The following is a 55,561-nucleotide window of genomic DNA, read 5'->3' on the forward strand; positions in this document are numbered from 1 at the left end:
CCACAAGCATCAGGGTCACGCATTGGAGAATGGTTCAAGAACCGAAGGACAGCAAAAGCAATCTGTCCGGCGGGAAAGAAGGACTTTGCCGATCGGCGCGATTGCCGGTCAAACATTAACCGAACCCAAGGAAAAAGCCGCCAAATGGTGGTGTTCTGCTCCTTGCGTTCTTTCATTGGAGACCGTCATGGCCGTCGATATATCCCCGCGCAGCACCACCTGGACCTATGTCGAAGGCGAATGGCTTACCGGCAATCCGCCGCTGATCGGCCCGACCTCGCATGCCATGTGGCTCGGCTCGACGGTGTTCGACGGCGCCCGCTGGTTCGACGGCATCGCGCCCGACCTCGACCTGCATTGCCAGCGCGTCAACCGCTCGGCGCTGGCGCTCGGCCTGAAGCCCGTGGTGACGGCGGAGGACATCGAAAATCTCGCCTGGGAGGGGTGCAAGAAATTCGACGGCAGGACGGCGATCTATATCAAGCCGATGTACTGGGGCGAGCATGGCATGCCCGGCAGCGTCGTCGCCGTCGATCCGGAATCGACCCGTTTCGCGCTCTGCCTGTTCGAAGCGCCGATGGGTGAAGGCCCGGGCGGCCAGACGCTGACCGTCTCCCCCTTCCGCCGCCCGACGATCGAATGCATGCCGACCGACGCCAAAGCCGGCTGCCTCTACCCCAACAACGGCCGTATCCTGATCGAGGCGCGCAGGCGCGGCTTCTCGAACGCGCTGGTGCGCGACATGCTCGGCAATATCGCCGAGACCGGCTCGTCCAACGTCTTCATGGTCAAGGACGGCGTCGTCTTCACGCCGGCCGCCAACAAGACCTTCCTCGCCGGCATCACCCGCTTGCGCGTCATCGGCCTTTTGCGTGATGCGGGCTTCGACGTGGTCGAGACCACCCTGACGCTGTCCGATTTCGAGGGCGCCGACGAAATCTTCACCTCCGGCAACTATTCCAAGGTCGTGCCCGTCACCCGCCTCGAAGACCGCGACCTCCAACCCGGCCCGATCGCCGCCAAGGCGAAGGATTTGTACATGGACTGGGCGCACTCGGCGGCTTCGGACATGTAAGGACGCTGCAGATCAGCCATCCGCCCCGGAAAGCGGATGGCTCTTTCTTGGCGGCAGGACAGGGGGCTGCTTCTGGGACCCATTGCGGTCACGTAGAATGGCGGTCAAATCGACGGTCGGATAAAAATGCCGCTGAACTTTCCGTCAGCCGCGAGCGTGAATCTCCATTCCAGATCACCCTTGTCGAAGCGGACGTCGTAGACATCCCAGCCTTCCGCCGACACCCCCTTGAAGGATATTGCCTGCAGCGGTCCCATGCGCTCCAGATCGGCCTGAATAGTTGCGAATTGCTCGCGCGCGGCCGTGGCGAGCGGAGGTGTCATCTGGTCAAAGTCGGGTTCGCCACGCTGGTGCTGGTCGATGATTCGCACCAGCAAAACCTCACTGTTTTCCACCGGGCGTCTGTTTTTCACCCGCTCGGCAAGCGCCTCTTCCAGATCGGTCACGGCGCTTTCCTCGACGCGCGGTGCAGCCTGTTCATAACCGTTCTGATGTAGTACTAGGCCAGATACCACACCTTCGTGGTCACGGCTGAAGCTGAGCTGCGCCTGAACCGCCTTGTAGAAGAAGCGGTCAACATCTTCGGGAAAGATTTCAAGCTCTGGCTGACCTGTCAGTCGCGAAAAGAGCCGACCATCCCTTAGGGTGATGACGTAGCCGAGCGTATCCAGAAGATAGTAGCCGGCATACCCCACGTAGAGGGCAGGATCGATCTTCTGCTCAGTTCGCGGTCTCGCTTGTTCGTAGCGACGCCATGCGATGGCATCCGATGAGATATCGGTCATGTTCGTGTCCTTTGCGAGCTTCAGTAGTTCATCAATCGAAAGAAGGTCTCCCGCGGCGATCTTCGCCTTCAGGACAACTACGGTGGCAAGGCTGCGCTGCGTGCGCCCGAGCTGTTCCTGTAAGGTGAGGTTCTGCATCGCGAGCATGCGATCGAGATCGGTGGTTTGCCCCGCAAGCAGCCGGGCGATCTCCTGTAGGCTGAGACCCAGCCGCTTCAGCGCAAGGATTTCATTAAGGCGTGCAACTTCGTGAGCACCATAGAGCCGCCAGTTCTTTTCTGTCCGACGGGGACGGATGAGTCCTGTCTGCTCATAGAGCCGGAGCGCACGTACTGTAATGCCGATACGCCTGGCGCATTGCGCAGCCGTTAGCCAAATCTTTTCATTCCCATCCGAGCTCATGTTGTCTCCCGCGATGTCACGCTCATCTTCTAAGATATGACGTGGGGTCCGGCTCAAGAGTGTTCCTTGATTTTTTTGCGGCGGCGGCACCGCAATTGGCGCCAAGCTGCCATCTCCTTTCCCAGGAAAGTCTGCACTCCGTCCAAAAACACGTAAAACTGGGTTGAGATGGTATCCCGCAATGGCTATCTGGTGCATCTCAAGCGAACCTCTGCAAGCAACAAGGCGCATCCAGGCATGATCCCAGAATTCCTCGTCACCCATTCCGGTGGCTTCCATGCCGATGAGTTGTTGTCCAGCGTCATCCTCACCCGGCTTTTCCCGCAGGCGCGCATCATCCGCAGCAGGGCGCCGGAATGGCTCGCACCCGGTCCAGACCGCATCATTTACGATGTCGGCGGCGCCTATGATGCTGATGCGCGCATCTTCGATCACCATCAGCGCGGTGCGCCGCTGCGCGACGACGGCCAGCCCTACAGTTCGTTCGGATTGATCTGGAAGCACTATGGCCGCGACTATCTCGCCGGGTCCGGTGTTCCAGAAGCGCATGTCGAGACGATCCACGGCTCTTTCGACACCAGCTTCGTGCTGCCGGTCGATCTAGTGGACAATGGAGCGCTCAGCCCCGCCGTTGCCGGGAAGCTGGCGGGGCTCACCTTGCCTGCGCTGCTGGAAACGTTGAAGCCCGTTTTCGACGAGACCGATCCTGAAGCCGACGATCAAGCTTTCCACGCGGCATTGGCCATTGCCCGCAGTTTTGTCGAGGCAAGGATCGCCCAAAATGCTGCAAAGCTGCGGGCCGAGGCGCTGGTGCACCAGGCCATCATGGATACGGGCGAAGCGCGCATCCTGGAGCTGCCGATGGGGATGCCGTTCCGTCCCGCCATCGTCAAGGCGGGCGCCGATCACCTGCTGTTCGTCGTCCATCCGCGCGACAAGGATTGGTGCCTGACCACCATCCGCCGCGCCGACGAAGGCTTCGAGGTGCGGGCCGATCTGCCGGCCGCCTGGGCTGGGCTGACCAATGGTGATCTGGAAGCGGTGTGCGGGGTGAAGGGGGCGAGCTTCTGCCATAACGGCCGCTTCGTTGCCGCAGCCCGGACCCGCGAGGCTGCTCTTGCCATGGCCGAACTGGCGGTAAATGAGGCTGTTGCCGCTGGTTCTGTCGAGGTGGCGGCGGCCGAGTAAGAAGCGCAGGCAAGCCCTCGACTACTTCGACCCCGCCACCGGCGTCCCCCCATCCGTCACCAGCGCAAATTCCTTCATCTCCTCGGCCGTCAGATAGTACAGCCTGTCCGGCGGCGTCTCGAGCGCATGCAGCCAGACACCGGACTTGACGCCCATGTCCTCCAGATGGCGGCTGACGTCGGCGGTCATCTTTTGCGCGTCCGACATCGCCTGTTCGACCGAGAGTTTTTCTGTCGAGCCGTTGAAGATCTGGTGGACGCCGACGACGGCGCCCTTGTCGGCTTCACGGGTGATGCCGCCGGCCATGATGATCGGGCAGGAGGAGGCGCAGAGCGCGCCGCTGGCGACCTTCGTGCCGAGCCTCCGCTCGCGGATCAGCTTCGAGATGGCGAGCGCATCGCCGACGGCGCCGCCGGGAGAGTTGAGCAGCACGGTCTTCACATATTCGCCGCGCGCTTCGATTTCCTCGGCGAAACGGCCAGCAGCGCCCGGGTCGATCGACCCCTGTGCCGAGAGGATGCCGCCCGGCTGAAGCTCGAAGCCAATCGGCTGCTTGAGCGTTTCTGGATCGGCGGTGACGTCGGATGGCGCATTCTGCGGTTCGCCGTAGGTCAGCGCCGGCGGCAGCACGGGAACGGCTTCAGGCTGCATCGGGTCAAATCCGGGCAGGTCCCGGTTGGCGGCACTCAGTTCGTTCCAGTCGATAATGATGAAGACCACGGCGGTGGCCAGCAGTGCCTGGAAGACATGGCGCATCAGCGTGCCGTCATCGGCAGACAAGAGATAGGTTTTCAGCCGCTGCCCAAACCCTTCCAGCCGCGCGCGGGCGATCATTTGCGCGATTCCTTCATTTGCGGGGCCCCTTGCCGGAGAGGTCGAAGCTCGCGATGTTGGATTGCTCCTTCGCCTCGGCTTCTGAAACGGCGGTTTCGAGATCGACTCCACTTGTCTGCAAAGCCTTTTGCACCTGCAGCGCCTCCAGCAATTCCGCCGCGGTGATGCGCTCGGCAAAGGGCAGCTTCCGCTCCTGCCGTCGCAGCGCGCCATGGGCGATCGACAGCATGAAGACGAGGACGGCCGGCAGCAGATCGATGGCAATGGCGCCGGCCCAGCTCGGAATGAAATCCGAGGCATAGCGCAGCACGGCAGCGGCGGACGAGAGGGGAACGAAGCGGCGTTCTCCGACCGGTTCGCGCGTCAGGATCTGGTCGGCAGCCTCCGACAGAACTTTCGACTGGGCGGCGACCGAGGTCCGGATCGTTTCCATCACCTGGTCCTGCCGGTCGGCGAGATCGGCCTCGGCGCCGCTTGCGACCGGGGCGATGAAGCCGAGCGACAGGTCTTCCGCTGCCCGCTTCACGGAGGCGGCGATCGAGGTCTGCTCCAGCGAAGTGATGGTGCCGGTCAGTGCCACGGCTTCGGCCGCGAACTGCTCGGCGCGCGGATCGATCGCGCCGGGTGCCGAAACCAGCGTGCGCATGGTGGCCAGATGGGCGCGGCCTTCGTCGAAGAGGGAGGTGACGCGTTCGCGCGAGGCGGTGATGCCGGTTTCGAGCTCCTTGAGCTGCGCCGCCATCTGCCCGAGAAGCTGGACAACGCTGCCGGCGCCGGTCGTGCCGGTCAGCGCGCCGCTTTCGCGCTCCTGGTCCGAGAGGCGCTGGAAGCGCTCGGAGGTGCGCTGGATATCGGGAAGCAGGCTCTGGGCGGCAAGGGCATTCTGGTGCGCCCTGTCGAGATCGGCGGTGTAGTCCTCGACCGTTTCGGCGAGATGCTGTTCGAGCGCTGCCGAGCCGGCAAGGGCGGCGGCATTGAGCCAGCTTGCCATGGCGATGATCATCAGGCAGCCGAGCGCCATGATGCCGAGCATCGCGGTGCGTGCCGAGGCGCCGGTGATGTGCGGATAGAACCGTGCCATGTAGGTCCAGAAGGCGTAGATGGCGACGGAGACGGCGCTGGAATAGATCAGCGCCGCGAAGAAGACGGCGGTCGCCGAACCATCGAGGATGGAGCGGACCCCGAGATAGGTATAGACGCCCGATGCCAGCGCAAGCACTGCAAGCGCAAAGCGCGTCATGGTTTCGACGGCATCGATCCCGTCCTGCAAGCGATGAGATGCCCCAAGCGCCATGGAATTTCTCCGGCTGGTTTGGTTTAACAAACCCTTAAAATACCGGCGAAATCAAGGCTGGCGCGGCGGTTCAGCGGCATGCCGTGCTGGCAATCAGGCGGGCAAAGCGGGGGAGCCCGTGCGGCGGTGCATCGTCCAGGCCTGCAGACAGATGCCGATCAGGAAGATTACCGCCCAAACGGCGGTCACCGTCTGCACCGGGGCCGAGTCCGGGCCATTGCCGATCGGGCTTGAGGGCGGCACGCGCGACAGCGTCTCGTTGATCGCCGGCACCAGCAGGAGGAAGAAGGTGAAGGACATCGACAGCGCCTGCAGATAGCGGTTGAGGCGGCCGAACCAGCCGAGCCGGGCGATGATCAGCGAGAAGGCGACGGACAGGATCGCAAGGATGCCGATCGCATGCCCGGCATTGAAGCCGCCTGTGCTCGACAGCCCGAACGAGGTGAGGGCCGAAAGCACGAGCGTGACGACATAGATCCGCCCCGAATCGGTTTTCGGAAGGATCGCCCCGTATTTAGAAAAGCCGTAGAGGCCGGCGACAACAGGCACGACGCTGATGACGGTATGGACGATGCCGAGCGTGGACAACGGATTGGCCATGGAAATTCCCCTCGCGTGATTGAACGAACTTCGAATGCCGGAATGAAATACGTAGACCTGAAAACGCCTGCGGCCGCGATCTCTCGCACCGAAGCGATAATGACCGGGACGCAATAGAGCTTATATTTCCCAGGCTTTTGCGCAATCGAAATCAGAAGCTGCATCCACGCAACCAGGCAACTACTCCGCAAGACGCGGCTCCGCCTGAAGGCTAGACCGACGACAACGCGTCGAGCGCCGCCGTCACCCGTTGCCGATCGGCCGACGAAAGCGGCAGGATCGGTCGTGGCGGGTCGAAGCGGCTGAGGGCGAGCAGATTTGCCGCGGCGTGAACGACGCGGTAGCTGCTCAATTCGCGAAACAGTGCCCAGAACGGTTCAAAAAGCGCGTTGATGCGCTGCGTTTCGGCGCGATCGCCGGCCTGCGCCGCCCGCATCAGCTTGGCTGCCGGCTCCGGCAGCAGGCCGCCGATGACGCTGTACCAGGCAACGCCGCCCGACAGGATAGCGTCGGCCGCGAGCCAATCGCCGCTGTAGCCGATCGCGAAATCGGCGGGAAGTGAGCTTTGCGTCGCCTGATGGGCGGCAAGCATATCCGCAGCAGGCAAGGCCGGGTTTTTCACCGCAACGATCGTCGGGACCTCGGCGAGGCGCCGCAGAAGCACATTGCTGACGGAAAAATGCGTCGTGCCCGGATTGTTGTAGATGCAGACGGGCAGGTCCGTCGCCGCCGCGACCGCGGCGAAGTGTTCGAAGACTTCGTTGTCTCCAAGTGGCGTATAGGATACCGGCGCGAGCAGAAATCCCTGCGCGCCGGCATCCCGCGCGTCTTGGGCAAGGGCGATCGATTCGTCGGTGCGCAAGGCCCCGACGCCGACGATGATGGGGGTGCGCCCGCCGAGGCAATCGACAGCCGTTTCGACGGCCCGGCGTCTCTCACCACGGCTGAGATACATATAGGAGCCGGTGCTTCCAAGCAGGCCGACGGAATCGGCGCCTGCATCGGCGATGCGGTGAAGCAAGGCGCTAAGAGCGGTTCCATCGACGCGTCCATAGGAGTCGGCAGGCGTGATTGGGAAGGCGGACAGACCATGGAACAACATGTGTCATTCTCCTTGGAGGACGAGGGGCACCCGCCGTCAGACATGACGGTTTGCCATGCTGGCGTCAACACGGGTGCAACGCCGGTGTCCACGCGAGATGGAACAATCAAGCGCGAGAAGTATTTTCCATGCCTGTAGCGAAATTTGGCATGGCGGCGGTTGCCTGTTTCAGCGGTGGTCCCTATGTTCCGCCTCACCGATTTCTTTCATGAATTCCAACCCGGCTTTCATGGACCCCGCCACGAAGAGGAGATACCATCATGGCTTTCGAATTGCCGAACCTGCCTTACGACTACGACGCGCTTGCGCCCTACATGTCGCGCGAAACGCTCGAGTATCACCACGACAAGCATCACCTCGCTTACGTGACCAACGGCAACAAGCTTGCCGAGGAAGCTGGCCTCTCCGGTCTGTCGCTGGAAGAAATCGTCAAGAAGTCCTACGGCACCAACCAGCCGCTGTTCAACAATGCCGGCCAGCACTACAACCACGTGCATTTCTGGAAGTGGCTGAAGAAGGGCGGCGGCGGCACGGCACTTCCGGCCAAGCTCGACGCGGCCATCAAGTCCGATCTCGGCGGCTACGACAAGTTCCGCGCCGATTTCATCGCTGCCGGTGTTGGCCAGTTCGGTTCGGGCTGGGCCTGGCTCTCTGTCAAGAACGGCAAGCTCGAAATCTCCAAGACCCCGAACGGCGAAAACCCGCTGGTCCATGGCGCCTCGCCGATCCTCGGCGTCGATGTCTGGGAACATTCCTACTACATCGACTACCGCAACGCCCGTCCGAAGTACCTCGAAGCCTTCGTCGACAGCCTGATCAACTGGGATTACGTGCTCGAGCTCTACGAAGCCGCCGCTTAAGCTTCTCCGTCAGGATGAACACGAAACCCGGCAGAGATGCCGGGTTTTTTGTGCCATCTGCCTCAACGGCGCGGCGCCGCGAGCCCGGTGGCGAACGCCGTCAGCAGGTTCATGCCATGCGGCCAGTCGCCCAGACCGCTTTGGCCGTTGATATGGCCGGCCGCGCCGATGTCGACGAGACCGCTCCCCCACGCTTCGGCGCGCGCTCTCGCATAGCTCGGGGTACCAAAGGGATCGTTGCTGCTGGCAACGATCAATGATGGCATGCGCAACGGACCGGCTGGCGGATTGGCGAATTCCTGTGCCTCCTGCGGGAAAGACTCCGAGCGGGGATCGGGAACTGCGACCAGAAACGCTCCGGCGACGGGCGGAGCTGATGCCTGCTGCCAATGCGCGACGAGGAGGCAGGCGAGGCTGTGCGCCAACAGCAACGGCGGAGCAGCCGACAGCTTGACCTCGCGCTCCAGCGCGGCGATCCAGTCGTTGAGGTCCGGCCGGTCCCAATCCGATGGCCGGAAGCGCCGCATCCGCGGATGTGTCCTTTCCCAATGCGTTTGCCAGTGGCCTTCGCCCGATCCGCCGATCCCCGGCAGAATGATGATGTCCGTCATGGTCTCTCCTTGAAGTATCTGGACTAGAGCGGGATGTCGAAAGTGTGCGCGGGTTTCGGGCGGCATCCCGCTCTAATTTTTCGATAAGAGCGGATTCAGATTTCGGGTCGATTCGACCTGCAATCATCCGGCTCTGGTGCGAAGATGATGGACACGCTGCCGGTTATGAATGAGAACTCATCGGAAAACGCTGCCATTTGCCGATGGATTGAAGGTGAAAGATGGGAACTGCCGAAACAGACCGGTCCGCGCTCGATCCGACCGATATCGCAATCATCGAAGTGATGCAGGAAAACGGACGCATCGCGATTTCGGAGCTGGGGCGCCGGGTCGGGCTCTCCCAGCCGGCGACGTCGGAGCGGGTCAAGCGGCTGGAGGAGAAGGGCGTCATCTCCGGCTACGCGGCACGCATCGACGCTGCTGCCCTGGGGCTCGGGATGATGGCGGTCATTCGCCTGCGCACGACGCATGAGCATATCCGCGCCTGCCTCAAGCTGTTCTCCGAAATGCCACACGTCATGGAAGTCTTGCGCCTGACCGGCGAGGATTGCTTTCTCCTGAAGGTGCTGGTTCCGACACCGGGGGAACTGGAGACGATCGTCGACACGATCGCCAGATACGGGGCGGTGACGACGTCGCTTGTCCTGCGCAGCGAACCACCCAAAGCCATCGGCCGCGCCTTGCTGCAAAGGCTGTGAGCTGAGGGTTCCCGTCGGGGCAGGCGCGAATCCGACACATTATTCCGATATGTCGATGGCGACGACAGGTCCGCATGACGTGTCGATGAAATTCGCTTCTGTCGACATATTATTCAGGCGACAGGGATCGCCGCTGCGGCCGTCGCTGTCGTCGCGCAGAACGCCGCCGCGCCGCTGCCGGGCCTTGTCAGCGCGCTTCATATATCCGTTTGAGGGCCACCAGTAACGCGTCCATCTCCGCAAGCGAAAAGAGGTCAATGAAACGCTGTTCGTGCATGTCGATAAGCTTGCGCGCCCGCGCGAGCATCGCGCTTCCTGCCTTCGTCAGATGGAGTTCCTGACGCCGCCGATCTGCCGCGGAGGGCCGCCGCTCGATCAGGTCGCGGGCTGCCAGCCGATTGACGAGGGCCATCATGGTCGCCCGGTCGGTGCCGAGCGTATGGGCGAGGTCGATTTGCGAGGCGCCCGGATTACCTGAAATCAGTTCCATCACCGCGAGTTGCTTCTGCGTCAGGGCGAGCTCCTCCATGGTTTCAGCGAAGTCGCGATAGATTGCGACGTGCGCCATGCGCAAATGAAACCCCAAGAGATCGCCAAGCCGGCCGACATCGAGTCCCGGCGTTGCGGGAACGTCCTCGCTCTCAAAATCGTCTCGCGGTGGTTTTGTGCCCATCGTTCTGTTCTCGCCTCGCCAAGCCTCATAACCATCAAAATCAGCGGGTTGGTCAATATCCGTATTGCGGCGGCCGGCAATATTTCCCCGCGCCCATTCGAACGATCGGCTTTGCACCGAGCAGCCTCTTGCATCCCGCCAAAAAAATATTAGTATGTGTTACATACAATTTAAATGCCTGCCGCGGAGGGGCGGCGGGCATGGGAGGAGAAAATGGCACAAACCTTTTTTGGGATGGCTTCGCCGGTGGATTGCGGACTGGTGAAGGACGATCCGATCCTCTACCGCGCCCGCGTCGCGCCGGATCGTCCGGCCCTGTTCGAGATCGCCACCGGCAGGCAGCTTACCTATGCCGGGCTCGATGCCCGCATCGCCCGCTGTGCAGGATTCTTGAAAGAGGTGCTCGGGCCGCCGCAGGACGGCGCGCGTGTCGCCATGCTGGCGCGCAACTCGATGGATTCGATCGTGCTTGCCTTCGCCTGCCAGCGCGTCGGCGCCGTTTATGTGCCGCTCAACTGGCGCCTCAACGCTGCCGAGCTTCGGCCGATCCTTGCCGATTGCACGCCCGCTCTCCTCGTCCACGACGAGGAATTTGCGGCAACCGTGGCCAGCATCGCGAGTGCCGTTCCGCAGATGACGACGCTATCGACCGCTGACGGCCCGGATGGGCTCGCCGCGCGGATCGAGGCAGGCGCTCCGGCCGGACCGGTGTCCGTCGGCGCCGACGCGGCTTGCGTCCTTCTCTACACGTCGGGCACGACGGGACAGCCGAAGGGCGTCATCATCACCCGTCGCAACGCCTTTTTCGCCGCCGTCAATTTTTCCTTCGTCGGAGAGATCGGACCCGGTACCGTTGCCCTGTGCGACCTGCCGTTCTTCCACACGATCGGGCTGATCGCGGTCGCCCGAACCACGTTGATGCTGGGCGGCACTCTCGTCATCTCCGACCGCTTCACGCCGGCCAGAACGCTCGCAGCACTTGCCGACCGGCAGCGCGCCATTACCCATTATTTCGCCGTGCCGCAGATCGCCCTCGCGCTGCGCAACGATCCCGCCTATGGCGCCGCCGCTCTGGCCGGCCTTCACGCGCTGTTCGTCGGCGGCGCCCCGCTCACCCAGGCGTTGATCGAAAGCTATCTCGATGATGGCGTTGCGCTGGTCAACGGTTACGGCATGAGCGAGGCCGGAACCGTGCTGCATGTGCCGATCGACCGGCACGCGGTGAAGGACAATCCCGGCAGCGTCGGTCTTCCCGCGCCGTTGCTCGACATTCGCATCGTCGACGAGGACGGTAGCGATGCGAAGGAAGGCGAGATCGGCGAGCTCTGGCTGCGCGGGCCGGCGGTGACGCCCGGCTACTGGAACAAACCGCGGGAAACCGCTGCCGCCTTCGCCGACGGCTGGTACCGCACCGGTGATCTCGGCCGACGCGAGGCAAACGGCTTCTATCGCATCGTCGACCGGCTGAAAGACATGTATATCAGCGGCGGCGAGAATGTTTACCCCGCCGAAGTCGAAGCGGCGCTCGCAAGCCATCCCGACGTGCTCGATGCCGCGGTGGTCGGCGTTCCCGACAGCCGCTGGGGCGAATGCGGCGTCGCCTATATCGTGCTGCGGCCCGGCGCGATGGCAACCGGCGAACAGATTGCCGGCCATTGCGCCGCACGGCTCGCCGCCTTCAAGCGCCCGGCTCGCTTCCTCATTGTCGAGACCATTCCCCGCACCGCCTCCGGCAAGGTGCAGAAACATGTTCTGCGCCAGTTCCATTCCGACGAAACCCTTCAACGACAAGCATTGTGAAGCGGCCCCGGCCTTTCACCCCGAAACCTATGGAGTACCCCTATGACTGAAATGAAATCGCCGGTTCTGGTCGAATTCGACAACGGCATCGCCTTCGTGACCCTCAACCGTCCGGAAAAGCGCAATGCGATGAACCCGGCGCTGAATGCCCGGATGCTCGAAGTGCTCGACGAGCTCGAGGGCGACGAGCGCTGCGGCGTGCTCGTTCTGCGGGGTGCCGGCGAATCCTGGTCGGCCGGCATGGATCTCAAGGAATACTTCCGCGACAACGACGGCAAGCCGCGCGATGCCACGCTGAAGGCGCGGCGCCAGTCCGGCGGCTGGTGGAGCCGGCTGATGTATTTCGAGAAGCCGACGATCGCCATGGTCAACGGCTGGTGCTTCGGCGGCGCCTTCACGCCGCTCGTTTCCTGCGATCTCGCCATCGCCGCCGAGGAGGCGAATTTCGGCCTCTCCGAAATCAACTGGGGCATCCTGCCGGGCGGCAACGTCACCCGCGCGGTCGCCGAGGTGATGCGCCATCGCGACGCTCTCTATTACATCATGACCGGTGAACTTTTCGGCGGGCGCAAGGCGGCCGAAATGGGCCTCGTCAACGAGGCGGTGCCGCTTGCAGACCTAGAAACCCGGGTCCGCAAGATCTGCGCCAGCCTGCTCGAAAAGAACCCGGTCACCCTGAAGGCCGCCAAGGACACCTACAAGCGCGTGCGCGACCTGCCGTGGGACCTCGCCGACGATTACATCTACGCCAAGCTGGAGCAGATGCTGTTTCTCGACAAGACCAAGGGACGCGACGAGGGGCTGAAGCAGTTCCTCGACGACAAGACCTATCAGCCAGGGCTCGGCGCCTACAAACGCGCCCGCTGAGGCAACAGGCCCGGCTCGCCGGGCCGTTCGCAGGCTGATCATCGGGAGGAGGAAGAACATGAAAATCAATGCCGCGGTGGCGCGTGCGCCGCATGTGCCGTTTTCGCTGGAAAGGCTCGATCTGGAGGAGCCGCGCGAGGGCGAAATCCTGGTCCGCGTGGTGGCGACCGGGGTTTGCCACACCGATATCGTCATGCGCGACCAGCACCTGCCGGTGCCGCAGCCGGTCGTGCTCGGCCATGAAGGCGCTGGCATCGTCGAGCGTGTCGGGCCGGGCGTTGCCAAGGTCGCGCCGGGCGATCATGTGGTCATGACCTTCAACTCCTGTGGCCATTGCCCGAGTTGCCATGACCATGCGGAAACCTATTGCCACGAGTTCTTCCCGCGCAATTTCTTCGGCTCGCGCGCCGACGGTTCGAGCGGGCTCTCCTGTGAAGGCGTGCCGGTCCACGGCAACATTTTCGGACAATCCTCCTTCGCCAGCCACGCGCTTTGCCATGAGCGCAATGTCGTGAAAGTGCCTGAAGATGCCGATCTGGCGCTGCTCGGGCCGCTCGCCTGCGGCATCCAGACCGGCGCCGGCGCGGTGATGAACGCGCTCAAGGTGGAGCCGGGCAAGGTGCTGGCGGTCTTCGGCATGGGCTCGGTCGGGCTAGCCGCCGTGATGGCGGCGCGGGTCGTCGGCGCGTCGCGGATCATCGCCGTCGACGTCAACGAGACGCGCCTTGCGCTTGCGGCGGAGCTTGGCGCGACCGACAGTGTCAACGGCAAGGCGACGGATGCGGTCGCCGCGATCATGGCCTTGACCGGTGCCGGTGTCGACTATTCGATCGATGCCTCCGGCGTCCCGGCCGTCATCGACCAGTGCGTGCGCGTGCTCGCGCCGCGCGGCACCTGCGGCATCGTCGGGGCTTCGCCTGCCGGCGCGACGCTGACGCTCGATCTCATCCATATCCTGTCCGGCGGACGCCGTGTCCGCGGCATCGTCGAGGGGGATTCCAATCCGGATGTGCTGATCCCGCTGCTGATCGACCTCCACCGGCAGGGCCGCTTCCCCTTCGACAGGCTCGTCACGTTCTACGATTTCGCCGACATCAACCAGGCGGTGGAGGATTCGCAAAAAGGCATCGTGCTGAAACCGGTCGTGCGCCAGCCGGCCATCTGACACCGTTCAAGGGAGGAAACAATGAACACCGTCACCCCGATCATCGCCGCCGATACCAGTCCCGATGCCATGAAGGCGCTGCTTGCCCGGCAGCGGGCATCCTTCCTCAAGAAAGGGCCACCCAGCATCGAGACCCGCATCGATCGCATCGACCGCGTCATCGCCCTTCTCGTCGACCACAAGGACGCGATTGCCGCGGCACTTTCGCAGGATTTCGGCAGCCGCAGCGTCGAGGCGAGCCTGCTTCTCGATGTCTTCACCTGCGTCGGCTCGCTGAAATATGCCAAGGCCCATGTCGCCGAATGGCTGAAGCCCGAAATGCACGAGGCATTGTTCCCGGATGCGGTGGCCGAGGTCGTCTATCAGCCGAAGGGGGTTATCGGAATCCTGAGCCCTTGGAATTTTCCCTATCAGCTCGCCCTTGCGCCGCTTGCCGGCATTCTCGCGGCCGGCAACCGCGCCATGATCAAACCGTCCGAGGTCACACCGGCCTCGGCAGCGCTGATGGCGGAGCTCATCGCCGGCGCCTTCGACGAAACGGAAATCGCCGTCGTTCAGGGTGGCCCGGCCACAGGCACAGCCTTCACGAGCCTTGCCTTCGACCACCTGATCTTCACCGGAGGGACCGCGATCGCCCATCATGTCATGCGCGCGGCGGCGGAGAACCTGACGCCGCTGACGCTTGAACTCGGCGGTAAGTCGCCCGTCGTCATCGGCCGTTCGGCCGATCTCGCCGATGCGTCGCGTCGCGTCATGACCGTCAAGACGCTGAACGCCGGCCAGATCTGCCTTGCACCGGACTATGTCTATGTGCCCGAGGAAAGCGTCGACGCCTTTGCCGAACACGCGGTCGCAGCGGTCGGCGCCATGTATCCGGCGCTGAAGGAAAATTCGGACTACACCTCGATCGTCAATGCCCGCCACCATGCCCGCGTCGTGGGCTTGATCGATGATGCAAGGACCAAGGGCGCGCGCATCATCGAGATCAATCCGGCGGGGGAGAATTTCTCCCAGCAATCCGCCCACCGCATCCCTCCGACCCTGATCCTCGACCCGACGGAGCAGATGCGCGTGCTGCAGGAGGAAATCTTCGGACCTGTGCTGCCGGTCGTTCCCTATCGCGATATCGCCGACGTCATCGGCCGCATCAATGCCAGGCCGCGCCCGCTCGCTCTCTACTACTTCGGCCAGGATCAAGAAGAGGAGGCCCGTGTCCTTGACAATACGACCTCGGGCGGGGTGACGGTCAACGACTGCATGAGCCACGTCACGGCGGAAGGCCTGCCCTTCGGCGGCGTCGGCCATTCGGGCATGGGTGCCTATCACGGCAAGTTCGGTTTCCTGACCTTTTCGTACCCCCGGGCGGTCTACCACCAGAGCAAGATGGTGGAAGCGGAGTACATGATGCGCCCGCCCTTCGGCGATGCCATGCGTGGCTTCCTGGCCGCAGCGATCTGCAAGTAAATACGCGCCGGACATCGATGCCGCTTGGCTGAAGGGGCCGGCGCGGCCGCGCACCTTTCGTTGCTGTCATCACCGCCATCGGCCACGTAGCCGATGGCTTCGGCGTCAATTCGCACGCCTTTCAGAACCGCTCCGGCCCAAGCGCAACAAAAACTGCATTGCGGCTTGGTTGATAACACACGTATTGCGCGCAGATTTTTGATGCAGTGCAGCGACGAAGTTACTTGACGCGGCAGGCTTTTGGCAGTTCCATCGCAACTGATCTGGTGGACCAACCAGTGGGTCAGTTGGAGCGATGACGGCGATGAACGAGAGCCCGATACTCACGCAGATGCCGAAGGTCGGGCAGAGCCTCGACCGCCGCACGGCGCGCGATGTCATCGTCGACAAGCTGATGGTGCTGATCGCCACCAACATGCTGCGCCCCGGCGACGTGTTGCCGGGTGAACGCGAACTCGCCAATGTGCTTCACGTCAGCCGGGAGACGGTGCGTGGCGCCATCCAGACGCTTGCCGCGCGCGGCATCGTCGAGGTGTCCCAGGGCAGCCGCACGCGGGTCTGCGATGTCGATCTCAGCCATCTCACCGTTACCATCGCTTCGCCCAACGCCATCGACAGCTACGATCTCGAGGACGTTCATGCGGCCCGGCTGCATATCGAGCTGAAGGTCGTCGGCGATGCGGCCGAGAGGATTGACCAAGACACCATGAGCAAGCTCAGAAGCCTGCTCGACGCGCAGAAGCTCTGTGGCGACGACGCCATGCGCTTCCTCATCTGTGACCGCGAATTCCATGTGGCGATCTACCGGGCCTGCGGAAACCCGCTGCTCTCCGATTTCGTCACCGATCTCTACACCTACATGATGAACTACCGGCGCAGCGCCATGTCACGGCCGGGCGCCATAGACGCGAGTTACGACGACCACATCGAGATCGTGGAAGCGCTGGCCCGGCGCGACCGGGACGCGGTTGTCGCGGCATTTCGCCAGCACCTCACCCGGATCTACGACACGACGAAGGAACTGCTGACGTGAGGGAGCAATTGAGGTGGGAAAAGAACAAGAGCGGGACGGCCGGCTGATCCTGCTTGTGCAGTGATTTCAAAAGGCAGCGTCCTTTGTGCGTCGTATTTGACGCGCGGCGCTGGCGGGCGGCAGACAGGGAGATTGCCGAGAATGCATGTCATGGTGATTGGAGCGGCTGGAATGATCGGCCGCAAGCTGGTGGAGAAGTTCGCCTCGAAGGAAGACGCGCTTGGCTACGATATTTCCAGCCTGACTCTGGTGGACGTCATCGAGCCGCCGGTGCCGCCGTCGCTGTCGGCCGTCGCAACGCCGCTTGCGCTTGATCTTTCAAGGGACGGCGCCGCTGAAAAACTCGTCGCCTCGCGGCCCGGCGTGATCTTCCATCTCGCGGCGATCGTTTCCGGCGAGGCGGAGGCTGATTTCGACAAGGGCTACAAGGTCAATCTTGACGGAACACGGGCGCTCTTCGAGGCGATCCGCCATGAGGGGCTGCGGGAGCCCTACGTTCCGCGCGTCATCTTTGCCTCGTCGATCGCCGTTTTCGGGCAGCCGTTCCCGGAAAAGATCGGCGACGAGTTCTTCACCACGCCGCTGACGAGTTACGGCACGCAAAAGGCGATCTGCGAACTGCTGCTTGCCGACTATTCGAGGCGCGATATTTTCGACGGCGTCGGCATCCGACTGCCGACGATCTGCGTCCGCCCGGGCAAACCCAACAAGGCGGCGTCCGGCTTCTTCTCCAACATTCTCCGCGAGCCGCTCGCCGGTCAGGAGGCAGTGTTGCCGGTCGATGAGGACGTGCGCCACTGGTTTGCGAGCCCGCGCTCGGCGGTTGGCTTCTTCGTCCATGCCGCGCGGATGGATACGTCCTTGATCGGGCCGAGACGCAATCTGACCATGCCCGGACTGTCCGCCCTCGTTGGCGAGGAGATCGAGGCGCTGCGGCGCGTCGCCGGTGAGAAGGCGGTCAAACTGATCCGCCGGAAGCCGGACCCGGTGATCCGCTCCATTGTCGCAGGCTGGCCGACCGATTTCGATGCGCGGCGCGCGGCCGAACTCGGTTTCACGGCCGAGACCAACTTCGACGAGATCATCAGGATCCATATCGAAGACGAGCTCGGAGGACAGGTCTGACATGGCGCATGGTTCGAAGTCCGGCGACGGCAAGATTGCATTGGTGACAGGCGGCGGCACCGGTGTCGGACGCGGCATCGCCGAAGCCCTGAGCGCCGAGGGTTACACCGTCGTCATCACCGGCCGGCGCGCCGAGGTGCTCGAAAAAGCCGCAAGCGACATGGCGTTGCAAACGGGCGGCACCGTGCGGGCGGTCAGGGCCGATATCGGCGATCCCAATGCGGTCGCCCGCCTTTTCGAAGCGATCCGGACCGAGTTCGGCCGGCTCGACCTCCTGGTCAACAATGCCGGCTCCAACGTGCCGCCCGTGCCACTGGAAGAGGTGACCTTCGACCAGTGGAGCGGCATTCTCGCCGCAAACCTCACGGGTGCCTTTCTCTGCACGCAGCAGGCGTTCCGGTTGATGAAGGCGCAGGCGCCGCGTGGCGGAAGGATCATCAACAACGGCTCGATCTCGGCCCAGGCGCCGCGGCCGAATTCCGCTCCCTATACCGCGACGAAGCATGCGATCGCGGGGCTGACCAAGTCGACGGCCCTCGACGGGCGGAAATATGACATCGCCTGCGGCCAGATCGATATCGGCAACGCCGCGACCGACATGACGTCGAAGATGAATTCCGGGGTGTTGCAGGCAAATGGCGAGACCGCCAGCGAGCCGACGATCCCCGTCGCGCATATCGCCGACGCCGTCATCTACATGGCGGGCCTGCCGCTCGACGCCAACGTGCTGACGATGACGGTGATGGCGACGAAGATGCCGCTGGTCGGGCGGGGGTAAGAGCAGTCGAGGAAACCGGGCGGCGTCCGAGAACGGCATGAGGAGAGGCCGCCGGACGACTGCCGATTTCAGGTGAAACTCATGTGGGAGGATAGCATATGGCAGGCGTTGATTTCGTCGATGTCAAAAAATCATTCGGCGCCTTTCCCGTCATCAAGGGTGTGAACATCGAGATCGAGGATGGCGAATTCGTCATCCTCGTCGGCCCGTCCGGCTGCGGGAAATCGACGCTTCTGAGAATGCTGGCGGGTCTCGAAAACATTTCGGCCGGCGAGATCCGCATTGGCGACAAGGTGGTCAACGCGCTGCCGCCCAAGGATCGGGATATCGCCATGGTGTTCCAGAACTATGCGCTCTACCCGCACATGACGGTCGCCGACAACATGGCCTTCTCGCTGATGCTGAACGGCTCGCCGAAAGCCGACATCGACAAGCGCGTCGGCACCGCAGCGGGCATTCTGGGGCTTTCCAAACTGCTCGACCGCTATCCGCGCCAGCTCTCCGGCGGCCAGCGCCAGCGCGTGGCGATGGGCAGGGCGATCGTGCGCGATCCGCAGGTGTTTCTCTTCGATGAACCGCTGTCCAACCTCGATGCGAAACTGCGCGTGGCAATGCGCGCCGAGATCAAGGAACTGCACCAGCGGCTGAAGACGACCACCGTCTATGTGACGCACGACCAGATCGAGGCGATGACCATGGCCGACAAGATCGTCGTCATGCATGACGGCATCGTCGAGCAGATCGGCGCGCCGCTCGATCTCTACGACAGCCCCGCCAATCTTTTCGTCGCCGGTTTCATCGGCTCGCCGGCAATGAACATGATCAAGGGCAGGCTCGACCCGCAAAATCCGAACAGCTTTATCGCAACCGATGGCATGGCATTGCCGGTCGCGCGGCCGCCATCGGCGGCAACAGGGCGCGATCTGATCTACGGCTTGCGGCCGGAATATATGTCGCTCGACCCGAACGGGTTTGCCGTCACCGTCGCGGTCATCGAGCCGACCGGCTACGAAACCCAGCTGATCGTTCGCTTCGGTGGAACCGACGTCACCTGCGTTTTCCGTGAGCGCGTGACCGCCCGGCCGGGGGAGGCAATCCACCTGTCGATCGATGCCGATCATGTGCACCTGTTCGACGCCCAAACCGGCGTACGGCTGATCGACTGATACCGCCCCGTTTTGCCGCTGCGTGAGGGAAGAGGAGCCCTCGCGCATCCGATTTCGGGTCGGCGTTTCCGGCAATGCCGGAAGCCATCGCCTCAGCATTCGCCAGACGGGACGGCGGGTGCCGAAACGGACGATGTCCCGTGTCACCCAGGAGGAGCATTATGACTTTCAAGAGACGTGATTTTCTTGCCGCATCCGCCGCGGTCGCGGGCATGGCCGGCCTTTCGCCTTTCGGCATCCGTTCGTCTTTCGCGCAAGGTGCGGAGCCGACCTACAAGCCGGAGGAAGGGGCAAGCCTGAGACTCTTGCGCTGGACACCCTTCGTCAAGGGCGACGAGGATGCATGGCTTGCCAACACCGCGAAATTCACCCAGGCGACCGGGGTCGAGGTCCGCATCGACAAGGAAAGCTGGGAAGACATTCGCCCGAAAGCGGCCGTCGCCGCCAATGTCGGTTCCGGGCCGGATATGGTGATGTGCTGGTTCGATGACGCCCATCAATATCCCGACAAGCTCGTCGATCTGACCGAACTTGCCAATTACCTCGGCGGTAAATATGGCGGCTGGTACGATGGCGTGAAGGGTTATGCGTCGCGCGAAGACAAGTTCATCGCCATGCCGCTGACGGCCATCGGCAACGCGGTCTGCTACCGTGACAGCCACATGAAGGCGGCCGGCTTCAGCGAATTTCCGAAGGACACCACCGGGTTCCTCGAACTGTGCAAGGCCATGAAGGCCAAGGGAACGCCCGCCGGCTTCCCGCACGGCAAGGCCGTCGGCGACGGCAACAACTATGCCCATTGGCTGCTCTGGAGCCATGGCGGCAAGATGGTCGATGAAGGCGGCAAGGTCGTCATCAACAGCCCCGAGACGCTGAAGGCGATCAACTATGCCAAGGCGCTGTACGAGACCTTCATTCCGGGCACCGAGAGCTGGCTCGACATCAACAACAACCGGGCCTTCCTGGCGGGCCAGGTGTCGCTGACGGCGAATGGCGTCTCGCTCTATTATGCGTCGAAGAAAGACCCTGCGATGGCGGAACTCTCGGCCGACATCCGCACCACGAACTTCCCCGTCGGTCCGGTCGGCCAGAGCGTCGAACTGCATCAGACGAGCTCGCTGCTTTTGTTCAACCACACGAAATACCCGGAAGCGGCCAAGGCCTATATCAAGTTCATGATGGAGGCCGACCAGATGAATGCCTGGATACAAGGCTCCAGCGCCTATTGCTGCCAGCCGCTCAAGGCTTTCGCCAACAACCCTGTCTGGACGTCCGACCCGATCCACGCGCCCTATGCGCGCGCTTCGGAAACGCTGCGCCCGAACGGCTATGCCGGCCCGCTCGGCTATGCGTCCGCCGGGGTGATGGCCGACTATGTGCTGGTCGACATGTTCGCCACCGCGGTCACCGGGCAAATGACGCCGGAAGAGGCGGTTGTCGAGGCCGAGCGCCGGGCAAACCGCTACTACCGGGTCTAAATCCCAAGGCGGCCCGCATGGGCCGCCCAGACTGGGTATCGGCGGAAATGCCCCCGCCGATACCCGTTCCCCAATGTGTCATACGGGAGATGTCCGATGTCCACAGTGTCATCCAGGAAGCCGCCATCCGCGATGGCCTCGCTCATGCAGAACAGGAACATGATCGGCTTCCTCTTCATGCTTCCGGCCGCCGTCTTCCTTGTCTGCTTCTTGACCTATCCGCTCGGTCTTGGCGTCTGGCTCGGCTTCACCGACACACGCATCGGCCGCGACGGGGTGTTCATCGGGCTCGAAAACTACATTTTCCTCGCCGAGGACTCGGTCTTCTGGCTCTCGGTCTTCAACACGCTTCTCTACACGGTCGTGGCGTCGATCCTGAAATTCGTCTTCGGGCTCTGGCTGGCGCTGCTGTTGAATGAAAACCTGCCGTTCAAGTCCTTCTTCCGGGCGATCGTGCTCTTGCCCTGGGTCGTTCCGACCGTGCTTTCGGCACTGGCCTTCTGGTGGATCTACGATGCGCAGTTCTCGATCATCTCGTGGTCGCTGATGCAGCTCGGCGTGATCGACAGCCCGATCAACTTCCTGGGCGATCCGACAAATGCCCGGGCCTCGGTGATCGCCGCCAATGTCTGGCGCGGCATTCCCTTCGTTGCCATTTCGTTGCTGGCTGGGCTGCAGACCATTCCGGCCTCGCTGCAGGAGGCGGCGTCGCTGGACGGTGCGACGAGCTGGCAGCGCTTCCGATATGTGACACTACCGATGCTGACGCCAATCATTGCCGTGGTCATGACCTTCTCGGTGCTGTTCACGTTTACGGACTTCCAGCTCATCTACGTGCTCACCAAGGGTGGGCCGGTCAACGCGACGCATCTGATGGCGACGCTGTCCTTCCAGCGCGGCATTCCGGGCGGACAACTGGGCGAGGGGGCCGCGATCGCCGTGGCGATGATCCCGTTCCTGCTTGCTGCCATCATGTTCAGCTTCTTCGGCCTGCAACGCCGCAAATGGCAGCAGGGCGGCCAGGATTGATTGGGGGAGAATGACGATGACCACGACCGTGAAATCCGAAGACGCCGTTCTCACCGACGATGTACAGGGCATGACCTATCTCAACCGCCTGCCGCGCAGGATCGTGATGGTCTATCTGCCGATGGCGGTGTTCGTCTTCGTGCTGCTCTTTCCGTTCTACTGGATGGCGATCACGGCGGTGAAGCCGAATTCGCAGCTGACCGACTATAACAACTACAGCCCCTTCTGGGTGGTCGGCCCGACGCTCGATCATATCAAGTACCTGCTGTTCGAGACCTCCTATCCGGGCTGGCTGTGGAACACGATGCTGGTGGCGACCTGCGCGACGTTTCTCTCGCTCGCCGCTTCGGTCTTTGCGGCCTACGCGATCGAGCGGGTGCGGTTTTCGGGCTCGCGGCCGGTGGGTCTGATGATCTTTCTCGCCTATCTCGTGCCGCCCTCGATCCTGTTCATTCCGCTAGCCTTCATCGTCTTCAAGTTCGGCATCTACGATTCCAAGCTGGCGCTGATCTTCACCTATCCGACCTTCCTCATTCCCTTCTGCACCTGGCTGTTGATGGGCTATTTCCGGTCGATCCCGTTCGAACTCGAGGAGAGCGCGCTGGTGGACGGCGCGACGCGCTGGCAGATCCTGATAAAGATCATCCTGCCGCTTGCCGTCCCCGGACTGATCTCGGCCGGTATCTTCGCCTTCACGCTTTCCTGGAACGAGTTCATTTATGCGCTGACCTTCATCCAGTCTTCGGAAAACAAGACCGTGCCCGTCGGCGTGCTGACGGAACTGGTCCGCGGCGACGTGTTCGAATGGGGAGCGCTGATGGCGGGCGCGCTGTTCGGCTCGCTGCCGGTGGTGATCCTTTATTCCTTCTTCGTCGACTATTACGTGTCGTCCATGACCGGGGCGGTGAAGGAATGAAGACCCTCAAGTACGACAGCGCGTTCAATCGTGGTCGTGGTCGTGATGCGACGGCAGGTCGAGGCCGAAGGTCTTGGTGAGATCGGCCACCTGCGCCGGGCTGAGATAACGGGGGTTGAGGTTGCGCAGCAGCAGATAGAGCTTCGCCGTCTCCTCCAGTTCCTCCGTCGCGAAAACCGCCGCCTCCAGGCTGTCGCCGGCAACGACCGGCCCGTGATTGGCCAGAAGCACCGACGAATATTTCCCCGCCAGCCCGCGGATCGCGTCGGCCACGGCCGGATCGCCGGGACGGTAATAGGGCACCAGCGCGGTTTCGCCGGCACGCATGAGATAATAGGGCGTCATCGGCGGCAGGGCGGCGCGCGGATCGATCTCCGGCAGCATGGTCAGCGCCACCGCGTGGGTGGAGTGAAGATGGACAATGGCGCGGGCGCTGCCGCGTGTGTCATAGAGGGCAGTGTGAAGCGGAATTTCCTTGGTCGGCTTGTCGCCGGACAGAAGCCGGCCTTCGGCATCCAGCCGTGAGATGCGGGCCGGGTCGAGGAAGCCGAGCGAGGCGTTCGTCGGCGTCACCAACCAGCCGCCATCCTCCAGCCGCTGCGATATATTGCCTGACGAACCGGGCGTCAGCCCGCGCTCGAACAGCGAGCGGCCGTAGCGGCAGATTTCCTCACGCAGGCGCGCGTCTGACATTGCAGTTCCTCCGGTATTAGGCGGTTGCCCCTTCGATCAGTTCAAAACCGAGATCGACGACCTGGGGTGGCGCATTGGTGACGACCAGCTGTGCTGCCACTTGTCCGGTCGCGACGCGCGGCGTGCGGATGGTCGACAGCGGCTGCGGCGTCGCGCGGCCGATATCGAGGCCGTTATAGCCGAAAATGGCGAGCTGCGAGGGGATCGAAATCCCCCGCGCCAGACAATGAAAATAACCGCCCAGCGCCATGTCGTCGTTTGAGAAATAAACGGCGTCGAGATCGGGCGTTCGGGCGAGCAACAGCTCCAGCCCCAGCCTCCCGTTCTCCACGGACGATGCTCCGGAGAGAATTTCGCGGTCGGCGAGGGGCGCATCGCCCGCCGCGAGCGTTTCGCAAAAGCCGGAAAACCGCTTGCCGGCGCGGGTATCGCGGTTGAGGTCGTGACCGACATAGCCGATCCGGCGATAGCCCCTCTTGAACAGAAAGGCGGCACTTTCGCGTCCGGCCGCGCGGTTCGAGAAACCGACCGCCATATCGAGAGCATTACCGTCCACATCGAGCATTTCCACGATCCGGCAACCGCTCGCGCGCAGCATCTTCACTGTGCCCTCGGTGTGCTCGTATCCCGCCAGCATGACCGCCGCCGGCCGCCAGGCGAGCATCGCGGCCGCAAGCGCTTCCTCCTTCTCCGGATCATAATCGGTGACGGAGAAAACCGCCTGGTACCGGTTTTCCTCGAGAATGGCACTGGCGCCGCGCAGCACATCGGGAAAGACGATGTTGGACAGCGAGGGAATGACGAAGGCTACAAGACGCGAACCGGTGGAGGCCAGCGTTCCCGCGATCCGGTTCGGCACATAGCCCAGCCGCTCGACCGCAGCCATCACCCGGTCCCGGGTCTTGCCGGAAAACGAACCGTGGTTGCGCAGCACGCGCGACACCGTGCTCTCGCCGACACCGGCCGCGTCTGCGACCTCGGCAAGCGTTACCGTCGCCTGATGTTTGAATTCCACAGTCACTCTTGAACCCAGCGCTTTCGGGCGGCTTCCTCACCGGCGGCATGTCCACGCGATGATGCACCGGCACCATTTTTCACCGCTGCCGCCAAGAAGCAAGATTTTTTTGGCAGCGCTACCAATTTCATGTTGGCAGCGCTGCCAAAATGGATTAATGAAAATGGCAGCGCTGCCAAAAAATGGCTTGGCGTGCCGCGGGAGGACCGACAGGAGACCGCGGCAACAATTGGAGGAGAGAAATCATGACGCTGCAAACGCAGGCGCCAGTCGATGGCGCGTACGCCGCACAGGCGGTGGAAGACCGTGCCTATGGCAAGGTATTCTGGAGAATCGTTCCCTTTTTGATGCTGTGCTACGTGGTCGCCTATCTCGACCGCGTCAATGTCGGCTTCGCCAAGCTGCAGATGTCGAGTGAACTCGGCCTCTCGGAGGCGGCCTACGGCATCGGCGCAGGCATTTTTTTCATCGGCTATTTTCTGTTTGAAGTGCCGAGCAACATCATCATGAACAAGGTCGGCGCGCGGGTGTGGATTGCCCGTATCATGGTCACCTGGGGCATCATTTCCGCCGCCTTCATGTTCACCTCGTCTGAAACCGTCTTTTATGTCCTGCGTTTCCTGCTGGGCGTCGCCGAAGCCGGATTTTTCCCCGGCATCATTCTATACCTGACGTCCTGGTATCCGGCGCACCGCCGCGCCAAGATCATCACCACGTTCATGTCGGCGATCCCGATATCCGCCATTTTCGGCAACCCGCTTTCGGGCCTCTTGATGGACAGCTTCCACGGAACGCACGGTCTTTCCGGCTGGCAGTGGATGTTCCTCATCGAGGCCATTCCGGCCATCCTTTTCGGCGTCGCCACGTTCTTCTACCTCGATGATAACATCCGGGCCGCGAAATGGCTGGACGAAGACGAAAAGCGCGTGCTGACGGCCAATATCGAAGCGGAGAACCGGGCCAAGGCCTCGAGCCCCCACAGCATTGCCGGAACCCTGACGGACCGCCGGGTCTGGCTGATGTGCCTGATCTATTTCTGCTTCGTGCTTGGGCAATACGGCCTGAATTTCTGGATGCCGTCCATCGTGAAGGCCTCGGGCGTCACCGGAAACCTCAATATCGGCCTGATTTCCGCGATCCCCTATATCTGCACCTTCTTCGCCATGCTGGCGCTCGGACGCTCCGCCGACCGGCTGCGCGAACGGCGGTGGCACCTCGTCATCCCCGCCATCATCGCCGCTGGTGGTTTTGTCGCGGCAACGACGGCGACAAGCACGACCGTCTCAATCGTCTGCCTGTCGCTGGCCGCCGCGGGCGCCATCAGTTGCGCGCCACTCTTCTGGTCGCTTCCGACGGCATTTCTCGCCGGCACGGGCGCTGCCGCCGGCATTGCCTGGATCAATTCGGTCGGCAACCTCGCCGGGTTCCTCGGGCCGTTTCTGGTCGGCTATCTGAAGGACTTCACCGGCACCAACAGCGCCGGCATGTATCTTCTGGCCGCAGCGCTGGTGATCGGTTCGCTGGCCGTGTTGACGGTGCCAGCGAAAACCGTCAATCGCTAGACATCGCCCCCTCCGGGTGGACGCATCCGGAGGGGCAGCTCTTCCCCTCACAAGACTGGAGAACATCGTCATGTCACCGCTTGCTGAAAACTCAGGCCCCGCCGTTGTCGCGGCCGTCATCGGTCTTGGTTCCATGGGGCTTGGAATGGCCCGGTCGATGAAGCGCGCAGGTCTCGACGTTGTTGGCTATGACATCACGCCTGCGGCGGTGGATCGCTTCATCGCCGACGGCGGACGTGGCGCAGCAACACTCGCCGGCGCGGCAAAGGACGCCGACATTGTCGTTTCCGTGGTCGTCAACGGCGCGCAGACCGATGCCGTGCTGTTCGGCCCGCACGGCGTCGCGGGCACGATGAAGCCCGGAGCCGTCTTCATCTCGTCGGCAACCATGGATCCCGCTGTCGCGCGTGATCTGGCGCAACGGGTGGAGGCCCTCGGCCTGCATTATCTCGACGCGCCGATTTCGGGCGGCGCGGCCAAGGCGGCGCGTGGCGAACTGACGATCATGGCCTCCGGCTCCAAACAGGCTTTCGACACGGCCCGCCCGGGTCTCGACGCCATGGCCGGCAAGGTCTACGAGCTCGGCGACGCGGCCGGAACTGGTGCTGCCTTCAAGATGATCAACCAGCTTCTCGCCGGCGTGCACATCGCAGCCGCCTGCGAGGCCATAACCTTCGCCGCTAAGCAGGGCCTGGACCTCGACAAGGTCTATGAGGTGATCACGGCTTCGGCCGGCAATTCATGGATGTTCGAAAACCGCGTGCCGCATGTGCTGGCCGGAGACTATACTCCCCTCAGCAGTATCGAGATTTTCGTCAAGGACCTCGGCATCGTCCAGGATATGGCCCGCTCGGAGCGCTATCCGGTGCCGCTGGCGGCCGCTGCCCTGCAGATGTATCTCGCCGCCTCGGGTGCCGGCATGGGCCGTGACGACGATTCCTCGCTTGCGCGCCTCTACGCCCAGCTCTCGGGCGCAACATTGCCCGGTGCGGCCAAAGAGCCAGAGAAGCCGTAAAGGAACGCCAACATGCCGGTTTTCGCCGCCAATCTGACGATGATGTTCAACGAATGGCCGTTCCTCGACCGCTTCGACGCCGCGGCCGATGCCGGCTTTTCCGCCGTCGAATATCTCTTTCCCTATGAAGCTACGCCGGAGGCAATCGCCGAGCGGCTTGCTCGCAACAATCTGCAGCAGGCCTTGTTCAACCTGCCGCCGGGCGACTGGGCAGCCGGCGAGCGGGGTATCGCGGCCCTTCCCGGACGGTTCGAAGCATTGAAGTCGGATGTGGAGCGGGCGCTGGACTATGCGGCAGCGACAGGCGTGAAGCGGCTGCATCTGATGGCCGGTCACGCCGACCCTCATGACGAGGACGCGGCATCCCGTTATCGGCAATCCGTGAGCTATGCGGCAGGCCGCGTCGCCGAAAGCGGCATTGACCTGCTGCTGGAGCCCATCAACGGCCGCAACATGCCGGGATATTTGCTCAATGATTTCGGTATCGCGGAAAAGCTGATCGCGGACCTGGGCTTGCCTAACCTGAAGCTTCAGTTCGACATCTATCATCGCCAGATCCTTCACGGCGACGTCGTCATGGCCTTGCGCCGCCTCCTGCCGATCATCGGCCACATCCAGATTGCCAGTGTGCCGTCACGCAACGAGCCGGACGGGGAGGAGTTGAACTATCCCTATCTGTTCGAGGAAATCGACCGGATCGGTTACGGCGGCTTTGTCGGCTGCGAATACATCCCCAGGGGCCACACGCTGGACGGCCTCGAGTGGTTCAGACCTTTTGCACGGAGCTAGCTGATGACCATCCTGCTTGGATCGATCGCCGACGACTACACGGGCGCGTCAGATCTCGCCAACACGCTGACCAGAAACGGCCTTCGCACCGTGCAGACGGTCGGCATTCCCGACCCGTCCCTGGCGCTGCCGGACGTCGACGCGGTCGTCGTCTCGCTGAAAATCCGCTCGGTCGCGGCCGCTGACGCCGTGGCTGCGGCGACGCAAGCCGAACGGTGGCTGCGCAAGCGGGGGGCGGCCCACGTGCTTTACAAGATCTGCTCGACCTTCGATTCCACCGATGCCGGCAATATCGGTCCGGTGACGGAGGCCCTGAGTGCTACCGCCGGCGGCGGTTTGGTGCTGGTTACGCCCGCCTTTCCGGAAACGGGACGCACCGTCTATCTCGGCCATCTTTTCGTCGGCGGGCAACCGCTGAACGAAAGCCCGCTCAAGGATCATCCCCTCAACCCGATGCACGACGCCAATCTGGTGCGGGTCCTCGCTCGGCAATCGCGCGGCGCCATCGGGCTTGTCGATCTGGCGGCCGTCGCGGCCGGACCCGGCGCCGTCAAGGCGAGGCTCGATGCCCTGCGCACGGCCGGCGTCACCGCGGCCATCGCCGATGCGATTTTCGAGCGGGATCTTGAAACGCTCGGCGAAATGGCGCTCGAAACTCCGGTGTCCACCGGCGCATCGGGCCTCGGGCTTGGCCTTGCCCGCGCGCTCGTCCGCTCCGGCCGGGTATCTTCCGCGGTCACGACAACGGCGGACGCCATTCGCCCCGTCGGCGGGCTTTCCGCGGTCGTTGCCGGCAGTTGTTCCAAGGCAACGCTGCGCCAACTCGACGTCGCCGAACGGTCGATGCCCCTTCTGCGGCTCGACCCGGAAAAACTGCTTGCCGGTCCGGACGAAATTTCCGCGGCGATTTCCTGGGCCGGAGACCGCATTTCCGCCGGCCCCGTCGTCGTCGCCGCGAGTGCGTCGCCGGAAACCGTGTCCCGGCTGCAATCGCAATACGGACGTGAGGCCTCCGGCCACGCGATCGAAACCGCGACGTCGGTCATCGCCGCCGAACTGGTGGCAAGAGGCGTGCGGCGCCTGGTCGTCGCCGGCGGCGAAACCTCGGGTGCCGCGGTCGACAGGCTCGCCATTCCCGCATTTCTGATCGGCCCGGAGATTGCGCCCGGTGTGCCGGTGCTGCGCACGGTCGGCAATGCGCAGGGCGACATGCTGCTGGCGCTGAAATCAGGAAACTTCGGAGGCGACGATTTCTTCATCGCCGCGCTGGCGATGATGCACTGACGGGGGAGGGGGGCTGCGCCTCAGCTCTTACAGCGCCGCGCGGCAAATATGACCCAAGACAGGGGTGTGGGGACACCCCCCTCTGCCCTGCCGGGCATCTCCCCCTCAAGGGGGGAGATGTCACGAAGTGACGGAGAGGGGGGATGCCCAACACTGTCGGTACTGTGAGATATGACGCGCAAAGGACGCCGGAGCAACCTCAACTGGTCGCATCGAACCCCGTCGCCGCCACGCTGTTCACCCGCCATCCGCTGATCCACAGATCCCGCAAGCCGTCGCCTTCGCCGCGAAAATGGCTGTCCGTCGCCTCGCAATGTTCCACCCGGTCGGCACGGAAATTGCGGATGGCGGTGCGCAGTTCGCACCAGGCGACCACTACCGCCGTCGCCGAATAGTAGATCAGCGCCAGCGGCCGGATCGTGCGCTGGCTTGGCCTCCCGAATTCGTCGCGATAGTCGATGAGCAGTTTCTGCTCGTCGCGGATCGCCCGGCGCACCAAGGCGAGGTCGAGCCCCGAGGGGGACGGCGCGATCGTGCCCCAGGCATGCAGGGCGTTGGAGCGCATGGCCTGCCTGAGCGGCGCGGGCATGGCGCCGGCGATCTTCTGGTTGACGCGCTTGGCGGCGTCCTTCAGTTCCTCGTCGCCGGTGCGCTCCAGTAGCGCCAGCGCCAGCACGATCGCCTCCGTCTCCTCGATCGAAAACATCAGCGGCGGCAGGTCGAAGCCGGGCCGGAGAATGTAGCCGATGCCGCGCCCGCCCTCGATCGGCACCCGCACCGCCTGAAGCGCTGCAATGTCGCGGTAGATCGAACGGACGGTGACTTCGAGGCTTTCGGCGATCTGCGCGGCCGTCACCGGCTTTGTCTCCAGCCGCAGGATCTGGATGATCTCGAACAATCGCGACGCCTTGCGCATGGACCAGCTTTTTCCTCATTGCGCGAAACGCTCCTGACAGAACACTGTCAGTTGGGTGACGCTATACCACGTCCTCAAGTGTTTGAAAAACAAACGCTGCGCTCATTACGCACATCTCTTGATAGACGGACAACTGACATGACCTATGCGGAAAATCTCTGGCTCTTCTTCACCCTTCTCTTTGGCATTATCATCGTTCCCGGCATGGACATGGTCTTCGTCATGGCCAATGCGCTGACGGGCGGCCGGGCGTCGGGGCTGACGGCGACGGCGGGCATCATGGCGGGTGGTGTCTTCCATACGCTCTATGCGGCGCTCGGCGTCGGCCTGCTGCTGCACATGGTGCCGCAACTCTTCAACGTGCTGCTCCTGCTCGGGGCCGCCTATATCGCCTGGATCGGCTTTTCCCTGGTGAGAAGCAGCATCGCTATCGCCTCGGTCGAGCCGGGCGCCCGGCTGTCGCTCTGGACGAGCTTTCGCCGCGGCGCCTTGACCAGCATCCTCAATCCCAAGGCCTACCTGTTCATGCTGGCCGTCTATCCGCAGTTTCTGAAACCGCAGTTTGGCCCTCTGTGGTCTCAGGCGCTGACCATGGCGATCATGATCTCGGTCACCCAGCTGGCGGTCTATGGCAGCCTTGCGCTTGCCGCCGGGCGCAGCCGCGACATGCTGGTCGCCAGCCCGCGCGCGACGGCCCTGGTCGGCAAGTCGGCCGGCGTGGTGCTGATCGTCGTCGCCGCACTGACCGCCTGGCAGGGCTGGACGTCCGTTGCCTGAAGGCTGCACCACAGAAACTTGAGTTAAAAACTCCTGTTAATTCAGGCTGTTGCAGCAGGCGGTTATAAACTCGATCTCAAAAAAATGTTACTTCCTTCGTGAACGCAAAATGCAATCATGCCGGCGCATCGAGAGGAATGGCCGCGTCAGTATCTGTCACGGCTATGTCGGACAGGGAGAATTTCATGAAATTGAGAGCCGTGCTTTTTGCAATCGCCATTGCCGGTGTTGCCGGCGCCGTTACGGCAGCAGACGAACCGCAGGTGCTCCGCCAAGGGCTGATGAAGGGGGTAGGCCAATCGATGGGCGCGCTCGTCGCCATCGCCAAGGGCGAAAAACCCTATGACGGCGCCGTGGTCACGGCGTCGCTGGAAACGATCAGCAAAAACGTCAAGGCCTTCCCCGATCAGTTCCCGGCAGGTTCGGAAACCGGAATGGAATCGGAAGCCAGCCCGAAGATCTGGGAGAACATGGACGACTTCAAGGCCAAGGCCGCCAAGCTTGGCACGGATGTCGACGCGACACTCGCCCAGCTTCCGGCGGACCAGGCGGCTGTCGGCGCAGCGCTCGGCGCTATCGGCAAGAATTGCGGCGGCTGTCATGAGACCTACCGCCTCAAGAAGTGAGACGGCGGGTCGCATTCGCCAGAATATATAATCCTTTGGCGCGCCGGGTCTGAGCCTGGCGCGCCAAAAGTGTTTTCCGGACAAGGCAGAGGACGGGGCTTATGGGCGCGCGGGTTCGAAAACTGATGTCGGCTGTGATCGTCCTCGGCGTGGTTGTCGGCGGCGGCACCTGGTTCGTCGCCAAGCCCGAGCCCTGGCCGGCCACCCATTGGGAAGGCCTCGGCGAGCCGGATCTCGCCAATGGCGAGCAGGTTTTCTGGGCCGGCGGCTGCACCAGCTGCCATGCGATCCCGAAGTCGGAAGGCGACGCCAGACTGGTGCTTGCAGGCGGGCTGCCGCTGAAGAGCCCGTTCGGCACCTTCCATGTTCCCAATATCACGCCTGATGAAACGGCCGGTATCGGCAGCTGGACGCTCGCCGACTTCGGCAATGCCATGACGCGCGGTGTCGGCAAGAATGGCGAACATCTCTATCCGTCCTTTCCCTATGGCTCCTATGCCCGGCTGACGCCCAGGGACATCAACGATCTCTGGGGTTTCCTGAAAACCCTGCCAAAGAGCGCCAATGTCGCCCCGCCGCATGATCTGCCGTTTCCCTACAACGTCCGCCTGTCGCTCGGCGGCTGGAAGCTCCTGTTCTTTACCGACAAGCCGCGTGTGACGGTCGACACTGCCAACCCGAAGCTCGCCCACGGCCAATACCTCGTCGAAGGCCCCGGCCATTGCGCCGAATGTCACACCCCGCGCAACGCGCTCGGCGGCTTCGAGACCGACCGGTGGCTGGCCGGTGCGCCCAATCCGGAAGGCGAGGGCCGCATCCCCAACATCACGCCGGGTTCGAAAAGCATCGGCGGATGGAGCGAGAGCGATATCGTCAACTATCTCGAAACCGGTTTCACACCCGACTTCGATTCGGTCGGTGGCTCGATGGTCGAGGTGCAGAAGAACATGGCCAGACTGCCCGCCAGCGACCGCGAGGCGATCGCGGCGTATTTGAAGGCGGTGCCGGCGAGGGAGTAGCGGTGTTGTCTGAAAATTTCGGAATGGCTTTGCAGCCAGTGGCATGCAATGCAGCGTTCCTGTCAGGCTGCGTCGCTGCGGTTGATCTCGTGAAGCGCTGCGCGCGCGATGAATCCTGATCGTGTCAGCCCGTTCGCCTCGGCGAAACTGTCGATCTGTCGTAGAACATCTTCCGGCAGCGTCACGTTCACCCGCACCGCCTTCTTCGCGTCCGTTTTGAACCCGACGAGGATAGCGACACCCTGCCTGTTGTCCGGGTCTGCCATCACGGCTTCGAGGCTGGAGGGTTCCACAATGGGAACCCCGTCCTCGATGAGGCCTTCGAGATGCAATGCCAGGGCCTCCTCCGCCATACGCCGTGCTTCGTCAAGATCGGCCCCCGCCGAAATCACGCCTGGAAAATCGGGGAAAGACACGCCGTAGTCGCTGTCAGTATCCTTATGGATCAGTCCGATATAATGACGCATGGAGCTACCTCAGTTTTAGGCCGGCTTGCTTTTCGACGCTTTTGAGCGTTGCGATAGGAATGTCGCGCTTGGGATGGGGGACCGTAACGCGACCCGGCTTGTCCGTATGCTTGAATTGGACATGACTGCCTTTTCTCGCCACCTCGAACCAGCCGTCTTTTCGTAGAGCGGTGATAACATCGGAGCTCAGCATGCGTTGATTTATACACATTGATGTGTATAAATCAACGCTGTTATTCCTTGGAGCGAGCGGCTGAACATGCTGGGCCGAGAATGACATACCGGTGCGCGCAAGATCACGCCAGCGTCTGCAGATAGCGCATGCCGGTCACCGGGCCGGGCGTGAAGTTTTCCGATTCGTAGAAGCGGTGCGCCTGGAAATTGCCGGTGGCGGCGCTGACCGAGAGGTAGGTGGCGCCTGACATGCGGGCCTGTTCGCGGGCCTTTCCGACGAGATGGCGGCCGATACCGGTGCCGCGATGGGCCGCGCGGACGTAGAGCTGGTGCAGCTCCATGCCACGCGCGCCCTGCTGGGCGCGGTAGAGCGGCACGAGAATGGTGTAGCCGATCAGTTCGCCGCCGGCTTCGGCAACCAGCGCGGTGATCCACGGCATGCGGCCGAACAGGTCGCGTTCGAGATTTTCCGGGGTGACGGCGGCCGTGTCGCCGTGATGGGCGGCAAGCTCGGCGATCATTTCGCTGAGCTCGGCCAAGTCGCGGCTTTTGGCGGTGCGGATGGTCACCATCGGCGCGCGCGTGGCCGGATGGGCATGATGGGCATGATGTGTCGGGATGGCGGTCTGCAGCATGTCGAGGCTCCTGAATGGCTTTCCGCCATCAGGTGCCGTCCAAAAACAAAAGCCGCCTGATGGCGGCTTGTTGAACGAGATCAGACAGCCGCACCTATGGGAGCAGCGTAAAATACCAACGGGCGATGTTCGCGGTTCTGATCATGATGGGCAATGTCATCTTTTCCGGAATTTTGTCAACCGGAAATCGCATCACCGTTAATTTTTACGGCCAAAACAAGATTGCGAGACGCCATCTTTCAAGCAAAGAGCAGCCACATTCGCTGCCTACCGATCATGATCAGCGACAGCGCGGGTCCGTTGAGAAGCCTCTAATATTCATCATTCTTATCAATGGCTTGCCGTCGCTTCCAGATTCATCACGGGAGAACCCATCGCATGTCGTTCACGCTCAGCCGCCGGTCCTTCATCATCGGCTCCAGTCTGCTTCTTCCCGCCGTCGGCCTCGGCGCCGGTCCAGCCTTTTCCGCCGGAAGAGACATCGACAAACAGCTTGCCGCGCTGGAAAAGCGCACTGGCGGTCGTCTCGGCGTTTCCGTCCTCGATACGAAGAGCAACGCCTCCTTCGGCCATCGGCAGGACGAGCGTTTCGCCATGTGCTCGACCTTCAAGGCGCTTGCCGCCGCCTTCGTGCTGGCGCGTGTCGACAAGGGCGAGGAAAAGCTCGACCGGCGCATCGCCGTTGCGAAGGCCGACCTCCTTTCCCATTCGCCGATCGCCGAAAAGCACATCGCCGACGGTATGACGGTCGCAGAACTCTGCGACGCCGCCGTCACCTACAGCGACAATGCCGCCGCCAACCTGCTTCTGGCGAGGTTTGGCGGGCCTGACGGGCTGACGGCTTGGCTGCGGTCGATCGGCGACGGAACGACGCGGCTCGACCGCACCGAACCCGCCCTCAACGAGGCAAAGCCGGGCGATCCGCGCGATACGACGACGCCGGCTGCGATGATGCGCACACTTGGAAAATTGCTGCTCGAAGACGTGCTGTCGCCGTCATCCCGCGATCAGTTCGCCGCCTGGCTCGTCGCCAACAGGACGGGCGGCCGGCGGTTGAGGGCAGGGCTTCCCGCCAGCTGGACGGTCGGCGAGAAGACCGGCACCAGCGGCCATGGGGAAGCGGGCGACGTCGGCTTCATGCGGCCGCGCGAGGGCCACACGATCCTGGCGTCCGTCTATATCGCCGAAGGGAAAAAACCGACCAAGGAACTGGAGCCGATCTTCGCCGAAGTCGGCATGTTGATCGCCGCTATGGCGTGACTGGCCGGCCCCGCCAAAAATGAACTGCAAAATGACTTCGGCCGGGATCCCAAATAGGATAGGTCATCGGCATCGTGATTCACAACGAGGCTGATATGAAGAGACTGCTGTTTGTTCTTTTGGTTGCGGTTGTTGCCGGCGTCGCCACAATTGGCGGGCGCTGGTGGATTTATGTCACCAATACCAGCGATCCGCTGGACGAAGTCGGTATCGAGCTGAACAGCCGCATGCCGGAGCCGTTGCGCAAATGGGGATGCGCCCAGTTGAAGGCGAATTTCCATGCCCAGCTGCCGCCCTATGGCTGCGCGGCAACCGGAGGAACGGCCTGGGAATAGGTTGTCAAAAGCGAGCCGCCGGCGAAGCGCCGGCTGCTCGTCCTCACGTGCCGCAGAAGGTGCGGAACACTTCCTCGGCGGGGGCCGGCGGCGCGGCATAGGCGGCATAACCCGGCCGGTCCTCATAGGGTTTCGCAAGCACCGAAAGCAGCGCCTCGAACAGCGAAAAGTCGCCGTCGTCCTCGGCCGCGCGGATGGCCTGCTCGATCCGGTGGTTGCGCGGAATGTAGGCCGGATTGACCAGCCGCATCGCCTGCGCCCATTGGTGCGGCGTCCCCGCCTCGCGCGACAGCCGGGCGCGCCATTCGGCAAGCCAGGGCGCGATCGCCGCCGGATCGCGGAAGGTGGCTGCAAGGGCGTCCTGCGCCGTGTCGCTCCCGGCCGCGTCGGCAAGCCGCCGGAAGGTCAGCGTGAAATCCGCCTGTCCTTCCTTCATCAGCGTCAGCAGGCCCTGGACGAGATCGAGGTCGCCGTCTTCCTCTGCTGCGAGACCGATCTTGGCCTTCATGCCGGTGAGCCAATGGGTCTGGAAGCGTGAGCCATAGCCGGCGATCACGTCGTTGGCGAGATTGACCGCCTCCGAGGGCTCCGGGTCGAAAAGCGGCAGCAGCGTTTCGGCCAGCCGCGCCAGATTCCACTGGCCGATCGCCGGCTGGCTGGCATAGGCATAGCGCCCGCCCTGGTCGATCGAGGAGAACACCTTGGCCGGGTCATAGGCGTCGAGAAAGGCGCAGGGGCCGAAGTCGATCGTCTCGCCGGAGACAGCACAATTGTCGGTGTTCATGACGCCATGGATGAAGCCGACACAAAGCCAGCGGGCAATCAGCGCCGCCTGGCCGCCCGCGACCGCTTCGAGCAGCGCCAGATAGGGCCGCTCCTGTTCCCTCAGCTTCGGGTAGTGGCGGTCGATTACATAGTCCGCCAGAGTCTTGACACCTTCGGTATCGCCACGCGCGGCAAAAAACTGGAAGGTGCCGACGCGGATGTGGCTCGCTGCCACGCGGGTGAAAACGGCGCCGGGCAGCACCCGCTCGCGATAGACCGGCTCGCCGGTGACAACGGCCGCCAGCGCCCGGGTTGCGGGAATGCCGAGCGCATGCATGGCTTCGCTGACGATATATTCCCGCAGCACCGGCCCGAGCGCTGCGCGCCCGTCACCGCGGCGGGAGTAGGGGGTCTTGCCGGCGCCTTTCAGCTGGATGTCGCGGCGCACGCCGTTTTTGTCAATCACCTCGCCGAGCAGGATCGCCCGCCCGTCGCCGAGCAGCGGCACGAACTGGCCGAACTGATGCCCGGCATAGGCCATGCCCAGCGGCTCGGCACCTTCAGGTAGGCTGTTGCCGGAAAAGATCTGGGCGCCATCCCGCTCGAGCGTATCGGCATCAAGGCCAAGCTCCTGCGCCAGCGGCCGGTTGAACTTGATCAGCCACGGTTCTGCCACCGGCGTCGGATTGGCGCGCGCGAAGAAATGCTCCGGCAGCCGCGCATAGCTGTTGTCGAACGGGATCGGAGCAATCGCGGCGTTCTTCTCGGATTTCGGGCTATGGTCCATGCTGTCCTGATCTCCACCGAATACCGTTTCCGTCGACGGTTTGCGTATGATACCGCATCCGCGAACCGTCGGTGAGCCGGATATCGTGCGTGCGGGCTGGCATTGCAAGGCCTTGTTTTTCCGCCGCTGTTCGATGGGATCAGGCCGCTGTCCCTGAATGTTCGGGACTTGCCTATTGGCGTCACGCCGATGTTATGCGTCGGGTCCAGCCCCCCCCGATACCGAGAGGCTGGATTATCGCCCTTTCGTCATTGCACAAGGCGAACGGCGCCGGGATTGTTGATCTTCATGTTTGCCAGCTCCGGATCGCAGTTCATCTTGAAATTGCTGTTTCCGGTAAGGGTGATCTCCTGCGCGATCAGGCGAATGCATTCTCCGCCCGTGGCGCCGTTTCCGGAATACTGGATCTCCTGCGTGTCCGGCATGTAGACGATCCCGGTCAGCGAGGATGCGCTGTTGCCGTTGATCACGGCTGGTTCCGCGTTGCCATGCGCTGCGACGATTGAAAACCCGGCCCAGGTTCCCGAGAGCGCGGGAGAAATGTGGAACGTCGCACCGCCGTGAATCACGAGCTTGGCATCGTCGAGCAGGAAAAACGTGACGCCGGAACCGGTCACCACCGATTGGCTGGTCAACTGCAGCGAGCCGCCGTCGATGAGATAGGTGCCCGGCTCCAGATTGATTGCGCCCTTGAGCTCGAGGCTGCCATAGGTCCCTGGCTTCAAGGTGACGACGTAACCGGGGTTGTTTCCTTTCGGGGTCTTTCCGGTGCCATTGCAATTTCCATTGCCGCCGCCGCCATCGACGAAGTTTTGACCGCAACCGGAAAGGTCGATCCACGGGCTGGCAACTGGGAGTTTCTTGCTTTTGAAAGGATCCGGAACTCGTGACGATTTCTCGTGAGGAGCCGGACAAGCCAGTTGCACCGCATTGGGATCGATCGATATGCCTCCGGCAGAAAAGAGGCATTCGGCTTTCAGGTTGCCCGAGCCACCGACATAGATCGCCTGTGCGTCGGTGGAGTTCGCGGTGATGGTGCAGCCGCTCATATCGATGTTTGCACTGCCGGTGACTTCGAATGATCTGTATTTCGTCGGGTGCAGGGCAAGAATGCACGCCTCTGTTCCAGGAACCCGGGCGGCAATGGCGCGCTTACTGATTTCGAAAGGAAGTCGCTCCAGGAACATTGGCTTGTAGTTGAAGCCGTAGGCCGCGGCTGCCGTGTCCTCGAACGCGCCGTGAACGAGCGTCAGGTTGAAACTCGACAGGTCGTCTTCCTCAGGCAGCGGTTCGGAATTTTGCGGAACGGTGAAGTTGCCAAAGAAGATCTGGCTCGCTTCCTTGGTCGTTTCTTCTTCGCTGGAACCTTCCCCGAAGGATCGGACTGCCGAAAGGGCCGCGCTGTCAAGCGCCGCTTGCAGTTTCGTTGCTTCGACGTATGCGGCTCCAAGGTCAATCACCAAAGCTGCGGCTCCGATGACCGGAACGAATGCAATAGCGGTAAGAGTGGCAAAATTACCCGATTCGTCGCTGAGCAAATGCTCGATGTACACCTTCAATGGCCGCCGCATAGCTACCCCCTCTATATGGACTGGCAATTGAGGAAATATTACGCATCGCTAATGTTGAAAGGATTAAACAATTCGTTAAGATTGTCTCCTTCTGCAATCATGAGTAAATAAGTCATGATTGTGATCGTCTATCCTTGATTGCAGTTTATAACGCCGGACAACGACACCCGCCGTCACTGGATCCATATCTCTCCGGGCCGATGGCAATTTTCGCCGCCATCGATCGACCGTGGCGGAGGGGAAATCCCAAAGTCAGGCGCTCAATCGGTTCTCCGGAAAGCAGGCTTCGCAGATGGCAGCCACATGCCGATGGTCGGTGCCGCAGCAGCCGCCGAGAACGCGCAACTGTGGCATATGGCGCGTCAGTTGCCGGTATCTTCTCCCGAGATCGACGGGGTCTCCGGCGTCCAGCGTCTCGCTTTCGTCGAGTTCCTGATGGCTCATGTTCGAGGCATTGGCGCGGATGCCGCCAATCCGTTTCAGCCACGCATCGTCGCTCGCGACGACCTTGTCGAAATGGCTCGGATGGGCGCAGTTGATCATGTAATACAAGGGGTATGAGCCGGTCGAGGCGTCCACGGCCGCGATCGCTTCCTTCAGAGTGCGGCCGGTAACGAGGTCGCCGTCCGTTTCCACCGTAAACGAGATGACGCAGGGCATCTTCGCGCGCTTGGCCGCCCGCGCAATGCCGACCGCCTCGTCGATGCTGGTCAGCGTCAGCGCGGTGACCATATCGGCTTCGGTGGCGGCGAAGATCTCGATCTGCGTGGAGTGATAGGCCTCGGCCTCGTCGGCATCCATCTTGCTTGCCTTGTAGCCGTCGCCGCGCGGGCCGATCGCGCCGTTGATGACGATGGGCACGCCCGGCCGTTCACGCTCGGCGCGAATTTCGCTGAGGAGCTCGACGGCATCCTCGTTGGCTGCCTTGAGTGCTTCCGCGCTGTAGCCGAGCTTGCCGCCCCAATCCGGATTGGCCCTCCATGTTGCCGTATCCAGTACGAAACCGCTTTTGCCTCTTGCGGCGATATCGAGGTAGCGGATGTAATAGTCCTTCAGTTGCCGCCGCCCGGTTCTGTCCGCCAGCAGCACGAAAGCGGCGAAATGCGGCAGGTCGGCGCCCTCGTGAAAGATCAGCGTCGTTTCCATGCCGCCGTCAGCCAGGAATATGCCGCCCTTCAACTGCGGAAGGTCGTGTCGGTACTTGCTCATCATCTTCACCCTCTTTTGTTCGGCGTCTCAGCCTTCATACACGCCGGGAAGCCGGCAGATTTGTGCCTTTTTATCGCCTGCTAAAATAGCCGACTTGCGGTATACTTTCAGCAAAAGTCTATAAAGGTGCCGAAAATCAATGGGTTGTCTGGAATGGGCTGAGGCGGGCGGACGCAGTATTTCGACCTGGACCTTCGAAAACCCCACCGGCGGTACAGGAGCGGGACATGCGCAAGGGCGAGGAGACGAGGACCCGCATTCTCGATGTGGCGGAAGCGGCGGTGCTGCAGAAGGGTTTCGGCGGCACATCGATCGAGGAACTGATCGCCGAGACGGGCATCACCAAGAGCGGTTTCTTCTACCACTTCCGCGACAAGAACGAACTCGCCAAAGCGCTGCTCAATCGCTACATCGAAAACGACGAGCGGATCTACGACGAGATCTTCAGCCGCGCGCGCGACCTGATGGACGATCCGCTGCAATCCTTTCTGCTGGGGCTGAAGCTTTTGTCGGAATTGTTGTCCGACCTGCCGAACGGCCATCCGGGCTGCCTGGTTGCGACCATCTGCTACTATGAGCGGCTCTTCGATCGGGAAATTCAGGAGATCAACCGTCAGGCCGCGCTGACATGGCGCCGCCGCTTCCGCGGCATGTTCGATGAGATTTTCGCCGTCTACACGCCGCGTGAGCAGTTCGACGTGGACCAGCTCGCCGACATGGTCTCGACGGTGATCGAAGGTGGCATCGTGCTTTCCAAGGCGCTGAAGGAGCCACAAAGCCTGCCAGACCAGATTCTCGTGTTCCGCAGCTTCGTGAAGATGCTGTTCCAGCCGGTGCAGCACGCGTGAAGGCTTAGCCGTCCTCCATCTCCGCCGCAAGCTCTGCCAGTTTCCGCACCGTGTTGAGATTGCGCGATGTCGCATGCTTCAGCGCCGGCAGTCTCAGTTTCGAGCGGCCCGAGCCGTTGGGATAATGCACGTAGATCTCGTGGCCCGCGACATGCACCTCCTCGCCGTCGGGCGCGACGAGTTTGTCGAGCGCATCGGCAGGCGCTTTCTCCGGCAGGAAATTGACCGACAGATAGTTCGGCTGGGCGGCGGGAAAGGGATTGCTTTCGGCGATCTTTTCCAACTGCTCGCGACTGCGCACCATGACGCCCGGCGCCTTGCCCAGGACCTTGCCAAGCGCCTCATCGAGAACCTTGGCAGCGCTGGCGGCGGGGAGGTCCGAGCGAAACAGCACATTGCCGCTCTGGATAAAGGTTTTGACGTCCGAAAAGCCGGCCTTCTCGCAGACCGCCTTCAGGTCCCTCATGGCAAGCTTGCCGGTTCCGCCGACATTGATGGCGCGCAGAAGAGCGATATGGACGGGCATTTGATGCACTCCACCTATTCTCCCTGCAATTTGCAGGGAAAATGAACTGACACGACACGCCAGGGCTTGCCTTGTGCCGGCGAGCGGCGAGCTCCTGGCTCCTCACATCTTCCCAGCCACCTTGATCGCGAACGCATATTCGAACGCGATTTCCTCCAGCCGCTGGAAGCGCCCGGAGGCGCCGCCGTGGCCCGCGTCCATGTTGGTCTTCATCAGGATCGGCTGGGAGCCGGTGGTCTTTTCGCGCAGCTTGGCCACCCATTTGGCCGGTTCCCAATAGGTGACGCGCGGATCGGTGAGGCCGCCGAGCGCGAGGATGGCCGGGTAGGGCTTGGCCGAAACGTTGTCGTAGGGGCTGTAGGCCGCCATGCGCTCATAGGCCGTCCTGCTCTCGATCGGGTTGCCCCATTCCGGCCACTCCGGCGGAGTGAGCGGCAGCGTGTCGTCGAGCATCGTGTTCAAGACATCGACGAAGGGTACGGCGGCAATGATGCCCTTGAACTTCTCCGGCGCCATGTTAGCGATCGCGCCCATCAGCATGCCGCCGGCCGATCCGCCCTCGGCGACGATGTTTGCGTAAGAGGTGAACTTCTGTTGATCAGATAGTCGGCCGCCGCGATGAAGTCCTTGAAGGTATTGGTCTTCTTCCCCATCTTGCCGTCTTCGTACCACTGGAATCCCTTGTCCTTGCCGCCGCGGATATGGGCGATGGCAAAGACGAAGCCGCGATCGGCGAGCGACAGGCAGTTGGTGTTGAAACCGGCCGGAATGCTGATGCCATAGGCGCCGTAGCCATAGAGCAGGCAGGGCGCCGAGCCGTCGAGGACAACATCCTTGCGATAGAGCAGGGTGACCGGAACCTCGACGCCGTCCCACGACGGCGCCATGACGCGGCGGGTGACGTAGTCATCCGCATTGTGGCCGGACGGCACGTCCTGCGTCTTCAGAAGCGTGCGCTCGCGTGTCGCCATATCGTAGTCGTAGAGTTGGCTCGGCGTCGTCATCGACGAATAGGAGAAGCGGATGACGTCGGTGTCGTATTCGCCGGCGCCCGAAAGCCCGAGCGAATAGGCTTCCTCGGCAAAGGCGATCGCGTGTTCCTCACCGGTCCTGCGGTCGCGGATCTTGATCCGCGGCAGGCCGTTTTCCCGCTCCAGCCAGACGAGGTGGCGGGCAAAGGCCATGTGCGAGAGGATCAGCCGGCCCGGCGTATGCGGCACGACATCGGTCCAGTTTTCCCGACTCGGTTTGTCAACCGGCGTCTGCATGATCTTGAAATCCTTGGCGCCGTCCGCATTGGTCAGGATGTAGAAGACATCGCCGCCTTCAGTCAGCGAATATTCGAGCCCGGTTTGACGCGCGGCGACGAGCTGCGGCTTGCCGGTCAGGTCGGAGGTCGGCAGCAGCCAGTATTCGCTGGTCTCGTGGTCGTGAATGTCGATGTAGATGAAATCGTCGAGCATCGAGCCGCCGACGCCCATGAAGAAGCCCGGATCCTCCTCCTCGTAGACCAGCCGGTCGTCGCTCTGCGGCGTGCCGACAATATGGTGGAAGATTTTTGAAGGCCGATGGTTGTCGTCGAGCACGGTATAGAAGAAGCTCTTGCCATCCGGCGCCCAGGCGCCGCCGCCGCCGGTGTTCTTGATGACGTCGGCAAGGTCCTCGCCCGTTGCAAGGTCGCGGACGCGCAGCGTGTAATATTCCGAGCCCTTGTCGTCATAGCCCCAGAGGCCGCGGCTGTGGTCGGTCGAGTGGTCGATGCCGGCGAGGCGGAAATAGGCCTTGCCATCGCCCTCCTTGTCGCCGTCAAGAAGCACGGTGCGCTCGCCGCCATCGCGGGGGATGCGGAAATAGCGCGGCTGTTCGCCGCCGGTGACGAAGAAGGTGCCGTAGGCAAAAGGCCCGTCCTTCATCGGCACGGACGAGTCGTCCTCCTTGATGCGGCCCTTCATCTCGGCAAACAGCGTCTTCTGCAGCGCCTCGGTATCGGCCATCGCCGCCTTCATATAGGCGTTCTCGGCTTCGAGGTGCTTGCGGATCTCCGGATCGAGGATCGAGGGATCCTTGAACATCGCCTGCCAGTTGTCGGCGCGCAGCCAGGCATAGTCGTCCGTCCGGGTGATGCCATGACGGGTATCGGTCACCGGCTTTTTCGGAGCGACGGGAGCGGCGGGCAGATTCTTGAATATGGACAAGGATGACTCCGGGAAAAATGCGAGGGGTGTACACCGGAGATAGAGGCCGGGTGCCAAAGGTTCAAGAAAAAAGCTCGCGCCATTGCGCAGACCGCCTGAACAAATTCGCGTTAGCCGCTGCGTAGGATCGCGTTCATCACGCATGAACGATCAGATGAGCATTGCGATGTGCCTGTGGTATGTGGACGAGGCGATCGCGATCCGGCCGGCGTGATTTCCGCAGCGATCGTGCCGGCAAATTGCGCGACCGCTATCCTCCGAAGGCCCCGCTTTAACCGTACGTTAGCGCAATTCCTTCAGATTGCGCCTCAGGCGCGATGTCGTTTTCCCGTGCGCTTTGTCAGAGGCATCATGCCTTGAACCTCCCTTTTTCGTTCAGCTTGCGGGCCATCGGCCCCGCCGGAGTTCAGTTATGACCTTTCGCAATCTCTCCATTCTCCAGAAGATCGGCCTCGTCGTGTTCGTCATGGGGCTGTCGTCGCTGGTCATCGCCTTTGTCGGTGCGAAGGGTATTTCAGCATTGGAATCGGCCATGGTGTCGGTCGGCGAGAAAGAGGAAGTCGCCCGCGAGGCGATGGACCTGCGCGTCGATATCATCGCCATCAGCCGCATGACTTACCAGCTTGCCGCCCAGCCTGAAAAGGCGGCCGATTTCCGCGCGGAGACGGAAAAGCGCTCGAAGGAAATGCTCGAGCGCCTGCCGAAGATCGAAGCGGCCGCCGACCAAACCGAACTCAAGCAGCTGCAGACGATCCGCTCGACGCTCGAAACTTACTTCGGCGAAATCCGCGCCATGGTCGATATCGCCGAGAAGAACGGCCAGGATGCTGCTGCGATCAAGGCCGGGCTCGACGAGGCGCTCGCCGCCCAGAAGACCGTCACCAGCGCGGTCAAGGAATACAGCACCTATTCGGGTGAAGCGCTCGCCACGGCCCGCGCGGACGCGCTCCAGTCCTCGTCGCTCGCACTCGTCATCGCCGTAGCGTCGGCCGCGGCCTGCATCGTCTTCGGTGCGGTGGTCAGTCTGCTCGTGGCTCGCCGGGGCATTTCGGCGCCGGTTCGTTCGCTGACGGCCGCCATGAGCCGCCTTGCCGAGGGCAATCTCGACAGTACCGGCACGGATGCCGAGCGCAAGGACGAGATCGGCGAAATGGCCCGCGCCGTCGAAGTCTTCCGCCGCAATGCGCTGGCAATGCGGGACATGAAGGCGCAAGAGGCAGCACTTCATGCGCTGAGCAGCGATCTGCAGTCGAGCATCAGCACCGTCGTTGCGGCTGCCGTCGCCGGCGATTTCACCGGCCGCATCGGCAAGGATTATCAGAACGACGATCTCAACCGCTTCGCCGGCAGCGTCAACGAACTGGTCGACAGTATCGACAACGCCGTCGCCGAAGTGCGCCGCGTCATCGCCGCCCTTGCCGACGCCGACCTGTCGCAAAGCATGAGCGGCCATTTCCAGGGGGCCTTTGCCGAACTGCAGCAGAACGTCAATTCCACGATGGTGACGCTGCGCTCGACCATGCAGAATGTGCGCGGGGCTGCCGGCACCATCAAGGAAAGCTCCGCCGAACTGAGCTCTGCCGCCAACGACCTCTCCAAGCGCACCGAGCAGCAGGCGGCCGCACTTGAGGAAACCGCCGCAGCATTGGACGAGATTACCGCGACCGTTCGCGCCTCCTCCTCGCGCGCCAACGAAGCCCGCGACATGGTGCGCGAGACGAAGGAAAGCGCCGGCAAGTCGGGCGAGATCGTCCGCAGCGCCGTCAGCGCCATGAGCCGCATCGAGGGTTCGTCGAGCCGGATCAGCCAGATCATCGGCGTCATCGACGAGATCGCCTTCCAGACCAACCTTCTGGCGCTCAATGCGGGCGTCGAGGCGGCCCGCGCTGGTGAGGCGGGACGCGGTTTCGCCGTCGTCGCCCAGGAAGTGCGCGAACTGGCGCAGCGCTCCGCCAATGCCGCCAAGGAGATCAAGACGCTGATCAGCGCCTCTGCCTCGGAAGTCGAAGGCGGCGTCTCGCTGGTGCGTGCGACCGGCGATGCGCTGCTGGAGATCGAGAAGCTCGTCCTCCGCGTCAACGACCATGTGGACAGCATCGCGACCGCGGCGCGCGAACAGGCGACCGCGCTTGCCGAAATCAACACCTCCGTCAACCACATGGACCAGATGACGCAGAAGAACGCCGCCATGGTCGAGGAGACGACGGCGGCGAGCGAAACGCTTGCCGACGAGAGCCGCCAACTGCAGACGCTGCTTGCCCGCTTCAAGCTCGAAGAAGCAAATCGCGCATCGCAGCCGCAGCTACGCACACGTTACGCGGCCTGAGCGTCCAGCCACGGGTGAAACAACTGAAAACGCCCGCATGTCGAACGACATGCGGGCGTTTTCGCATGCTGAATCAGTTCATTAGCTAGTGCCCATCTTCCCTTCCGGCTCGCCCCCGGCGTGCTCGATGAGGGTCTGGAATTTCGGTATCTCCGCCTGGCCTCCTCGATCATGAGGATACGTTCAGGTGGGTGTCAGCTTTGTGGTGTGCTTTCCGTCGTTTGTGCGGCCAAGCGGCCGCGCCCGGTGTGTCGAGACAGAGTGGACAACATGAAGAAGAAAGCACTGCATATCGTCCTCGAGACGGAGCGGAAGGACACCGTCTTCAGTCAGGACGAGCCGCCGGTCGGCGATTTTTCCTTCAATGCCAAGGTGGCTGACGTGTTTGACGACATGGTCAGCCGCTCGGTGCCGCACTACGAAGAAATGCAGCGGATGGTCTGCGAACTGGCGCAGGATTTTGCCAAGCGCAATACCAACTTGTACGATATCGGCTGCTCGACTGCGACGACGCTGCTTGCGCTTGATCCGGTTCTGGATCCGAGCGTCAAGTTCATTGGCGTCGACAACGCCCCCGATATGCTTGAGAAGGCACGGCAGAAGATCGCCCAGACCGCTACGCAAAGGCCGATCGAGCTGCAGATGGCGGATTTGCACAAGGGCCTGTATATGGAGAATGCCAGCGTCGTTACGATGCTGCTGACCCTTCAATTCATTCGTCCGCTCTACCGCGAGCGAATGATGAAGATGATCTACTCTGGCTTGAATGAACAGGGTTGCGTGGTCCTGATCGAAAAGCTGACGAGCGAGGACACGACCTTCAACCGCTTGTTCATCCAGCATTATTACGATTTCAAGCGGCGAAACGGATATTCGGAGATCGAGATCTCCAAGAAACGGGAAGCGCTGGAAAATGTCCTCATCCCCTATCGACTGGAAGAGAATATCCAGCTTCTCAGGGAAACGGGATTCAAGCACGTCGAAGTGTTTTTCCGCTGGTACAATTTCTGCGGCATCATCGCGGTCAAATAGCTGAGAAAAAAATGAAATCCTTGATGATCTCCATCGGCAACTTTCTGTTCCGGTATCGAAACCAGCTATTCCCCGTCATTATCGTCGGGCTCTTTCTGTCCGCCGCGCCGAAAACGGAAATGTTTGGCAGCAAGCAGCTCGAAAATGCCAGGGACATGGTCGCATGGCTTGTCGCATTGTCCGGGCTGGCGTTCCGCGCGATCGTTATCGGCTATGCCTACATTCAGCGGGGCGGCCTGAACAAGAAGGTTTACGCCAAGAATCTTGTTACCGAAGGCATGTTCAGCGTCTGTCGTAATCCGTTATATGTCGGCAACGTCTTGATCTACAGCGCGGTTTTCCTCATGCATGGCAACCCGGTGGTGACAGTTGTCGGTATCCTGTTGTTCTGCTTCATGTACCAATGCATCGTCTACGCCGAGGAGGCGTTCCTTGAGGGAAAGTTCGCAGAAGGCTACAAGGCCTACTGCTCCGACGTCCCGCGCTGGCTTCCGCGCTTCAGCAAATTTTCCCAGGCCACTGAAGGCATGGATTTCAATTTCAAGCGGGTTATTGCCAAGGATTATTCAACCGCATCGGCTGCGCTGATCACCTTGCTGCTGGCAGAAGTTTACGAGCACGTGGCGGGCTCGGTTCCGACCTCCGACGTCCAGTATGTGTCCATCCTCGCAACACTCATTGTTCTGACCGGCATCGCCACCGCGTTCATCAGCCAGCTGAAGAAACGCGGCGTCTTCAGCGACAAGAAAACGGTTTGATGAGAGGAGTTTGGGCTTTGGTCGACTGCGGCCGACCGCTCCATCGGTAGCCGCATTCCTTCCACGACGGCAATGATCCTTCACGCCGGCTGCCGCCTTGTTGCAGCTGCGTCGCTACTTTTCTTGAAAAAAGTTTTGGTGGCATGTCGATTTTCCCGACACGCGTTCGTCGTATGATCAGGAAGGCCATTGTGGCTTCCGTCAATCAGAGGAGAAGAGACGATGCGCGTTATGGTTATGGTGAAGGCGACGAAGGATAGCGAAGCGGGGATCATGCCCTCGACCGAGCTTCTTGAAGCCATGGGCAAGTACAACGAGGAACTGGTCAACGCCGGCATCATGATGGCAGGCGAGGGGCTGCATCCTTCCTCGAAAGGCAAGCGTATCGCCTTCGACGGCCCCGGCCGCACCGTTATCGACGGTCCCTTCGCGGAGACCCGCGAACTGGTCGCCGGCTTCTGGCTCTGGGAGGTCAAGGACATGGCCGAAGCGGTGGAGTGGGTGAAGCGCTGCCCCAATCCGATGCTGGGTCCGAGCGAGATCGAGATCCGCCGGGTGTTCGAGGCCGCCGACTTCGGCGAGGCCCTGACGCCGGAGCTCGCCGAACAGGAGGAACGGCTGCGCGAAAAGACGGCCAACCGCTGACGTATCCTGCCTCGCCGCCGCGGCTTGACGTGGCCCTCGTCCCTCCCGTAAGCGGGAAGCATGGCGGCGATCGAAACCCATCACACGATCGAGACGGTCTTCCGGATCGAACAGGCCAGGCTCATCGCGGGCCTGGCCCGAATGGTTCGGGACGTCGGTTTGGCCGAGGACCTGGCCCAGGACGCCCTCGTGGTTGCCCTCTCCGAATGGCCGAAGACCGGGGTTCCGAGAAACCCCGGCGCCTGGCTGATGGCCGCTGCCAAGCGCCGGGCCATCGACGGCTTCCGCCGCAAGAAGATGCTGGCGCGCAAGCACGCCGAGATCGGCCGGGACCTTGAAGACGAAAGTGTCGATCCCGTCGCGGATATCGAGGCGGCCATGGATGACGACCTTGGCGATGAGCTGCTCGGCCTGATCTTTACCGCCTGCCACCCGGTGCTCTCGCCCGAGGCGCGCGCGGCGCTGACGCTGCGCCTGATCGGCGGGCTGACGACGGACGAGATCGCCCGCGCTTTCCTCTCCAGCGAAGCGACCATCGCCCAGCGCATCGTCCGGGCCAAGAAGACGCTCGGCAAGGCCGGCCTGGCATACGAAGTCCCGCGCGGGCCGGACCGAAGGGAACGCCTCGCCTCGGTTCTGGAGGTTATCTACCTGATCTTCAACGAAGGCTATGCTGCCACCGCCGGCGAAGACCTGATCCGCCCGGCCTTGTGCGCCGAGGCCCAGCGCCTCGGCCGCATCCTCGCCGGCCTTGCGCCCGGTGAGCCCGAGGTCTTCGGCCTTCTCGCGCTGATGGAAATCCAGGCCTCGCGCCTTGGCGCCCGAATTGCGCCGGACGGCTCGCTCGTTCCCTTGACCGAACAGAACCGTTCCCGCTGGGACCAGCTCCTGATCCGCCGGGGCCTCGCCGCATTGGGACGCGCCGAAGCGCTCGGCGGCGCGGGCGGACCCTACGCGCTGCAGGCAGCGCTCGCCGCCTGCCATGCACGGGCGCGAAAGGCGGAGGAGACGGACTGGCAGAGGATCGCAGCGCTCTACGATACGCTGCGTGCGGTGATGCCGTCACCGGTGGTCGATCTCAATCGGGCCGTGGCCCACAGCATGGCCTTCGGCCCGCAGGCAGGTCTGACGCTCGTGAGCGAGATCGAGCGGGCAGGGACCTTACGCGGCTACGCTCCGCTGCCGGCGGCGAAGGGGGATTTCCTGTTCCGGGCGGGCCGGTTGGCGGAGGCCACGGCCGAGTTCGAGCGCGCGGCCGCGCTCACCCGCAACGAGCGCGAACGGGCCTTCCTGCTCGGGCGGGCGGCCGCCTGCGGCGGCTGACCCCAACGCCTATACGCCTCCAGAAGAGAGAGCCCCGTACACCGAGGACGATTTTCAAGCCCGCGTGGCAGAGATCACCGGCGGCAAGGGCGTCGATGTCGTCTACGACACGGTCGGGGCCGAGACCTTCACGAAATCGCTCGATTCCTTACGCCCGCGCGGCACGCTGGTGAGCTTTGGCGAAACCTCGGGGTCGATCCCTCCGCTGGACGTCGCCCTGCTGGGGGGCGAAGGGATCGCTTTACGTCACCCGGCCGTCGATTGCGCACTACACCGCCAACCGCGCGGAATACGAGGCCGCCGCGCAAAATCTGTTCGCGGCGATGGAGGCCGGAGCGCTGCGGGCATCGGGCGTCACCACTTACGCCCTGTCCGACGTCCGCAATGCGCACGAGGATCTCGAGGCGCGGCGCACCACGGGCTCGGTGGTTCTGCTTCCCTGACGGGAATCAGAATTCCCCGCAAACGCCTCACGTTTCGGCGTTGATCAAGGCTGCAGGTTCTTCGAGCGCATGAGAATGCCCAACCCAAAAGGGACGTCCTGAGCCTCGTCGTTCGCTACTGTGGCGCGCGGCGACGTCAGATCGTGGGCGAGCATTTTGTCGCTGGACAATGCATATGTAACTTTATAACAGGATGGATGTAACGTTATTACATAAACTCGCGCAGGAGATTTTCATGCGGATCCATCTTGGCAAGCCGATGCAGGCTGCCGCCGTAGCGGCGCTGACGGCGCTGTCCCCCTTTCCAACGTTTGCCGATGACAGCAAGGAGACATGGCGGCTCTTCGTTGCCGATCACACGCAGCCGGTCGTGCGGGCGCTGGATGCCGCAAGCGGCAGCGAACTTGGACGGTTCGATATCAGCGGCTTTGCCGCGCTGTCCTTGAGCGATAGCGGCAAGACCGTCTTCGCCGTTCAGGGGGATAAGGACATCGTGAACGTGATATCGACCGGCATCGCCCTTTCGGACCATGGCGAGCATCGCGATATCGACGTCTCCGAGCCGAAGCTGCTTGCGGGCGTGATCAATGGCAAGAAGCCGGGCCATGTGGTGACACATGGAGACGATGTGGCCATTTTCTATGATCGGGGCGGCAAGACGGACGTGATGCGCGAAAGCGCACTGATCGAAGGCAAGGCCGAGATTGTAAGCCTTGACACCACCGCGCCGCATCATGGCGTGGCCGTGCCGATGGGCGGCAACATCCTCGTTTCAGTCCCCAACATGAGCGCCGAGGTCAAGCCGGACGAACTGCCGCCGCGGCTTGGTCTGCGCATTCTCGACCGCTCAGGCAGGCAGCTTGGCGATGTCGCCGCCTGCACGGGGCTGCATGGCGAAGCGACTTCGGCGCGTCTCGTCGCCTTCGGCTGCGAGGAGGGGGTTCTCGTCGTCCGCCCGGCCGGGATCGATGGGCCGAAGCTTAAGATGCTGGCCTATGGCGACGATCTGCCGGAAGGCAAGGTTTCCACCTTGCTCGGCGGCAAGTCGATGCAGTTCTTTCTCGGTAACTATGGCGAGGACAAGGTCGTGCTGATCGACCCCGATAGTAAGGCACCTTATCGCCTCGTGGAGCTCGCGACCCGGCGCGTCGATTTCATCCTGGACCCGGTTAATGCCCGAAACGCCTATATCCTAACCGAGGACGGCAAGCTCCATCTGCTGGATGTCGTCAGCGGCAAGATCACCCGTTCGGCAACCGTCACCGAACCCTACAGCAAGGATGGACATTGGCGTGACCCGCGTCCGCGGCTTGCGGTTGCCGGCGATCGCATAGCCATCACCGACCCCCGCCATAGCCTTGTGCGGATGATCGCGACCGACAGCCTCGAGGAAACGGCGACGATTCCGGTCGAGGGCCAGCCCTTTGCGATCGTCGCCGTCGGTGGCTCCGGCGCAATGCACTGATATCGAGGGCCGTCAGGCCACCAGCTTCAGCCCGATGCCCCACGGGTCGACGAGCGAGACGGTGGCGCCATTGCGCGTCACCGGAATTTCCAGCGCGTCGAGCTTGGCGATCGCCGTCTGCAGCTTGGCCGGATCGTTGAAATGCACGGTGTAGTCCGCAAGGCCGGTCATGTTGCCCTGCCGCTTCGGCGCACCGCGCGAGTTCCAGATATTGGCGCCGACATGATGGTGATACTTGCCCGAGGCAAAGAAGCTGGCGCCGGGATAGGTGGCCATCAGGTCGAGCCCGAGCACATCGCGGAAAAAGGCGTTGGCCTGCGGAATGTCGGAGACCTGCAGGTGGATATGACCGATCGCCGTGCCGTCCGCCATGCCGTCCCACTTGTCCTTCGGCGCCTCGTCGTAGAGCGCCTGCAGGTCGAGCGGCAGCGTCGCCATCTTCACCATGCCGTCCTCGATATAGTTCCATTCCGCGCGCGGCCGGTCGCGATAGACCTCGATACCGTTGCCTTCCGGGTCGCCGAGATAGATGGCCTCGCTTACCAGATGGTCGGACGCACCCTGCAGCGGCACGTTGTTATGGGCGATATGGGCCAGCCAGCGGCCAAGCTCGGTGCGGTCGGGCACGAGGAAAGCCGTGTGGAAGAGGCCCGGCGCATTGTGCGGTGCAACAGTGGCATTACCCTCGGTGGTCAGCGTCAGAAGCGGCCGTCCGGCAACGCCGAGCGTCTCGCCGCTCGCTGTCTTGTCCATCGGCGTCAGGCCCATGATCTGCTGATACCACGAAGACACCATCGGCAGGTCGCGCACCACCAGATGCGAGTGATCGATATAGGCCGGCATGCGGACTGCGTGTGTGGCGGCGTGCTCTGTCATCGTCGTGCTTTCTGCCTTGGCCGTGGTCGCAGCCGCTCCCGTTACCAGCGCCGTCGCTGAAAACTTCATGAAGGTGCGTCTGTCGAATGTGGCCATGGCGCAATCCCGTTTGAACTGTTGCAAAACTATATGGCGCGCGCGGGTGTTACGCGAAAGGGGGCGTATTGAGGAAGTACCGTTCTCACTCTGTTGACAATCGCCTTCGGCCGCATGGCGGGTTGTGACTTTTTCCCGGACACACCTATATTCTAATCTATCCGCGCCAGGTAGCGAGGGTTGATGAAAACAGCGGCCCATGAGGCAGGACGTCCTGCCTCTCTGCCGGCGCGGCGAACCCGAGGAGACAGTCATGTATTCGAGAATCATCGTGCCGATTGCAATGGACCAGCTGGAGCACGGCGAGAAGGTCCTGGAGCGGGCCAAGTCGTTGCTGGACGAGGGGGGCGAAATCATCCTGCTGAATGTGGTCGAGGATCTGAACGCCTACGCGCAGGGCTACATGATTGTCGACTTTCCGCTGGAAATGATCGAGGCGTCCCGCAAGCATGCGATGAACACGCTGACCGATCTCAAGCGCAAACACGGCGTCAAGGGCCGCGTCGAAATCCGCGTCGGCGGCGCAGCCGGTGTCATCAATTCCTTTGCGGAAGAGATGGAGGGCGACCTGGTCATCATCGCCTCGCACCGGCCCGGCCTGATCGACTACTTCATCGGCTCCACCGCAAGCCGCGTCGCCAGCCATTGCAAATGCGCGGTGCTGATCGATCGCTGAGGCGAGATTTGGTGACGCGAAGACGCTGTAGCTCGCAGTCGGCGACGGCGTTCGGTCATTCGCGGAAATTTCACCGGTCCCACCGACAGTCGAGCACCACATCGGGATAAAGTCTGCCTGCGCGCACTGCGCGCTTATTTCATGGATGGCGGACTAGCCAAAGGCCGCGATCACCGTTTCGATCGGCAGAAACAGCGTGCGGCTTTCCGCTGGATATTCAATGAACTCTGCGCAGGCCATGTAGAAGCTTTTCGCCCGCTCATCCTTGGCATGGACGATCACGGCCCCGATGCCAATGCTCTGGGAGGCGATGGCGACCCGGCGGAGCGCATCCGACAGGATGTCGACGCCAAGGCCGCGACCGGCATAGTCGCGGCTGAGCGCGAGACGCGCGATCACCGATACCGGGATTGTGTCGGGTGCATTGCGCCTGACCTTACCCGGGGCAACCGCCCGTTCAACCGCCCCGGCCGAGGTCAATACGACTGTCGGTTCGTTAGCCTCGGCTCTTGACTGCTACTGTTCAATGTCTCCTTTTTGGGCAACGTTGTCGTTGACGTTCGCCATCACCCTCACCGAACCCCGAAAATGCTGATCGCGGCCTGGGTCTGCGGGCGGAAGCCGCCGTCGATCGGGCCGGAATAGAGTTTTTTGTCCGCAAGGCGCCGTTGCAGCGCCTTGCGGAAAGGCAGTGACCAGTTGCCGGAATTGTCGCGCGTCTGGTCGCGGCTGAAGGTGGCGCCGGCCCTCAATGCTTTTTCCATCCGTTCGGCGGCGAGAACCGGATCGGCTTTTACCGAAAGGCCCTTGTCGTAGAAGTTGGCGACATTGTTGACGGCGATGGCATCGCCGCCCTGGGCTGCGCGGCGATAGTAATCCATTGATCGAGGCCGCCCGCTGATGTCGATCTGTTGCAAAGATTGATCTTTCGCCTCTGTTTCGACGCCGCTGCCTGTGTCAAATTGCTATGACTGCCACGCTTGTGGCGGCGCGATGCTGCGCACTATGGTGGGTGATGTGCCGGCAACATCGTGAAACCGGATTGAATGAAATGTCGAGGGGCTCTGGTGGAAATCAAGGGCATCAAATGGAACTACGATCGCTCTGAACTGATTGCCGATGGTGTCGTCCACGGGATCGGTCTCGCTTTTGCGCTGATCGGCGTCACGGCGATGATCTTCTATGCCACCGTCTGGAGCACGTCCGGTCAGCTCGCGGCCGCCTGGATCTATGGCGCCGGGTTGGTTGCGACGCTGTCGATCTCCTTCCTCTACAATCTCTATCCCGTGTCGAAGACGAAATGGTTCCTGCGCCGCTTCGACCATTCGTCGATCTTCGTGCTGATCGCCGCCACCTATACGCCGTTTTTGCAGCGCGGCTGGGAGGATCCCTATCTGTTCGGCATGCTGATCGGGATCTGGGCGATCGCCGTTGTCGGCGTGCTGATCAAATGCGTCTTTCCGGGCCGCTTCGACAAGGTGGCGATCCTGCTCTATCTCGCCATGGGCTGGAGCGGCGTGTTTGCCGCCGGTCCGCTCCTGTCGCAACTGACGGAAACGACGCTGATCCTCATCCTGATCGGCGGCATCATCTATTCCTGCGGCGTGATCTTCCATGTCTGGGAAAAGCTGCGCTACCAGAACGCCATCTGGCACGGCTTCGTGGTCACGGCCGCCGCCGTGCATTACTCCGCTGTACTCACCTGCATCAGCAGCGCTTCGGCCTGAGATCGTCTCATTCGTGCACGTCAGTTCTGCGCCGCACCCGGAGCCTTTTGCGGCGCCTGTTCGCATCCCGCAGCCGGCCGCAACGATTTCACCAATCGGCCGATGACGTTGTTGAACGTCTTCAACGTGCCGCGCGGATAGCGAAGGTGAAAATAGGCGGCGTTGCCGGCGCAAAGAGCGATGCCGCGGACATAGAGAATGTCTTGCGACCGCGCGCCGGAATAGCTCGCCCAGCCGTTCGTCACCTTGTCATAGGTGATCGTCCATCCGGCCGCCCTGTCCCTGTCGATGCGCTTGCGGGCCTCGCCGGCAAATTCGCCGGTTTCGAGCATGGTGCCGTAGATCGAAAGCTCGGAACGCCCGTCATCCGAGCGAAAGGTCGCGCCGTCGCCGTTGTCGGCCTCTTGGCCCAGCGTGAAGCCGGGCGGCACGGCTGTGCTATATCCGAAGCGCGGATTGGAATAGCTCGTCCAATCGTCTCCGGCGAGGACGGGCGAACTCGTGCAAAGGGCCACTGTCAGCAACAGCGCATGTCTCAAGGCCATCTCCATTTTTGACGCATCCCGCCGCGCGGCCATGGCGGTCCCATTTGAGACGCGGTGCAGTGGAAATGTATGCGCCGTGAATCACAAGAGAACACAGCGGGTTGAAAAAAACTATTTTCCCCTAAATTCTTGGAGGGGGCAGGTGGCAACCACGGTGAGCGCCGGGTGGTTAACGATATATTAGCCATATCGAAGACTTTGCCGGAAAAATGTGTATCCTTGTCAAAACGGCGGAGAC

The 55,561-nt window shown here is 62.4% G+C and carries 54 protein-coding genes and 3 pseudogenes; 35 read left to right on the forward strand and 22 right to left on the reverse strand.

Annotation, left to right across the window (positions count from 1 at the left end; all coding sequences use genetic code 11):
• The first annotated feature begins 187 nt into the window (after nucleotides 1–187).
• Complete coding sequence (locus WI754_RS10960) at nucleotides 188–1,075, forward strand: branched-chain amino acid aminotransferase (protein ID WP_349433384.1); 888 nt, start codon at nucleotides 188–190, stop codon at nucleotides 1,073–1,075.
• Nucleotides 1,076–1,179: 104 nt separating this feature from the next.
• On the opposite strand, the gene WI754_RS10965 is transcribed toward WI754_RS10960, so the two are convergent.
• Complete coding sequence (locus tag WI754_RS10965; RefSeq protein WP_349433385.1) at nucleotides 1,180–2,526, reverse strand: MerR family transcriptional regulator; 1,347 nt, start codon at nucleotides 2,524–2,526, stop codon at nucleotides 1,180–1,182.
• Between WI754_RS10965 and WI754_RS10970 the strand changes: the two genes are divergently transcribed.
• Complete coding sequence (locus WI754_RS10970; protein WP_349433386.1) at nucleotides 2,500–3,450, forward strand: MYG1 family protein; 951 nt, start codon at nucleotides 2,500–2,502, stop codon at nucleotides 3,448–3,450. The genes WI754_RS10965 and WI754_RS10970 overlap by 27 nt on opposite strands.
• A gap of 21 nt (nucleotides 3,451–3,471) precedes the next feature.
• On the opposite strand, the gene WI754_RS10975 is transcribed toward WI754_RS10970, so the two are convergent.
• The 4 genes from WI754_RS10975 to WI754_RS10990 all read right to left on the reverse strand — a co-directional run bounded on the left by WI754_RS10975 (nucleotide 3,472) and on the right by WI754_RS10990 (nucleotide 7,280).
• A complete protein-coding gene (locus tag WI754_RS10975; protein WP_349433387.1) occupies nucleotides 3,472–4,284 on the reverse strand; it encodes an ATP-dependent Clp protease proteolytic subunit in 813 nt (270 codons plus the stop codon).
• Nucleotides 4,285–4,297: 13 nt separating this feature from the next.
• Nucleotides 4,298–5,578 carry a hypothetical protein gene (locus WI754_RS10980; RefSeq protein ID WP_349433388.1) on the reverse strand — a complete coding sequence of 427 codons (1,281 nt, stop codon included), beginning with the start codon at nucleotides 5,576–5,578 and terminating at the stop codon, nucleotides 4,298–4,300.
• Nucleotides 5,579–5,671: 93 nt separating this feature from the next.
• Nucleotides 5,672–6,178, reverse strand: a complete 507-nt coding sequence (locus WI754_RS10985; RefSeq protein ID WP_349433389.1) for a hypothetical protein — start codon at nucleotides 6,176–6,178, stop codon at nucleotides 5,672–5,674.
• A gap of 211 nt (nucleotides 6,179–6,389) precedes the next feature.
• The gene (locus WI754_RS10990) at nucleotides 6,390–7,280 is read right to left on the reverse strand and encodes a dihydrodipicolinate synthase family protein (protein ID WP_349433391.1); all 891 of its coding nucleotides are present in this window, start codon (nucleotides 7,278–7,280) and stop codon (nucleotides 6,390–6,392) included.
• A 260-nt stretch (nucleotides 7,281–7,540) separates the two neighbouring features.
• On the opposite strand from WI754_RS10990, the gene WI754_RS10995 reads away from it, so the two are divergent.
• Nucleotides 7,541–8,140, forward strand: coding sequence for a superoxide dismutase (locus tag WI754_RS10995; protein WP_349433392.1), 600 nt, complete (start codon nucleotides 7,541–7,543; stop codon nucleotides 8,138–8,140).
• A gap of 62 nt (nucleotides 8,141–8,202) precedes the next feature.
• On the opposite strand, the gene WI754_RS11000 is transcribed toward WI754_RS10995, so the two are convergent.
• Nucleotides 8,203–8,751 (reverse strand): alpha/beta hydrolase, encoded by a 549-nt coding sequence (locus tag WI754_RS11000; protein WP_349433393.1) that lies wholly within the window; start codon nucleotides 8,749–8,751, stop codon nucleotides 8,203–8,205.
• A gap of 221 nt (nucleotides 8,752–8,972) precedes the next feature.
• Between WI754_RS11000 and WI754_RS11005 the strand changes: the two genes are divergently transcribed.
• Nucleotides 8,973–9,449 (forward strand): Lrp/AsnC family transcriptional regulator, encoded by a 477-nt coding sequence (locus tag WI754_RS11005; protein ID WP_349433394.1) that lies wholly within the window; start codon nucleotides 8,973–8,975, stop codon nucleotides 9,447–9,449.
• A gap of 187 nt (nucleotides 9,450–9,636) precedes the next feature.
• Here the strand turns inward: WI754_RS11005 and WI754_RS11010 are convergent, their stop codons facing one another.
• Nucleotides 9,637–10,122, reverse strand: a complete 486-nt coding sequence (locus tag WI754_RS11010) for a MarR family transcriptional regulator (protein WP_349433395.1) — start codon at nucleotides 10,120–10,122, stop codon at nucleotides 9,637–9,639.
• 213 nt (nucleotides 10,123–10,335) lie between these two features.
• On the opposite strand from WI754_RS11010, the gene WI754_RS11015 reads away from it, so the two are divergent.
• From WI754_RS11015 to WI754_RS11065, 11 genes are all read left to right on the forward strand, one after another.
• The gene (locus WI754_RS11015; RefSeq protein ID WP_349433396.1) at nucleotides 10,336–11,922 is read left to right on the forward strand and encodes an AMP-binding protein; all 1,587 of its coding nucleotides are present in this window, start codon (nucleotides 10,336–10,338) and stop codon (nucleotides 11,920–11,922) included.
• A 42-nt stretch (nucleotides 11,923–11,964) separates the two neighbouring features.
• Nucleotides 11,965–12,789, forward strand: coding sequence for a p-hydroxycinnamoyl CoA hydratase/lyase (locus WI754_RS11020; protein WP_349433397.1), 825 nt, complete (start codon nucleotides 11,965–11,967; stop codon nucleotides 12,787–12,789).
• A gap of 58 nt (nucleotides 12,790–12,847) precedes the next feature.
• Entirely contained in the window at nucleotides 12,848–13,954 is a 1,107-nt protein-coding gene (locus WI754_RS11025) for an NAD(P)-dependent alcohol dehydrogenase (protein ID WP_349433398.1), read from the forward strand.
• Nucleotides 13,955–13,975: 21 nt separating this feature from the next.
• On the forward strand, nucleotides 13,976–15,418 hold the full coding sequence (locus WI754_RS11030; protein WP_349433399.1) for a coniferyl aldehyde dehydrogenase: 1,443 nt from the start codon (nucleotides 13,976–13,978) through the stop codon (nucleotides 15,416–15,418).
• A gap of 304 nt (nucleotides 15,419–15,722) precedes the next feature.
• Nucleotides 15,723–16,451, forward strand: a complete 729-nt coding sequence (locus tag WI754_RS11035) for a FadR/GntR family transcriptional regulator (RefSeq protein ID WP_349433400.1) — start codon at nucleotides 15,723–15,725, stop codon at nucleotides 16,449–16,451.
• 141 nt (nucleotides 16,452–16,592) lie between these two features.
• Nucleotides 16,593–17,576 (forward strand): D-erythronate dehydrogenase, encoded by a 984-nt coding sequence (denD, locus tag WI754_RS11040; protein WP_349433402.1) that lies wholly within the window; start codon nucleotides 16,593–16,595, stop codon nucleotides 17,574–17,576.
• A gap of 1 nt (nucleotide 17,577) precedes the next feature.
• A complete protein-coding gene (locus WI754_RS11045; RefSeq protein WP_349433403.1) occupies nucleotides 17,578–18,354 on the forward strand; it encodes an SDR family oxidoreductase in 777 nt (258 codons plus the stop codon).
• A 98-nt stretch (nucleotides 18,355–18,452) separates the two neighbouring features.
• A complete protein-coding gene (gene ugpC, locus WI754_RS11050; protein WP_349433404.1) occupies nucleotides 18,453–19,520 on the forward strand; it encodes a sn-glycerol-3-phosphate ABC transporter ATP-binding protein UgpC in 1,068 nt (355 codons plus the stop codon).
• A 161-nt stretch (nucleotides 19,521–19,681) separates the two neighbouring features.
• Entirely contained in the window at nucleotides 19,682–20,998 is a 1,317-nt protein-coding gene (locus tag WI754_RS11055; protein WP_349433406.1) for an ABC transporter substrate-binding protein, read from the forward strand.
• A 96-nt stretch (nucleotides 20,999–21,094) separates the two neighbouring features.
• Nucleotides 21,095–22,027, forward strand: coding sequence for a sugar ABC transporter permease (locus WI754_RS11060; RefSeq protein ID WP_349433407.1), 933 nt, complete (start codon nucleotides 21,095–21,097; stop codon nucleotides 22,025–22,027).
• Nucleotides 22,028–22,043: 16 nt separating this feature from the next.
• Nucleotides 22,044–22,943 (forward strand): carbohydrate ABC transporter permease, encoded by a 900-nt coding sequence (locus tag WI754_RS11065; RefSeq protein WP_349433409.1) that lies wholly within the window; start codon nucleotides 22,044–22,046, stop codon nucleotides 22,941–22,943.
• A gap of 24 nt (nucleotides 22,944–22,967) precedes the next feature.
• Here the strand turns inward: WI754_RS11065 and WI754_RS11070 are convergent, their stop codons facing one another.
• Both WI754_RS11070 and WI754_RS11075 read right to left on the reverse strand, forming a co-directional pair.
• Nucleotides 22,968–23,636 (reverse strand): aldolase, encoded by a 669-nt coding sequence (locus WI754_RS11070; RefSeq protein ID WP_349433410.1) that lies wholly within the window; start codon nucleotides 23,634–23,636, stop codon nucleotides 22,968–22,970.
• Between the two features lie 16 nt (nucleotides 23,637–23,652).
• A complete protein-coding gene (locus tag WI754_RS11075; RefSeq protein ID WP_349433412.1) occupies nucleotides 23,653–24,651 on the reverse strand; it encodes a LacI family DNA-binding transcriptional regulator in 999 nt (332 codons plus the stop codon).
• A gap of 245 nt (nucleotides 24,652–24,896) precedes the next feature.
• Between WI754_RS11075 and WI754_RS11080 the strand changes: the two genes are divergently transcribed.
• The 4 genes from WI754_RS11080 to otnK all read left to right on the forward strand — a co-directional run bounded on the left by WI754_RS11080 (nucleotide 24,897) and on the right by otnK (nucleotide 29,301).
• Nucleotides 24,897–26,213: an MFS transporter gene (locus WI754_RS11080; protein ID WP_349433413.1), complete on the forward strand. Its 1,317-nt coding sequence runs from the start codon at nucleotides 24,897–24,899 to the stop codon at nucleotides 26,211–26,213.
• Nucleotides 26,214–26,283: 70 nt separating this feature from the next.
• On the forward strand, nucleotides 26,284–27,228 hold the full coding sequence (ltnD, locus tag WI754_RS11085) for an L-threonate dehydrogenase (RefSeq protein ID WP_349433415.1): 945 nt from the start codon (nucleotides 26,284–26,286) through the stop codon (nucleotides 27,226–27,228).
• 12 nt (nucleotides 27,229–27,240) lie between these two features.
• Nucleotides 27,241–28,017 carry a 2-oxo-tetronate isomerase gene (otnI, locus tag WI754_RS11090; RefSeq protein WP_349433416.1) on the forward strand — a complete coding sequence of 259 codons (777 nt, stop codon included), beginning with the start codon at nucleotides 27,241–27,243 and terminating at the stop codon, nucleotides 28,015–28,017.
• Nucleotides 28,018–28,020: 3 nt separating this feature from the next.
• Nucleotides 28,021–29,301, forward strand: coding sequence for a 3-oxo-tetronate kinase (otnK, locus tag WI754_RS11095; RefSeq protein ID WP_349433417.1), 1,281 nt, complete (start codon nucleotides 28,021–28,023; stop codon nucleotides 29,299–29,301).
• 199 nt (nucleotides 29,302–29,500) lie between these two features.
• Here otnK and WI754_RS11100 read toward each other — a convergent pair whose 3' ends face one another.
• Nucleotides 29,501–30,217: a YafY family protein gene (locus WI754_RS11100; protein ID WP_349433418.1), complete on the reverse strand. Its 717-nt coding sequence runs from the start codon at nucleotides 30,215–30,217 to the stop codon at nucleotides 29,501–29,503.
• 138 nt (nucleotides 30,218–30,355) lie between these two features.
• On the opposite strand from WI754_RS11100, the gene WI754_RS11105 reads away from it, so the two are divergent.
• The 3 genes from WI754_RS11105 to WI754_RS11115 all read left to right on the forward strand — a co-directional run bounded on the left by WI754_RS11105 (nucleotide 30,356) and on the right by WI754_RS11115 (nucleotide 32,639).
• On the forward strand, nucleotides 30,356–30,994 hold the full coding sequence (locus WI754_RS11105) for a LysE family translocator (RefSeq protein ID WP_349433419.1): 639 nt from the start codon (nucleotides 30,356–30,358) through the stop codon (nucleotides 30,992–30,994).
• 185 nt (nucleotides 30,995–31,179) lie between these two features.
• The gene (locus WI754_RS11110) at nucleotides 31,180–31,620 is read left to right on the forward strand and encodes a cytochrome c (RefSeq protein ID WP_349433420.1); all 441 of its coding nucleotides are present in this window, start codon (nucleotides 31,180–31,182) and stop codon (nucleotides 31,618–31,620) included.
• 101 nt (nucleotides 31,621–31,721) lie between these two features.
• Nucleotides 31,722–32,639, forward strand: a complete 918-nt coding sequence (locus WI754_RS11115) for a cytochrome c (RefSeq protein ID WP_349433421.1) — start codon at nucleotides 31,722–31,724, stop codon at nucleotides 32,637–32,639.
• 62 nt (nucleotides 32,640–32,701) lie between these two features.
• On the opposite strand, the gene WI754_RS11120 is transcribed toward WI754_RS11115, so the two are convergent.
• From WI754_RS11120 to WI754_RS11130, 3 genes are all read right to left on the reverse strand, one after another.
• Entirely contained in the window at nucleotides 32,702–33,106 is a 405-nt protein-coding gene (locus tag WI754_RS11120) for a type II toxin-antitoxin system HicB family antitoxin (RefSeq protein ID WP_349433422.1), read from the reverse strand.
• Nucleotides 33,107–33,110: 4 nt separating this feature from the next.
• Complete coding sequence (locus tag WI754_RS11125) at nucleotides 33,111–33,299, reverse strand: type II toxin-antitoxin system HicA family toxin (RefSeq protein ID WP_349433423.1); 189 nt, start codon at nucleotides 33,297–33,299, stop codon at nucleotides 33,111–33,113.
• A gap of 103 nt (nucleotides 33,300–33,402) precedes the next feature.
• Nucleotides 33,403–33,915, reverse strand: a complete 513-nt coding sequence (locus tag WI754_RS11130) for a GNAT family N-acetyltransferase (RefSeq protein ID WP_349433424.1) — start codon at nucleotides 33,913–33,915, stop codon at nucleotides 33,403–33,405.
• 378 nt (nucleotides 33,916–34,293) lie between these two features.
• Between WI754_RS11130 and bla the strand changes: the two genes are divergently transcribed.
• Together bla and WI754_RS11140 are read left to right on the forward strand one after the other, a co-directional pair.
• A complete protein-coding gene (bla, locus tag WI754_RS11135; protein WP_349433426.1) occupies nucleotides 34,294–35,175 on the forward strand; it encodes a class A beta-lactamase in 882 nt (293 codons plus the stop codon).
• A 95-nt stretch (nucleotides 35,176–35,270) separates the two neighbouring features.
• Nucleotides 35,271–35,510 (forward strand): hypothetical protein, encoded by a 240-nt coding sequence (locus WI754_RS11140; RefSeq protein ID WP_349433427.1) that lies wholly within the window; start codon nucleotides 35,271–35,273, stop codon nucleotides 35,508–35,510.
• Nucleotides 35,511–35,553: 43 nt separating this feature from the next.
• On the opposite strand, the gene WI754_RS11145 is transcribed toward WI754_RS11140, so the two are convergent.
• The 3 genes from WI754_RS11145 to WI754_RS11155 all read right to left on the reverse strand — a co-directional run bounded on the left by WI754_RS11145 (nucleotide 35,554) and on the right by WI754_RS11155 (nucleotide 39,842).
• Nucleotides 35,554–37,062: a protein adenylyltransferase SelO gene (locus WI754_RS11145; protein ID WP_349433428.1), complete on the reverse strand. Its 1,509-nt coding sequence runs from the start codon at nucleotides 37,060–37,062 to the stop codon at nucleotides 35,554–35,556.
• A gap of 248 nt (nucleotides 37,063–37,310) precedes the next feature.
• A complete protein-coding gene (locus tag WI754_RS11150; RefSeq protein WP_349433429.1) occupies nucleotides 37,311–38,633 on the reverse strand; it encodes a Tad domain-containing protein in 1,323 nt (440 codons plus the stop codon).
• Between the two features lie 252 nt (nucleotides 38,634–38,885).
• Complete coding sequence (locus WI754_RS11155) at nucleotides 38,886–39,842, reverse strand: homocysteine S-methyltransferase family protein (protein ID WP_349433430.1); 957 nt, start codon at nucleotides 39,840–39,842, stop codon at nucleotides 38,886–38,888.
• Nucleotides 39,843–40,069: 227 nt separating this feature from the next.
• Here WI754_RS11155 and WI754_RS11160 point away from each other — a divergent pair, with 227 nt between their 5' ends.
• Entirely contained in the window at nucleotides 40,070–40,690 is a 621-nt protein-coding gene (locus tag WI754_RS11160; protein ID WP_349433431.1) for a TetR/AcrR family transcriptional regulator, read from the forward strand.
• 4 nt (nucleotides 40,691–40,694) lie between these two features.
• Here the strand turns inward: WI754_RS11160 and WI754_RS11165 are convergent, their stop codons facing one another.
• Both WI754_RS11165 and WI754_RS11170 read right to left on the reverse strand, forming a co-directional pair.
• Entirely contained in the window at nucleotides 40,695–41,216 is a 522-nt protein-coding gene (locus tag WI754_RS11165) for a DUF1697 domain-containing protein (RefSeq protein ID WP_349433433.1), read from the reverse strand.
• A 102-nt stretch (nucleotides 41,217–41,318) separates the two neighbouring features.
• Nucleotides 41,319–43,411, reverse strand: a pseudogene (locus WI754_RS11170) (S9 family peptidase).
• 412 nt (nucleotides 43,412–43,823) lie between these two features.
• Between WI754_RS11170 and WI754_RS11175 the strand changes: the two are divergent.
• The 8 genes and pseudogenes from WI754_RS11175 to aztD all read left to right on the forward strand — a co-directional run bounded on the left by WI754_RS11175 (nucleotide 43,824) and on the right by aztD (nucleotide 51,403).
• Complete coding sequence (locus WI754_RS11175; RefSeq protein ID WP_349433435.1) at nucleotides 43,824–45,737, forward strand: methyl-accepting chemotaxis protein; 1,914 nt, start codon at nucleotides 43,824–43,826, stop codon at nucleotides 45,735–45,737.
• A 270-nt stretch (nucleotides 45,738–46,007) separates the two neighbouring features.
• Complete coding sequence (gene cmoA, locus WI754_RS11180; protein WP_349433437.1) at nucleotides 46,008–46,769, forward strand: carboxy-S-adenosyl-L-methionine synthase CmoA; 762 nt, start codon at nucleotides 46,008–46,010, stop codon at nucleotides 46,767–46,769.
• An 11-nt stretch (nucleotides 46,770–46,780) separates the two neighbouring features.
• Complete coding sequence (locus tag WI754_RS11185; protein ID WP_349433438.1) at nucleotides 46,781–47,527, forward strand: isoprenylcysteine carboxylmethyltransferase family protein; 747 nt, start codon at nucleotides 46,781–46,783, stop codon at nucleotides 47,525–47,527.
• A gap of 222 nt (nucleotides 47,528–47,749) precedes the next feature.
• Nucleotides 47,750–48,172, forward strand: coding sequence for a YciI family protein (locus tag WI754_RS11190; RefSeq protein WP_349433440.1), 423 nt, complete (start codon nucleotides 47,750–47,752; stop codon nucleotides 48,170–48,172).
• Between the two features lie 60 nt (nucleotides 48,173–48,232).
• On the forward strand, nucleotides 48,233–49,495 hold the full coding sequence (locus WI754_RS11195; protein ID WP_349433442.1) for an RNA polymerase sigma factor: 1,263 nt from the start codon (nucleotides 48,233–48,235) through the stop codon (nucleotides 49,493–49,495).
• Nucleotides 49,496–49,559: 64 nt separating this feature from the next.
• Nucleotides 49,560–49,655: pseudogene (locus tag WI754_RS11200) on the forward strand (hypothetical protein); the annotation flags it as partial.
• Between the two features lie 16 nt (nucleotides 49,656–49,671).
• A complete protein-coding gene (locus WI754_RS11205) occupies nucleotides 49,672–49,938 on the forward strand; it encodes a zinc-binding dehydrogenase (RefSeq protein ID WP_349433443.1) in 267 nt (88 codons plus the stop codon).
• Nucleotides 49,939–50,197: 259 nt separating this feature from the next.
• A complete protein-coding gene (aztD, locus tag WI754_RS11210) occupies nucleotides 50,198–51,403 on the forward strand; it encodes a zinc metallochaperone AztD (RefSeq protein ID WP_349437794.1) in 1,206 nt (401 codons plus the stop codon).
• A gap of 12 nt (nucleotides 51,404–51,415) precedes the next feature.
• On the opposite strand, the gene WI754_RS11215 is transcribed toward aztD, so the two are convergent.
• The gene (locus tag WI754_RS11215) at nucleotides 51,416–52,279 is read right to left on the reverse strand and encodes a VOC family protein (RefSeq protein ID WP_349437796.1); all 864 of its coding nucleotides are present in this window, start codon (nucleotides 52,277–52,279) and stop codon (nucleotides 51,416–51,418) included.
• Between the two features lie 349 nt (nucleotides 52,280–52,628).
• Between WI754_RS11215 and WI754_RS11220 the strand changes: the two genes are divergently transcribed.
• The gene (locus WI754_RS11220) at nucleotides 52,629–53,051 is read left to right on the forward strand and encodes a universal stress protein (RefSeq protein ID WP_349433445.1); all 423 of its coding nucleotides are present in this window, start codon (nucleotides 52,629–52,631) and stop codon (nucleotides 53,049–53,051) included.
• 153 nt (nucleotides 53,052–53,204) lie between these two features.
• Here the strand turns inward: WI754_RS11220 and WI754_RS11225 are convergent.
• Both WI754_RS11225 and WI754_RS11230 read right to left on the reverse strand, forming a co-directional pair.
• Nucleotides 53,205–53,525: pseudogene (locus tag WI754_RS11225) on the reverse strand (GNAT family N-acetyltransferase); the annotation flags it as partial.
• Between the two features lie 98 nt (nucleotides 53,526–53,623).
• Nucleotides 53,624–53,932, reverse strand: coding sequence for a peptidoglycan-binding protein (locus tag WI754_RS11230; protein WP_349433446.1), 309 nt, complete (start codon nucleotides 53,930–53,932; stop codon nucleotides 53,624–53,626).
• Nucleotides 53,933–54,118: 186 nt separating this feature from the next.
• Here WI754_RS11230 and WI754_RS11235 point away from each other — a divergent pair, with 186 nt between their 5' ends.
• Nucleotides 54,119–54,778: a hemolysin III family protein gene (locus WI754_RS11235; RefSeq protein WP_349433447.1), complete on the forward strand. Its 660-nt coding sequence runs from the start codon at nucleotides 54,119–54,121 to the stop codon at nucleotides 54,776–54,778.
• A 20-nt stretch (nucleotides 54,779–54,798) separates the two neighbouring features.
• Here WI754_RS11235 and WI754_RS11240 read toward each other — a convergent pair whose 3' ends face one another.
• Nucleotides 54,799–55,317 carry a hypothetical protein gene (locus tag WI754_RS11240; protein WP_349433448.1) on the reverse strand — a complete coding sequence of 173 codons (519 nt, stop codon included), beginning with the start codon at nucleotides 55,315–55,317 and terminating at the stop codon, nucleotides 54,799–54,801.
• Between the last annotated feature and the right edge of the window lie 244 nt (nucleotides 55,318–55,561).

The organism is Pararhizobium sp. A13 (assembly GCF_040126305.1).
In the GTDB taxonomy this organism is placed as follows: Bacteria; Pseudomonadota; Alphaproteobacteria; order Rhizobiales; family Rhizobiaceae; genus Pararhizobium.

Coding starts and splice junctions, on each gene's coding strand:
- WI754_RS11005 (WP_349433394.1), top strand. CDS start 8,973: ATGGGAACTGCCGAAACAGACCGGTCCGCGCTCGATCCGACCGATATC.
- WI754_RS11145 (WP_349433428.1), bottom strand. CDS start 37,062: ATGGACCATAGCCCGAAATCCGAGAAGAACGCCGCGATTGCTCCGATC.
- ugpC (WP_349433404.1), top strand. CDS start 18,453: ATGGCAGGCGTTGATTTCGTCGATGTCAAAAAATCATTCGGCGCCTTT.
- WI754_RS11100 (WP_349433418.1), bottom strand. CDS start 30,217: ATGCGCAAGGCGTCGCGATTGTTCGAGATCATCCAGATCCTGCGGCTG.
- WI754_RS11105 (WP_349433419.1), top strand. CDS start 30,356: ATGACCTATGCGGAAAATCTCTGGCTCTTCTTCACCCTTCTCTTTGGC.
- WI754_RS11115 (WP_349433421.1), top strand. CDS start 31,722: ATGGGCGCGCGGGTTCGAAAACTGATGTCGGCTGTGATCGTCCTCGGC.
- WI754_RS10985 (WP_349433389.1), bottom strand. CDS start 6,178: ATGGCCAATCCGTTGTCCACGCTCGGCATCGTCCATACCGTCATCAGC.
- WI754_RS10995 (WP_349433392.1), top strand. CDS start 7,541: ATGGCTTTCGAATTGCCGAACCTGCCTTACGACTACGACGCGCTTGCG.
- ltnD (WP_349433415.1), top strand. CDS start 26,284: ATGTCACCGCTTGCTGAAAACTCAGGCCCCGCCGTTGTCGCGGCCGTC.
- WI754_RS11070 (WP_349433410.1), bottom strand. CDS start 23,636: ATGTCAGACGCGCGCCTGCGTGAGGAAATCTGCCGCTACGGCCGCTCG.
- WI754_RS11080 (WP_349433413.1), top strand. CDS start 24,897: ATGACGCTGCAAACGCAGGCGCCAGTCGATGGCGCGTACGCCGCACAG.
- WI754_RS11030 (WP_349433399.1), top strand. CDS start 13,976: ATGAACACCGTCACCCCGATCATCGCCGCCGATACCAGTCCCGATGCC.
- WI754_RS11190 (WP_349433440.1), top strand. CDS start 47,750: ATGCGCGTTATGGTTATGGTGAAGGCGACGAAGGATAGCGAAGCGGGG.
- WI754_RS10970 (WP_349433386.1), top strand. CDS start 2,500: ATGATCCCAGAATTCCTCGTCACCCATTCCGGTGGCTTCCATGCCGAT.
- WI754_RS11065 (WP_349433409.1), top strand. CDS start 22,044: ATGACCACGACCGTGAAATCCGAAGACGCCGTTCTCACCGACGATGTA.
- WI754_RS11120 (WP_349433422.1), bottom strand. CDS start 33,106: ATGCGTCATTATATCGGACTGATCCATAAGGATACTGACAGCGACTAC.
- otnI (WP_349433416.1), top strand. CDS start 27,241: ATGCCGGTTTTCGCCGCCAATCTGACGATGATGTTCAACGAATGGCCG.
- aztD (WP_349437794.1), top strand. CDS start 50,198: ATGCAGGCTGCCGCCGTAGCGGCGCTGACGGCGCTGTCCCCCTTTCCA.
- WI754_RS10975 (WP_349433387.1), bottom strand. CDS start 4,284: ATGATCGCCCGCGCGCGGCTGGAAGGGTTTGGGCAGCGGCTGAAAACC.
- WI754_RS11155 (WP_349433430.1), bottom strand. CDS start 39,842: ATGAGCAAGTACCGACACGACCTTCCGCAGTTGAAGGGCGGCATATTC.
- WI754_RS11015 (WP_349433396.1), top strand. CDS start 10,336: ATGGCACAAACCTTTTTTGGGATGGCTTCGCCGGTGGATTGCGGACTG.
- WI754_RS11060 (WP_349433407.1), top strand. CDS start 21,095: ATGTCCACAGTGTCATCCAGGAAGCCGCCATCCGCGATGGCCTCGCTC.
- bla (WP_349433426.1), top strand. CDS start 34,294: ATGTCGTTCACGCTCAGCCGCCGGTCCTTCATCATCGGCTCCAGTCTG.
- WI754_RS11215 (WP_349437796.1), bottom strand. CDS start 52,279: ATGACAGAGCACGCCGCCACACACGCAGTCCGCATGCCGGCCTATATC.
- WI754_RS11185 (WP_349433438.1), top strand. CDS start 46,781: ATGAAATCCTTGATGATCTCCATCGGCAACTTTCTGTTCCGGTATCGA.
- WI754_RS11195 (WP_349433442.1), top strand. CDS start 48,233: ATGGCGGCGATCGAAACCCATCACACGATCGAGACGGTCTTCCGGATC.
- WI754_RS10965 (WP_349433385.1), bottom strand. CDS start 2,526: ATGGGTGACGAGGAATTCTGGGATCATGCCTGGATGCGCCTTGTTGCT.
- WI754_RS11125 (WP_349433423.1), bottom strand. CDS start 33,299: ATGCTGAGCTCCGATGTTATCACCGCTCTACGAAAAGACGGCTGGTTC.
- WI754_RS11020 (WP_349433397.1), top strand. CDS start 11,965: ATGACTGAAATGAAATCGCCGGTTCTGGTCGAATTCGACAACGGCATC.
- WI754_RS10980 (WP_349433388.1), bottom strand. CDS start 5,578: ATGGCGCTTGGGGCATCTCATCGCTTGCAGGACGGGATCGATGCCGTC.
- WI754_RS11045 (WP_349433403.1), top strand. CDS start 17,578: ATGGCGCATGGTTCGAAGTCCGGCGACGGCAAGATTGCATTGGTGACA.
- WI754_RS11025 (WP_349433398.1), top strand. CDS start 12,848: ATGAAAATCAATGCCGCGGTGGCGCGTGCGCCGCATGTGCCGTTTTCG.
- WI754_RS11035 (WP_349433400.1), top strand. CDS start 15,723: ATGAACGAGAGCCCGATACTCACGCAGATGCCGAAGGTCGGGCAGAGC.
- WI754_RS11150 (WP_349433429.1), bottom strand. CDS start 38,633: ATGCGGCGGCCATTGAAGGTGTACATCGAGCATTTGCTCAGCGACGAA.
- WI754_RS11110 (WP_349433420.1), top strand. CDS start 31,180: ATGAAATTGAGAGCCGTGCTTTTTGCAATCGCCATTGCCGGTGTTGCC.
- otnK (WP_349433417.1), top strand. CDS start 28,021: ATGACCATCCTGCTTGGATCGATCGCCGACGACTACACGGGCGCGTCA.
- WI754_RS11175 (WP_349433435.1), top strand. CDS start 43,824: ATGACCTTTCGCAATCTCTCCATTCTCCAGAAGATCGGCCTCGTCGTG.
- WI754_RS11000 (WP_349433393.1), bottom strand. CDS start 8,751: ATGACGGACATCATCATTCTGCCGGGGATCGGCGGATCGGGCGAAGGC.
- WI754_RS11140 (WP_349433427.1), top strand. CDS start 35,271: ATGAAGAGACTGCTGTTTGTTCTTTTGGTTGCGGTTGTTGCCGGCGTC.
- WI754_RS11165 (WP_349433433.1), bottom strand. CDS start 41,216: ATGCCCGTCCATATCGCTCTTCTGCGCGCCATCAATGTCGGCGGAACC.
- WI754_RS10960 (WP_349433384.1), top strand. CDS start 188: ATGGCCGTCGATATATCCCCGCGCAGCACCACCTGGACCTATGTCGAA.
- WI754_RS10990 (WP_349433391.1), bottom strand. CDS start 7,280: ATGTTGTTCCATGGTCTGTCCGCCTTCCCAATCACGCCTGCCGACTCC.
- WI754_RS11220 (WP_349433445.1), top strand. CDS start 52,629: ATGTATTCGAGAATCATCGTGCCGATTGCAATGGACCAGCTGGAGCAC.
- WI754_RS11010 (WP_349433395.1), bottom strand. CDS start 10,122: ATGGGCACAAAACCACCGCGAGACGATTTTGAGAGCGAGGACGTTCCC.
- WI754_RS11230 (WP_349433446.1), bottom strand. CDS start 53,932: ATGGATTACTATCGCCGCGCAGCCCAGGGCGGCGATGCCATCGCCGTC.
- WI754_RS11055 (WP_349433406.1), top strand. CDS start 19,682: ATGACTTTCAAGAGACGTGATTTTCTTGCCGCATCCGCCGCGGTCGCG.
- WI754_RS11130 (WP_349433424.1), bottom strand. CDS start 33,915: ATGCTGCAGACCGCCATCCCGACACATCATGCCCATCATGCCCATCCG.
- WI754_RS11160 (WP_349433431.1), top strand. CDS start 40,070: ATGCGCAAGGGCGAGGAGACGAGGACCCGCATTCTCGATGTGGCGGAA.
- cmoA (WP_349433437.1), top strand. CDS start 46,008: ATGAAGAAGAAAGCACTGCATATCGTCCTCGAGACGGAGCGGAAGGAC.
- denD (WP_349433402.1), top strand. CDS start 16,593: ATGCATGTCATGGTGATTGGAGCGGCTGGAATGATCGGCCGCAAGCTG.